Annotated in this window: 46 protein-coding genes, 1 pseudogene and 1 riboswitch (2 of these 48 cut by a window edge); of the genes and pseudogenes, 16 read left to right on the plus strand and 31 right to left on the minus strand. The window is 72.4% G+C overall.

Features of this window, described 5'->3' with window-relative positions:
* Positions 1-1837, plus strand: partial view of an AAA family ATPase gene (locus tag ACFYY6_RS23065; protein ID WP_389194873.1) — the 3' portion only. The gene continues 1340 nt to the left of window position 1, outside the view; the window shows 1837 of its 3177 coding nt (coding positions 1341-3177); its start codon lies off the left edge, out of view; its stop codon occupies positions 1835-1837.
* 322 nt (positions 1838-2159) lie between these two features.
* On the opposite strand, the gene ACFYY6_RS23070 is transcribed toward ACFYY6_RS23065, so the two are convergent.
* Together ACFYY6_RS23070 and ACFYY6_RS23075 are read right to left on the minus strand one after the other, a co-directional pair.
* A complete protein-coding gene (locus ACFYY6_RS23070; RefSeq protein WP_386608201.1) occupies positions 2160-3845 on the minus strand; it encodes a DUF885 domain-containing protein in 1686 nt (561 codons plus the stop codon).
* Between the two features lie 102 nt (positions 3846-3947).
* Positions 3948-4445 (minus strand): Lrp/AsnC family transcriptional regulator, encoded by a 498-nt coding sequence (locus tag ACFYY6_RS23075; protein ID WP_389194876.1) that lies wholly within the window; start codon positions 4443-4445, stop codon positions 3948-3950.
* A gap of 59 nt (positions 4446-4504) precedes the next feature.
* On the opposite strand from ACFYY6_RS23075, the gene ACFYY6_RS23080 reads away from it, so the two are divergent.
* Positions 4505-5809 (plus strand): trans-sulfuration enzyme family protein, encoded by a 1305-nt coding sequence (locus ACFYY6_RS23080; RefSeq protein ID WP_389194879.1) that lies wholly within the window; start codon positions 4505-4507, stop codon positions 5807-5809.
* A gap of 175 nt (positions 5810-5984) precedes the next feature.
* On the opposite strand, the gene ACFYY6_RS23085 is transcribed toward ACFYY6_RS23080, so the two are convergent.
* The 5 genes and pseudogenes from ACFYY6_RS23085 to ACFYY6_RS23105 all read right to left on the minus strand — a co-directional run bounded on the left by ACFYY6_RS23085 (position 5985) and on the right by ACFYY6_RS23105 (position 15248).
* Positions 5985-7481 (minus strand): GNAT family N-acetyltransferase, encoded by a 1497-nt coding sequence (locus ACFYY6_RS23085; RefSeq protein ID WP_389194882.1) that lies wholly within the window; start codon positions 7479-7481, stop codon positions 5985-5987.
* A gap of 210 nt (positions 7482-7691) precedes the next feature.
* Positions 7692-10391, minus strand: a complete 2700-nt coding sequence (locus tag ACFYY6_RS23090) for a DUF6493 family protein (protein WP_389194885.1) — start codon at positions 10389-10391, stop codon at positions 7692-7694.
* Positions 10388-11761 carry an SWIM zinc finger family protein gene (locus tag ACFYY6_RS23095; RefSeq protein WP_351516565.1) on the minus strand — a complete coding sequence of 458 codons (1374 nt, stop codon included), beginning with the start codon at positions 11759-11761 and terminating at the stop codon, positions 10388-10390. The genes ACFYY6_RS23090 and ACFYY6_RS23095 overlap by 4 nt, the downstream gene beginning before the upstream one ends.
* A 71-nt stretch (positions 11762-11832) precedes the next feature.
* The gene (locus ACFYY6_RS23100) at positions 11833-13413 is read right to left on the minus strand and encodes an alkaline phosphatase D family protein (protein WP_351625772.1); all 1581 of its coding nucleotides are present in this window, start codon (positions 13411-13413) and stop codon (positions 11833-11835) included.
* Positions 13414-13828: 415 nt separating this feature from the next.
* Positions 13829-15248: pseudogene (locus tag ACFYY6_RS23105) on the minus strand (PLP-dependent aminotransferase family protein).
* A gap of 47 nt (positions 15249-15295) precedes the next feature.
* Between ACFYY6_RS23105 and ACFYY6_RS23110 the strand changes: the two are divergent.
* From ACFYY6_RS23110 to ACFYY6_RS23120, 3 genes are all read left to right on the plus strand, one after another.
* Positions 15296-16387 (plus strand): DMT family transporter, encoded by a 1092-nt coding sequence (locus ACFYY6_RS23110; RefSeq protein ID WP_351516562.1) that lies wholly within the window; start codon positions 15296-15298, stop codon positions 16385-16387.
* A 238-nt stretch (positions 16388-16625) separates the two neighbouring features.
* Complete coding sequence (locus ACFYY6_RS23115; RefSeq protein ID WP_388651953.1) at positions 16626-17510, plus strand: RNA polymerase sigma-70 factor; 885 nt, start codon at positions 16626-16628, stop codon at positions 17508-17510.
* 321 nt (positions 17511-17831) lie between these two features.
* A complete protein-coding gene (locus tag ACFYY6_RS23120; protein ID WP_388651904.1) occupies positions 17832-18599 on the plus strand; it encodes a GntR family transcriptional regulator in 768 nt (255 codons plus the stop codon).
* Positions 18600-18755: 156 nt separating this feature from the next.
* Here the strand turns inward: ACFYY6_RS23120 and ACFYY6_RS23125 are convergent, their stop codons facing one another.
* The 3 genes from ACFYY6_RS23125 to ACFYY6_RS23135 form a co-directional block, all read right to left on the minus strand.
* The gene (locus ACFYY6_RS23125) at positions 18756-19913 is read right to left on the minus strand and encodes an ROK family protein (protein WP_351516560.1); all 1158 of its coding nucleotides are present in this window, start codon (positions 19911-19913) and stop codon (positions 18756-18758) included.
* Positions 19914-20012: 99 nt separating this feature from the next.
* Complete coding sequence (locus ACFYY6_RS23130; protein ID WP_351516558.1) at positions 20013-20663, minus strand: response regulator transcription factor; 651 nt, start codon at positions 20661-20663, stop codon at positions 20013-20015.
* Positions 20664-20667: 4 nt separating this feature from the next.
* Positions 20668-21840 (minus strand): histidine kinase, encoded by a 1173-nt coding sequence (locus ACFYY6_RS23135; RefSeq protein WP_351516557.1) that lies wholly within the window; start codon positions 21838-21840, stop codon positions 20668-20670.
* A 109-nt stretch (positions 21841-21949) separates the two neighbouring features.
* Here ACFYY6_RS23135 and ACFYY6_RS23140 point away from each other — a divergent pair, with 109 nt between their 5' ends.
* The 3 genes from ACFYY6_RS23140 (at position 21950) to ACFYY6_RS23150 (ending at position 24255) form a co-directional block, all read left to right on the plus strand.
* The gene (locus ACFYY6_RS23140; protein ID WP_386608207.1) at positions 21950-22888 is read left to right on the plus strand and encodes an ATP-binding cassette domain-containing protein; all 939 of its coding nucleotides are present in this window, start codon (positions 21950-21952) and stop codon (positions 22886-22888) included.
* Between the two features lie 2 nt (positions 22889-22890).
* Complete coding sequence (locus ACFYY6_RS23145; RefSeq protein WP_351516554.1) at positions 22891-23628, plus strand: ABC transporter permease; 738 nt, start codon at positions 22891-22893, stop codon at positions 23626-23628.
* 189 nt (positions 23629-23817) lie between these two features.
* Positions 23818-24255 carry a hypothetical protein gene (locus ACFYY6_RS23150; RefSeq protein WP_351516553.1) on the plus strand — a complete coding sequence of 146 codons (438 nt, stop codon included), beginning with the start codon at positions 23818-23820 and terminating at the stop codon, positions 24253-24255.
* Between the two features lie 216 nt (positions 24256-24471).
* On the opposite strand, the gene mug is transcribed toward ACFYY6_RS23150, so the two are convergent.
* From mug to ACFYY6_RS23180, 6 genes are all read right to left on the minus strand, one after another.
* A complete protein-coding gene (mug, locus tag ACFYY6_RS23155; protein WP_351516551.1) occupies positions 24472-25026 on the minus strand; it encodes a G/U mismatch-specific DNA glycosylase in 555 nt (184 codons plus the stop codon).
* A 19-nt stretch (positions 25027-25045) separates the two neighbouring features.
* Entirely contained in the window at positions 25046-26479 is a 1434-nt protein-coding gene (gene purB / locus ACFYY6_RS23160) for an adenylosuccinate lyase (RefSeq protein ID WP_351516612.1), read from the minus strand.
* 68 nt (positions 26480-26547) lie between these two features.
* Complete coding sequence (locus tag ACFYY6_RS23165) at positions 26548-27396, minus strand: SGNH/GDSL hydrolase family protein (RefSeq protein WP_351516550.1); 849 nt, start codon at positions 27394-27396, stop codon at positions 26548-26550.
* Positions 27397-27672: 276 nt separating this feature from the next.
* Complete coding sequence (locus ACFYY6_RS23170; protein WP_351516548.1) at positions 27673-28692, minus strand: hemolysin family protein; 1020 nt, start codon at positions 28690-28692, stop codon at positions 27673-27675.
* On the minus strand, positions 28689-30029 hold the full coding sequence (locus ACFYY6_RS23175; RefSeq protein ID WP_351516547.1) for a hemolysin family protein: 1341 nt from the start codon (positions 30027-30029) through the stop codon (positions 28689-28691). Before ACFYY6_RS23175 ends, ACFYY6_RS23170 begins: the two co-directional genes overlap by 4 nt.
* 245 nt (positions 30030-30274) lie before the next feature.
* A complete protein-coding gene (locus ACFYY6_RS23180; RefSeq protein ID WP_386608209.1) occupies positions 30275-30739 on the minus strand; it encodes a GNAT family N-acetyltransferase in 465 nt (154 codons plus the stop codon).
* A 148-nt stretch (positions 30740-30887) separates the two neighbouring features.
* Between ACFYY6_RS23180 and ACFYY6_RS23185 the strand changes: the two genes are divergently transcribed.
* Positions 30888-31115 carry an antitoxin gene (locus tag ACFYY6_RS23185; RefSeq protein WP_351516543.1) on the plus strand — a complete coding sequence of 76 codons (228 nt, stop codon included), beginning with the start codon at positions 30888-30890 and terminating at the stop codon, positions 31113-31115.
* Positions 31112-31483: a fic family toxin-antitoxin system, toxin component gene (locus ACFYY6_RS23190; RefSeq protein ID WP_351516541.1), complete on the plus strand. Its 372-nt coding sequence runs from the start codon at positions 31112-31114 to the stop codon at positions 31481-31483. Before ACFYY6_RS23185 ends, ACFYY6_RS23190 begins: the two co-directional genes overlap by 4 nt.
* A gap of 91 nt (positions 31484-31574) precedes the next feature.
* On the opposite strand, the gene bioD is transcribed toward ACFYY6_RS23190, so the two are convergent.
* Genes bioD through bioB form a run of 3 tightly spaced genes read right to left on the minus strand, consistent with a single transcriptional unit; the run spans position 31575 to position 34756 of the window.
* A complete protein-coding gene (bioD, locus tag ACFYY6_RS23195; RefSeq protein ID WP_351516539.1) occupies positions 31575-32264 on the minus strand; it encodes a dethiobiotin synthase in 690 nt (229 codons plus the stop codon).
* A gap of 1 nt (position 32265) precedes the next feature.
* Entirely contained in the window at positions 32266-33570 is a 1305-nt protein-coding gene (locus tag ACFYY6_RS23200) for an adenosylmethionine--8-amino-7-oxononanoate transaminase (RefSeq protein ID WP_351516538.1), read from the minus strand.
* Complete coding sequence (bioB, locus tag ACFYY6_RS23205) at positions 33563-34756, minus strand: biotin synthase BioB (RefSeq protein WP_389194888.1); 1194 nt, start codon at positions 34754-34756, stop codon at positions 33563-33565. Before bioB ends, ACFYY6_RS23200 begins: the two co-directional genes overlap by 8 nt.
* Positions 34757-34898: 142 nt before the next feature.
* Between bioB and ACFYY6_RS23210 the strand changes: the two genes are divergently transcribed.
* Entirely contained in the window at positions 34899-36041 is a 1143-nt protein-coding gene (locus ACFYY6_RS23210; RefSeq protein ID WP_351516535.1) for an 8-amino-7-oxononanoate synthase, read from the plus strand.
* A 295-nt stretch (positions 36042-36336) separates the two neighbouring features.
* Positions 36337-36768, plus strand: coding sequence for an ATP-binding protein (locus tag ACFYY6_RS23215; RefSeq protein ID WP_351516611.1), 432 nt, complete (start codon positions 36337-36339; stop codon positions 36766-36768).
* 121 nt (positions 36769-36889) lie between these two features.
* Here the strand turns inward: ACFYY6_RS23215 and ACFYY6_RS23220 are convergent, their stop codons facing one another.
* From ACFYY6_RS23220 to ACFYY6_RS23230, 3 genes are all read right to left on the minus strand, one after another.
* The gene (locus tag ACFYY6_RS23220) at positions 36890-37363 is read right to left on the minus strand and encodes a C40 family peptidase (RefSeq protein ID WP_351516533.1); all 474 of its coding nucleotides are present in this window, start codon (positions 37361-37363) and stop codon (positions 36890-36892) included.
* 3 nt (positions 37364-37366) lie between these two features.
* A riboswitch (cyclic di-AMP (ydaO/yuaA leader) is annotated at positions 37367-37553 on the minus strand.
* A 346-nt stretch (positions 37554-37899) separates the two neighbouring features.
* On the minus strand, positions 37900-38208 hold the full coding sequence (locus tag ACFYY6_RS23225) for a hypothetical protein (RefSeq protein WP_351516531.1): 309 nt from the start codon (positions 38206-38208) through the stop codon (positions 37900-37902).
* Positions 38209-38215: 7 nt separating this feature from the next.
* Positions 38216-38851, minus strand: a complete 636-nt coding sequence (locus tag ACFYY6_RS23230; RefSeq protein ID WP_351625953.1) for an ATP-dependent Clp protease proteolytic subunit — start codon at positions 38849-38851, stop codon at positions 38216-38218.
* Positions 38852-38954: 103 nt separating this feature from the next.
* Between ACFYY6_RS23230 and ACFYY6_RS23235 the strand changes: the two genes are divergently transcribed.
* On the plus strand, positions 38955-39272 hold the full coding sequence (locus ACFYY6_RS23235; RefSeq protein ID WP_351516529.1) for a type II toxin-antitoxin system Phd/YefM family antitoxin: 318 nt from the start codon (positions 38955-38957) through the stop codon (positions 39270-39272).
* Between the two features lie 483 nt (positions 39273-39755).
* Entirely contained in the window at positions 39756-41333 is a 1578-nt protein-coding gene (locus ACFYY6_RS23240) for an alpha/beta hydrolase (RefSeq protein ID WP_351516527.1), read from the plus strand.
* Between the two features lie 94 nt (positions 41334-41427).
* On the opposite strand, the gene ACFYY6_RS23245 is transcribed toward ACFYY6_RS23240, so the two are convergent.
* The 6 genes from ACFYY6_RS23245 to ACFYY6_RS23270 form a co-directional block, all read right to left on the minus strand.
* Positions 41428-42477, minus strand: a complete 1050-nt coding sequence (locus ACFYY6_RS23245; protein WP_389194891.1) for an NAD-dependent epimerase/dehydratase family protein — start codon at positions 42475-42477, stop codon at positions 41428-41430.
* 201 nt (positions 42478-42678) lie between these two features.
* On the minus strand, positions 42679-46758 hold the full coding sequence (locus ACFYY6_RS23250) for a hypothetical protein (protein ID WP_389194894.1): 4080 nt from the start codon (positions 46756-46758) through the stop codon (positions 42679-42681).
* A 9-nt stretch (positions 46759-46767) separates the two neighbouring features.
* Entirely contained in the window at positions 46768-47664 is an 897-nt protein-coding gene (locus ACFYY6_RS23255; RefSeq protein ID WP_389194897.1) for a carbohydrate ABC transporter permease, read from the minus strand.
* Positions 47661-48620, minus strand: a complete 960-nt coding sequence (locus ACFYY6_RS23260) for a sugar ABC transporter permease (RefSeq protein WP_351516522.1) — start codon at positions 48618-48620, stop codon at positions 47661-47663. The genes ACFYY6_RS23255 and ACFYY6_RS23260 overlap by 4 nt, the downstream gene beginning before the upstream one ends.
* The gene (locus ACFYY6_RS23265) at positions 48617-49924 is read right to left on the minus strand and encodes an ABC transporter substrate-binding protein (RefSeq protein ID WP_389194901.1); all 1308 of its coding nucleotides are present in this window, start codon (positions 49922-49924) and stop codon (positions 48617-48619) included. The genes ACFYY6_RS23260 and ACFYY6_RS23265 overlap by 4 nt, the downstream gene beginning before the upstream one ends.
* Complete coding sequence (locus ACFYY6_RS23270) at positions 49921-52803, minus strand: family 78 glycoside hydrolase catalytic domain (RefSeq protein ID WP_389194904.1); 2883 nt, start codon at positions 52801-52803, stop codon at positions 49921-49923. Before ACFYY6_RS23270 ends, ACFYY6_RS23265 begins: the two co-directional genes overlap by 4 nt.
* A gap of 308 nt (positions 52804-53111) precedes the next feature.
* Between ACFYY6_RS23270 and ACFYY6_RS23275 the strand changes: the two genes are divergently transcribed.
* Positions 53112-54716 (plus strand): alkaline phosphatase D family protein, encoded by a 1605-nt coding sequence (locus ACFYY6_RS23275; protein ID WP_389194907.1) that lies wholly within the window; start codon positions 53112-53114, stop codon positions 54714-54716.
* 246 nt (positions 54717-54962) lie between these two features.
* Complete coding sequence (locus tag ACFYY6_RS23280) at positions 54963-55358, plus strand: SSI family serine proteinase inhibitor (protein ID WP_351625819.1); 396 nt, start codon at positions 54963-54965, stop codon at positions 55356-55358.
* A 64-nt stretch (positions 55359-55422) separates the two neighbouring features.
* Here ACFYY6_RS23280 and ACFYY6_RS23285 read toward each other — a convergent pair whose 3' ends face one another.
* The 3 genes from ACFYY6_RS23285 to ACFYY6_RS23295 all read right to left on the minus strand — a co-directional run.
* Complete coding sequence (locus ACFYY6_RS23285; protein WP_351625821.1) at positions 55423-55581, minus strand: hypothetical protein; 159 nt, start codon at positions 55579-55581, stop codon at positions 55423-55425.
* Between the two features lie 66 nt (positions 55582-55647).
* Positions 55648-56598: a cytochrome c oxidase assembly protein gene (locus tag ACFYY6_RS23290; RefSeq protein WP_351516514.1), complete on the minus strand. Its 951-nt coding sequence runs from the start codon at positions 56596-56598 to the stop codon at positions 55648-55650.
* A gap of 114 nt (positions 56599-56712) precedes the next feature.
* Positions 56713-57451 carry the 3' portion of a 6-phosphofructokinase gene (locus ACFYY6_RS23295; RefSeq protein ID WP_351625825.1) on the minus strand. 287 nt of this gene lie beyond the right edge of the window, so only the last 739 of its 1026 coding nucleotides appear in the window; its start codon lies beyond the right edge, outside the window; it ends in the stop codon at positions 56713-56715.

Consider the following 57451-nt stretch of genomic DNA (forward strand, 5'->3'; position numbering starts at 1 on the left):
CGCGGGACGGCTGGAACCCGTGCGGGCCCGGTGGGAGGCGGCCCGGCGGCGCGACGCGCTCGCCCTGGAGGTGTCGGCCGCCGTCGAGCGGCTGGCCCTGGCCCGGGAGCGCGCCGTCGGTGCCCACGAGTCCTGGCTGGAACTGCGCGAACGGCGTCTGCGTGACATCGCCGCGGAACTGGCCGCGGAACTGGTGGACGGCGAGCACTGCACGGTGTGCGGATCGAGGGACCACCCCGCCCCCGCGCGCGCGAGCGACGGCCATGTCGACCGGGCCGCCGAGGAGCGGGCCCTGGACGCCTACCGGCGGGCCGAGGACGTGCGCACCCGGGCCGACCGGGAGCTGGGGATCCTGCGCGAGAAGCACCTGGCGGCCCGGGCCGCGGCGCGGTCGGCCGTGCCCCAGCCGAGGGACGGCGCGGAGGCCGTCGAACGGACCGGTGCCGGGCGTGTCGCCGGGGCCGCGGGTGCGGAGCCGGCCGTGCCGGGGGCCCCGGTGGGCGACGGGGCGGTGGCCCGGACGACGCCCCTCTCCGAGCCCGCCGCGGAGACTGCCGCCGATCCCTCCGTCGTCGAACTCGCCGCACTCGTCGAGGGGCTGACCCACCGGCACGCCGAAGCGCACCGGATCGCCGCCGGGACGCACGCGGCGCGCGAGGCCCTGGCGGCCGCCGAGCGGGAACACTCCGAGCGGCTGGAAGGGCTGCGGTCGGCCGAGCGCCGGGTCGCGGCCCGCACTTCCCTGCGGGAGGGGCTGGACCGGGAACAGGCTTCGCTGGAAGCCGAGTTGGTGGTAGCGCGGGGCGACCGCGCCAGCGTCGCCGAGCACGCGGAGCTGCTGGAGCGAAGGGCTGGGCTGCTCGCCGCGGCCGCCATGGCGGTACGCGAGGAGGAGGCGGCCGCACGGCGCCGCAAGGAGGCCGACGGCCGACTTGCCGACGCCGCGTTCCGGGCCGGGTTCGACACCCCGAAGGACGCCGCCGCGAGTCTGCTGACCGACGCCGAACAGCGTGAACTCCAGCGGCTGACCGATGCCTGGCAGTCGGAGTCCGCCGCCGTCGCCGACCGGCTCGCCGAGACCGCGGCCCGTACCGCCGCCGACGGGCCGCCCGCCGCGGTGGACGCCGCCCGGGCCGCGTACGACGCCGCCGAGCGGCTGCTGCGGGAGGCGTCGGCGGCGCTGTCCGCCGCGCGGGAGCGTTGTGCCGAACTGACCCGGCTGTCGCGCGGTGCCACGCACGGCGTGCGCGAGCTCGGCCCGCTGCGCGAGGAGTACGACCGGGTGGCACGGCTGGCCGCGCTCACCGCCGGTACCTCGGCGGACAATGAGCGCAAGATGCGGCTGGAGTCCTACGTACTGGCCGCACGGCTCGAACAGGTCGCCGCCGCGGCCACCGCGCGGCTGGAACGCATGTCGTCCGGCCGGTACACCCTGGTCCATTCCGATGCCCGGACCGGAAGCCGCAGGTCCGGTCTCGGTCTGCACGTGGTCGACGCCTGGACCGGCCGCGAACGCGACACGGCGACGCTCTCGGGAGGCGAGACGTTCTTCGCCTCGCTGGCTCTCGCGCTCGGGCTCGCCGATGTCGTCACCGACGAGGCGGGCGGCGTACGGCTGGACACGCTCTTCATCGACGAGGGCTTCGGCAGCCTGGACGACCAGACGCTCGACGAGGTGCTCGACGTCCTGGACTCGCTGCGCGAACGGGACCGCAGCGTCGGCATCGTCAGCCATGTGGCCGATCTGCGCCGCCGTATCCCCGCCCAGCTCGAAGTGGTGAAGGAGCGCGACGGGTCGGCGGTACGGCACCGCGCGTCGGGCACGGCTGACGGCTGACGGCTGACGGCTGACGGCGGGCGATCGGCGATTGGCGGCGGGCGGCTTTCGACCGCCCGTCTGCGTCACGCCGAAGCCCGCCGTGCGGCCGGTTGTGCCGGGGCCGGTCTCACGCCCACGCCGCCCGGCCCCGAGGGACCCGGGTGCCGGGCGACGCGAGCGGGACGTGTGCGATCGCCCTCTCCTCGCTCCGGCACCGCCGTCCGGCCGCCGAGGAGGAGAGGTCGACCGCACGCGTCCCGCCGGAGTCCGAACGTCCGGTCGGAGCCGGACAGTGACACGTCCGGTCGGAGCGACGTCCGGTCAGAGCTCGGACGTCCGCTCAGAGCTTGGAGAGCTCGTCCACCAGGTCGTCGAGTCCGAGCGGACCCTGCGAGAGCGCGGCCATGTGCCAGGCCTTCGCGTCGAACGCGTCGCCGTGCGCCGTGCGCGCGTTCTCCCGGCCGAGCAGCCACGCGCGCTCGCCCAGTTTGTACCCGATGGCCTGCCCCGGCATCGAGAGGTAGCGGGTGAGCTCGCTCTCCACGAAGTCGGCCGGACGACCGCTGTGGTTGCCGAAGAACTCCTGGGCCAGGTCGGGCGTCCACCGCTCGCCGGGGTGGAACGGGGAGTCCGCGGGGATCTCCATCTCCGCGTGCATGCCGATGTCCACGATCACCCGGCAGGCGCGCATCATCTGCGCGTCCAGGTAGCCGAGCCGGCGCTCGGGGTCGGGCAGGAAGCCCAGTTCGTCCATGAGCCGCTCCGCGTACAGCGCCCAGCCCTCGCAGTTGGCGCTGACCTGGCCGATCGACGCCTGGTAGCGGGAGAGGCTGTCGGCGACGTGCGTCCACTGCGCGATCTGCAGGTGGTGGCCGGGCACACCCTCGTGGTACCAGGTCGAGACCAGGTCGTAGACGGGGAAGCGGGTCTCGCCCATGGTGGGGAGCCAGGTGCGGCCGGGGCGGGAGAAGTCCTCGGACGGGCCCGTGTAGTACGGAGCCGCGGCACCGCCGGGCGGGGCGATGTGGGACTCCACCTTCCGCACCCGTTCGGCGAGTTCGAAATGCGTCCCGTCGAGCGCCTCGATGGCCTCGTCCATCAGGTTCTGGAGCCAGGTCCGGACCTCGTCCACGCCCTCGATGTGCTTGCCGTGGACGTCGAGGTGGGCCAGCGCCTCCCAGGGACCCGCGCCGGGCAGGATCTTTCCGGCCTCCGTCCTCATCTCGGCGAGCAGCCGGTGGTACTCGGACCAGCCGTACGCGTACGCCTCGTCGAGGTCCAGGTCCGTGCCGTTGAAGTAGCGCGACCAACGCGCGTACCGCTCGCGGCCCACGATGTCCGGCGCACCCTCGACCGCCGGGGCGTACACCTCGCGCATCCAGTCCCGCAGCTCCGCGACCGACTTCTTCGCCCGCCCGGCGGCCTCGTCCAGCTCGGCGCGCAGGGGCGCGGGACCCGCGGCGGCGAACTCCTCGAAGAAGCCCGTCCCGTCGTCACCGGCCCACTCGTCGAGCTGGCCGATGAACGTCACGGTGGCGCGCGGCCCCCCGTACAGCCCGCGCTCCAGGCCGAGCGCCAGTGATTCCCGGTACCCCTCCAGCGCGGCGGGAACCGCGCGCAGCCGGTCCACGACCGCCGCCCAGTCCTCGTCGGTCTCGGTCGGCGTCACCGTGAACACCTCGCGGATGCTGTGCGCCGGAGAGTGGATGTTGGAGACCGTGCGCAGCCCCTCGTCCGCCTCGTGGACGGCGAGCTCCGCCATGAGGCGCTCGCGGAGCAGACGGCCGCAGCGGCGTTCGGCGTCGGTGTCCGCGCCGGGCAGCCGCTCGGCGGCGTCGAGCCTCGCGAGCGTGGCGCGGGCGAGCTCCGCACGGGCCTCCTGCCCGGCGGGGGAGAAATCGGGGAGGTGCCGCGAACTCGCCGCGACACCCAGGTACGTGCCGGAGATCGGGTCGAGTTCGATGTATGCGTCGACGTAGGCGTCGGCGACCTGGCGGGGCAGCGCGCTGCCGGCAATTTCTGACATGCGGACATCCTCGTACGGCGAGGGCCTCCGCGTCATCAGCATTCGGACTCAAGGACCTGTTTCCTGCGCTCCGGCTCCGGGATGTGCGCTCCCTGCTCCGGCTCAGGGACCTGTCCCCTGTGCTCCCGCCGTCGGCGGCAGCAGCGGTCCGCACTCCCACTGCTGGAAGATCAGCCGCGTCTCGACCCGGGCCACCTCACGCCGTGACGTGAACTCGTCCAGCACCAGACGCTGAAGGTCCGCGGTGTCGGCGACCGCGACATGGACCAGGTAGTCGTCGGGCCCGGTCAGATGGAAGAGGGCGCGGGACTCCGGCAGCGCCCTGATCCGGTCGACGAACGGACCGATCAGCTCCCGGCGGTGCGGGCGCACATGTACGGAGAGCAGGGCCTCCAGCCCCCGGCCGATCCGCGCCGGGTCGAGGCGCAACCGGTGGCCGAGGATGACCCCGGAGCGACGCAGTCTGGCCACCCGGTCCAGACAGGTCGACGGGGCGACACCGACCTCGGCGGCCAGTTCGCGGTAGGTGGTCCGGGCATCGTTCTGCAGCAGCCGCAGAATGTGCAGGTCCACCGGGTCGAGAACGACGGATTCGGACATCTGCCGAACGTAGCACGGGACAGTCCCGGCAGGGCCCGGGTGATGTTCAGAGTGATGTCATGGACACCGACTCCTCCATGGCGCCCCCGGCGACCCCCCGGTCGCGGGCGCTCGCCACCGAAGCCGTGCACGCGGGCCGTGACGATCTCGCGGCCCTCGGCCTGCACACTCCGCCGATCGACCTGTCCACCACCTACCCCTCGTACGACTCCCGGGGCGAGGCCCGGAGGATCGACGCCTTCGCCACGAACGGCGCCAGGCCCGACGGCCCGCCCGTCTACGCGCGCCTGGACAATCCGACGACCGCCCGGTTCGAGGACGCGCTCGCCCGGCTCGAAGGGGCGGAGAGCGCCGTGTCGTTCGCCAGCGGAATGGCGGCGCTCACCGCCGTGCTGCTGGTCCGGGCGAGCATGGGACTGCGTCACGTGATCGCCGTCCGCCCGCTCTACGGCTGCAGCGACCATCTCCTCGGCACCGGTCTGCTGGGCACCGAGGTGACCTGGACCGATCCGGCAGGCATCGCCGAGGCGATCCGGCCGGACACGGGTCTGGTGATGGTGGAGACGCCCGCCAACCCCACGCTCGCCGAGGTCGACATCCGGGCGATCGCGCACTCCTGCGGTTCGGTGCCGCTGCTCGTCGACAACACCTTCGCCACGCCCGTGCTCCAGCGGCCGGTGGAGCACGGCGCCCGGATCGTGCTGCACAGCGCCACCAAGTACCTCGGAGGACACGGCGACGTGATGGGTGGCGTCGTCGCCTGCGACGAGGAGTTCGCGGCGCGTCTGCGGCAGGTGCGCTTCGCCACCGGCGGCGTGCTGCACCCGATGGCCGGGTACCTGCTTCTGCGCGGCCTCGCGACGCTCCCGGTGCGGGTGCGGGCGGCCTCCGCCACCGCCGCGGAACTGTCGCGCAGGCTGGCGGCCCACCCGCGCGTCGCCCGGGTCCACTACCCGGAACTGGGCGGGGCGATGGTCTCGTTCGAGGTGCACGGCGATCCCCACCGGGTGATCTCGGCCGTACGGCTCATCACCCCGGCGGTCAGCCTCGGCAGCGTCGACACCCTGATCCAGCACCCGGCGTCCATCAGCCACCGCATCGTGGAGGAGGGGGACCGGCAGGCTTCCGGCGTCGGGGACCGGCTCCTGCGCATGTCGGTCGGGCTGGAGGACGTCGAGGATCTGTGGGCCGATCTCTCCCGGGCGCTGGACTGCGACGAGCCGAGTCCCGGTGAAGAACGGGAACCGGCGTCACGGACGGTCCACGTGTCCGGGACGAACGGCGTGTCCGAGGCCGCTTCCGTGTCCGGAGCGGAGCGGGGCCCCGGAGCGGTCCGGGCCGTCGGGACAGGCCCGGCCTCGTAAAGGGGCGAGGTCCGGCCCGGTGAGGACGGCCGGGGGCGTGTGGGCGGGGGTCCGCGCGCCCCCGGCCGTCGGGCGTTTGGTCGGATTGGGCCACCGGGCCGCTGGCCCTTGCTCGTCGGTCGGTGCGGGGCTCGTTCCGCGGTGACCGGCCGGGTGGCCGTGACCGGCCTGCTGGTCAGTGACCGGCTTGCTCGTACGGCGGCAGCGAACGGACCGGTGTCGCGTCCAGCCGGGCGGTGATGACGAGCGTGCCTTCCTCGATCTGGTAGTCCAGCGGCAGGGCCAGCCCACGCATGGCCGCGACCATGCCGGTGTTGGAGGCCCCGGTGACCGCATAGACGTTCTCGCAGCCCGCCTCGACGGCGAGCGCCACCAGTCGGCGAAGCAGCTCGGAACCGATTCCGCGCCGCTGCCAGTCGTCCTCGACGAGCAGGGCGACCTCGGTCTCGTCGCCGTCCCACAGAAGGTGGCCCAGGGCGACCAGGCGTCCCGAGGCGGTCTGCGCGGCCACGGTGCGGCCGAATCGGGGGCTGAGGAGATGGTCCAGGTAGCGGCCGGCGTCGCGCACCGGACCGTGATAGCGCAGGGCGAGCGTCCGGTCGGAGCAGCGGTCGTGCATGGCCCGGGCCGCCTCCAGATCGTCCTGGTCGGCGCGGCGCACGGTGATCTCGTTGCCCTCGGGGAGCGTGAGCACGTGTTCGGTGCGCGGTACGCGGGGGCCCAGCCGGGCGTCCAGTTCCACCAGGGCCCCCGCCCGGGCGAACTCGGTCGGCGTGAACGGCAGATACGGTCGCTCGACGGTGATCGTGCCCCCGGACGGATCTCGCAGCCGCATCACCGTTTCCTCCAGCACTCCCTCCGCCGGGGGCGTTTCCCGGTCCGGCGCGTGACCGGTGACCGGGACCGGGGGCAGCGAGCGGATCGTGCAGCGGCCCAGCAACTGGCGCAGGGCGAGGGGTAGTTCTGCCGCGTCCAGTGCCGTGCGTGTGGCGAGGCCGAGTACCCGCGTCGGGGCGTCCACCAGGTCGTGGGCGTCGGCCCGCTCGATCCAGGTGGACCCGCCCCCGGCGGCGGAGACGGACCGGCTCAGTTGCCGGGCCCGGAGGGACGCGGGGGCGCGCAGCAGGAACTCGTCGACGGTTCCGCGCGCGAGCGGGTGCGTCTGCAACGTGAGGATGTCGACCCGGTGCCGGGCGAGCGCCAGGCACAGTGCGGCGAGACTCCCCGGTGCGTCCCGCACGGTGGTACGCATCCGCCACAACACCGTGCCCTCGCCAGCCGGGACCGCCCCGGGCCCCGCCGGCTCGGGCCCCGACGACTCGGGCACGATCACCGTCGCCGCGACCTTGTCGGCGGAGCCGGGTCCGTCCTCGGCATCGACGCGGTGGCCGGGTGGCCCGTCGGCATCGCGGACGTCGTCGGCGACGAGGCGGCTCCCGGTCGGCGGGGGAGCGTGACTGTGGCGCCGCGCCCACCAGGTATGGAACGCAGCGGTCATGGTCAGGGCCACGGCCGAGGCGATCAGGAGGTACGGTCCGTCGGGCTGGTGCCCGATCAGGTTGGCGATGGCGTCCGCCACGGCCATGGCGCTGAACAGCGCGGCCAGCTCGATCAGGTCCCGCCGCCAGTGGTGCGGGCTGCGGGAGGTCGTGGTGGATGTCCTGTCAGTCATGAGTTCACTGTGACCGAGCGGTGTTGCCCGGTCGCGAACAGTCTGTGACCGACGGGTTAAGTGAGCATCCGACCCCTAACATCCGTTTTGGCGAAATATCGCCTTGATCAATTGCGGCCCGTCCGGACCGGTGCTGGTCCGGACGGTGTCCGGCCACGCTCCGCGCGGTTCGCGCTGTTCGCGCGGGTCACGCCTCGACGGTCGAGGTGGTCATGCCGGTCCCGCCTTCTCCCAGGCGGCCTGCAGGCGTACCGCCTGCCGTACCAATTGCGAGGAGCCGCCGCGGGCCGCCGTCTCGGCGAGCCCGGATATCGGCTCGGCCCGCACCGCGCCGCAGTGTTCCGCGCATTCGGCGGCCACGGCGAGCAGATCATTCAGCCCACGTTGAGCCTTCTGTCGGGTGAGCAGTCCGGGCAGGAGCGCGGCGAGCACGGAGAGCGTCGTCCGGTACGCGCCGGTGGCGGCAGCGGTGCGGACCGACTCCGCGATCCGGTTCGGCTTCGCCAGCCCGTGTTCGAGAAGGGCCTTCAGTTGTTCGCCGAGCATTGAGGCGTCCAGCTGTTGGCGCGCGGCGAGTATCAGCAGGGCGTCCACCGCGGAGAGACGGTCCTCCTGGTGTCTGCACGCCAGACCGTACGCGACCGCCAGGTGGACCGCCTCGCCCGCGGGCGCGTCGAGCTCGGCGAGCGACGGCAGCGGACGCATGGTGTCCCGTATCTCCTCGACCGTGCCGATCGAGATGTTCGGCAGCATCCAGGCGGCCAGCGTCTCCGCGTCCTGGGGCAGGGACGAGATCCAGCCCTCCGGCCGTTCGCCCCAGTGGTAGCACACATGATGCGTGGGAGTGTGGGGCTTCCCCAGCCAGTGGAAGAGGTGGGGGAACTCCCGCCGGACGAAGGGGTTTTCCTCGCTGGCCATCAGCATGCGGTGCGTCCGGGTGCCCGGCGTCGACACCAGTCCGCCGGCCGTATGGGTCCGCCTCTCCAGGTCGAAGCGGTGTACGCGGGCGAGGGGTTCGTCGGCGCGCAGCCACGCCGCCAGGAGGTTGCCCTCCGGCGTGCCGAGGGCCGCGGCCGCCATCGCTGCCTCGTGCTGCGCCTCGCCGCGGGGTACGCGGAGCAGGGCCTGACCGAAGTCGACGTCACCGGGCCGGACGCCCAGCCGCTGGTACGCGCGCAGCCGGTCCACCAGCACGACCGGATCGAGGGAACCGGTGTGGGATGTGGGTATGGCCAGCAGGAACGGCACCCCGCCGTCGAGCACGGCGTCGGCCGCCTCCCACAGGCGGGCCTTGCGGATTCCGTCCAGTGCCGCGTGGGCGCACCTCCAATCGGGCTCCCGCGACGGACGGTCGGCTGCCACGGCCCGAGCCGACTCCCCGCCGAGGAGCGTGGCCACGACGATCTCGATGCCCGAGCGCGAGATGAGCCACCGTCTGAGATGGGGGCTGGGCTCGCTGTCGATCCGCCACTGACCGGTCAGCGCTTCACGCAGCGCGTCGCCCAGTGCCGTCCGGTCGGCATGGGCGTGCCGCACCAGCCCGTCCAGTGTCCGCTCGAACGCCGACACGTCGAAGGGGGCGCCGGAACCGCCGAATCCGGACCGCAGATCGCCCGTCAGGAGCGCGACCTCCTCGATGAGTTCGGGCAGCGTGGCCGGCGCGGGTGCGAGAGGCCGCGGCACAGGAGGGAGCGGAAGTACTTCCTCGTACGGTTCCGCAGTCGGTCGGTCGCCGGGCAGGACACCGAAGGTCGCGGCCGCGGCTTCCTGATGCACCGGGCTCAACTGTGCGGCCGAAAGGGCAAGTTCTTCCCGTGTCGTGTCACCGGCGGAGGAGAGGTACCGCGTCACGAGCTTCAGTGCCCGTTCCTGAAGGCCGATGTCCTCGTGCCCGAAGACCTCGGCGACGGCGGGCAGCAGTTCGTCGGCCGTCGACGGGTCGCGCCGCAAGGCCTTGCCGATCAGCACGAGCTGGGTCCGGACCAGCTTCTTCTCGGTGCGGAACAGCACGGCACCCGAGACCTCCGCCAGCGACCGCACCGGCAGTTCACCGCGCTCGTCCATCCGGCCGAGCACCTCCTGGGCGTGACCGGCCACGGTGGAGATCCCGTCCGCCGCCATGGCGGCCCAGTCGGCGAGATGCCCGGTCTCCTCCTGCTCGGTCAGCTCCAGCCGCCGCAACAACGCCAGGCAGAACCGCTGTTCCGCAGGCTTCCCGCCCCGGAGCAACCGGGTGAGGGACATCTCCACGAGCGGCGTCCGCTCGACGAGCCCCTCGTCGACGAGAGCGAGCAGCGCCACCGGCCACTGGCACGGATTCTGCGTGGTGTCCTCGAACCAGATCATCGACGACGGCAGCTCCGGCAACTCGAAGACGCGGGGGAGGAGAACCGGCAGGTACGGGTCGGCGCGGAGGATGTCGGTCAAGGGGCGCGTCTTGCGCGTCTGCCAGGGAAGGGTGGAGACGTGCTCCGCCCAGCCGCGCACGAAGGCGTCCGTGGTGGGGACCGGACACCCTGCGAGCTTCACCAGGCCGACGATGAGTTCGTACGCGGACTCCACCGCCGCGGGCCGCGCCGCGAGCCGATGGGCCACATCGGCGACCCAGGCGGGATCGCGGTCCCCCAGCACCTCGACGACCCGGAAGAAGGGAGTCCGTCGCCACCCCACCAGGTCCCGGCCGCCCAGCCAGGTGGCGCACGCCGCCGCCCCCGTGTGGCAACCCGCGCCGGCCACGAACAGGGCGTCGCGTGACCTCTCCCGCTCGTTCCAGTGCCAGCCCCGTGCCTCCTTGCGCAGGGCCTTCAACTCCACGAGCGCCGCCCGGCGTTCGGCCCGGCCCAGTCCGGCCAGCAGGCCCGGGACGTCCTTCACGTGCCCTTCCCGGACCGCGGTGAGCAGGTCCTTCATCGCACACCTCCGGTGACCGGCGCACCACGACGGACCATCCGCACGGCCAGGGCGTGCTTGCAGGGGCCCCGACGGCCGCGATAGTCGATCCACCACTGGCAGGTACAGCCGAGCATTCCGTCCTTCTCCCTCACTTGGTAACGACGCTCGCCCGAGGAGACGACCGCCACGTCCCCGTCGAGCGCGACCGCTCCGGAGCCGGCCAGATCCCGGGCCGCGACCAGACGCGGGTTGTGCCGCTCCACGCGGTGCGCGTCGTACGGCAGCTCGCGATGGAAATAGGCGGCGTCCGCGAGGTCGTAGCCGACCCGGCCCGCCGTCCCCAGCCGGGTGAGCGCGGCCCGTACCCGCTCCACTGTCAGACCCGACTGCTCCGCCAGGTCGGCGGGCTCGATACGCGGCTCCCAGGCCAGCAGCAGCGACACCAGCTCGGCGTCGGCCGCGGCATCCTCGGTGGCCAGTGCCTCCAGCACTCCGCCCTCGCCGGAGAAGCCGCGCGAGGCCTCGGGCGACAGCGTGAGCGTGAGCCGCATGCCGGGAAGCACCGCCTCCCAGGCGCTCGCGGTCGCCGCGCCGTCGGCCACCGGGCCGTACACCCGCAGGGACGTCGCATGACGCAGCACCCGCTGAAACGCCACCAGCCGCTCGGGGCCCGGCAGACACACCGCCCCCGCCACCGGCCGTGTCGTCGGCCGCAGTGTCTTCCCCGCCGGGATCACCCAGCGCGCTCCGCGCGAGGCGTTCCCCGACGTGCGCGGCAGTGACCTCAGGAACCGCACGGCCTCGGCGGCGGACAGCTCGGCCCGCAGATCGAAACCGGCCGACACCACCTGCGCCTCCGCGAAGCCGCGCAGCCACCGGTCGGGCAGTGGCACCTTCTTCTCCACGACCGGCCCGTCCAGCGTGGTGACGGCCAACTCCTCCGGACCCACCCGCATGTGCAGCGGATCGTCACCCGATATCCGGGAAAGGGCCTCCCGCAGCGGGTTGTTGACGTCCACGTTCGTCGTGCCGTGCCCCGTCTCCGCGCCGTCCAGCCCTTCTCGCAGCACGTCGAGCCGCGCGTACACGCCGCAGCAGCCGGAGAACGACTCGAAGCGCAATCGGTCGCCATTGCCCGTCACCACGGGATCGAGCGAGGCGGGCAGGGTCCGCTGGTAGTAGCGCGCGGACGCCACGTCCGCCACGGCGAGCAGGCCGCGGGCGGCGATGCTCGGCGAGGTGAGGAATCCGGAGAAGAACCGGGGATGGGGTTCGGCACCCCGGGGAGTGAGTCCACCGGACGTCTCCAGACCGAGCAGTCGCCCGGCCTGTGAGGACTCCACGGCGGACGGGCGTGCGTAGGCCAATGCCTGAACGGATCGGGTCATGGAAAAACCGTAGGACCCACCACTGACAATCGGTCCCCGACCGCCGTCCGGGGACAGCGGTCGGGGCCGCCTCACTGTCCTACGAGGCCCGGCCGCAGCACCTTGCTGAACAGCACGGAACCGCCCTGGGCGCGCAGTCGTACGGTCAACTCGCCGCTGTCGCCGTCGATGTCGACCTCGCCGAACAACTGCGGGGACTCCATCGGCGAGACGTTCGCCCGTTCGGGTGCCCGCACGAACACCCGGTCGGGACCGAACGTCGCGTCGAGCGCGTTCGCCGGGAACTGACCGGCCGCCAGCGGACCCGAAACGAACTCCCAGAACGGCGCGAAGTCCTTGAACGCCGCACGCTCGGGCACGTAGTGCTGTGCCGACGTGTAGTGCACGTCGGCCGTCAGCCAGACCGTGCCGGTGATCCGCCGGTGCTTGATGTACCGGAGCAGTTCCGCGATCTGGAGCTCCCGGCCCAGCGGCTGCCCGGGATCGCCCTGGGCGACCGCCTCGAAGTCGGTCGCTCCGTCGGTGACCACCAGCCCCAGCGGCATGTCGGCGGCGATCACCTTCCACACCGCGCGGGACCGTGACAGCTCCTGCTCGAGCCAGCGCAGCTGTTCGGCGCCGAGGATGCCGGTGGCGTCGTCCGGCTGCCGGCCTGGGGAGTTGGCGTTGCGGAAGGACCGCATGTCGAGGACGAACATGTCGAGCAGCGGACCGTGCCGCACGACGCGGTGCATCCGGCCCTCGCCGGACGCAGCACGCAGCGTGGACACGGGGAAGTACTCGCGGAACGCCCGTGTCGAACGGGCCGCCAGTACATCGATGTTCTTCTCGGTGTAGCGGGAGTCGTCGAGGATCTGTCCGGGATACCAGTTGTTGCGCACCTCGTGGTCGTCCCACTGGACGATCGAGGGCACCTGGGCATTGAACCGACGGAGGTTGGCGTCGAGAAGGTTGTAGCGGAAGTTCCCCCGGTACTCGGCCAGCGTCTCGGCGACCTTCGACTTCTCCTCGGTGGTGACGTTGCGCCAGACACGTCCGTCGGGCAGCGTCACGCTGGGCTCGATCACCCCGTCCGCGTAGATGTTGTCGCCACTGCACAGGAAGAAGTCGGGGTCGAGGCGGCGCATCTCCTCGTAGACGGTGTAGCCGCCGATGTCCGGATTGATGCCCCAGCCCTGGCCCGCGATGTCGCCGGACCACAGGAAGCGCACCCCGTCCCGGCGCCGGGCGGGCGCCGTCCGGAACGTCCCGTGCACCGGCTCTCCGGTGCGGCGCGGGTCCGCCGGATCGGCCAGCGTCACCCGGTAGTGCACCTGCTCGCCCGCCGGGAGCCCGTACAGCGGCGTGGTCCCGGTGAAGTCGGTTCCGGCGCCTAGCAGCGGACCGGGCCAGGTGCGTGACCGCCGGAAGGACTGCGTGGCCGACGTCTCCACGATCATCCTGGCGGGACGGTCCGAACGGACCCAGACCAGCGCCGACGAGGCGGTGACGTCGCCCACCTGCACACCCCATGCGGCGCGCGGCCTTCCGGACAGGGCGAACGCGGGGGCCGCGGCCCCCACCGCGGGCAGCGACAGCGCGGCCGACACGGCGAGGGAACCGCGCAGCACACCGCGACGGTCGAGGGGCGGAACAAGAGGACGGTTCGGCATCGGGGGCGCCTCCACGGGCGGGTGCTTCGGTGGACCAGGGGCCGGTCGGCCGACCCCACCCTCGTGCCCGTCGGCGGCGCGCACACCAATCCCAGGTGAACACCAGGCAGCGGCCGCCACTGTCGTCCCGGACGTCACGGCCGCAACGGTCGTCCCGTCGGTCTCGGCCCTCGTGCTCATCGCGGCCGTCCTGCCTGCCGCGGCCGTCGCTGCCGTCACCGTGGTTCCGCATGCCACGGTTGTTCCGTTGCTGTCGCGGCTGCGGTTGCCGCCGCGCCCGCGGCCGGAGCTCCCGCGGACGTCGTTGTCCCGGCCGCCGGTATCCCGTTCTCGCACGCCGGTACCCGGTGCCTCTCACCCGAACCGGTCGTCACCCGCCGTTCTCTTGGTGGACGGACGCCAGCAGCCATACCCCTCACGTGATCTCATGCGGCGTCAGGTGCGCATGGCCGAGCAGCAGATCCACCGTCCGGCTCCCGGAGGGCACCGTCTCGCAGTCGCTCAGAGGGCGCAGGGCCACCCCGGCCGCGTTCGCGCGCCTCATGAACGACGGCTCGGGCCCGTAGCGTTCGGGGAGCCGCGCGATGACGTGCAGCCCGGCGGCGATGCCGCTCACGGTCGTTCCGGGAAAGCGGTCCGTCAGCTCGGCGACCAGGGCGTCGCGGCGCTCGCGGTAGGCCCGCCAGCAGCGGCGCAACTGCCGGTCGTAGCCGCCCGTGCGATGAACTCGGTGAGGACGGCCTGATCGACGGCCGGATTGCCCAGATCCATCGTGCGCTTGCGGGCCACGATCTCGTCGGTCAGCGCCGCCGGTGCGAGCCGTCGGCCCAGCCGCAGCCCCGGGCGAGCGACGTGGTCACCGAACCGGCGTACGCGACATGCTCCGGGTCGAGGCCCTGCAAGGCCCCGGCGGGCGCGCGGTCGTAACGGAAGTCTCCGTCGTAGTCGTCCTCCACGATCAGCCCGTCCGTGGCACGGGCCCAGTCCAGGAGTCTGCCGCGACCGGCGGCGGAATACGCGATCCCGGTGGGGAACTGGTGCGCCGGAGTGGTGACCACGGCGCGGACATCCGAGCGTACGAGAGGCCCGGCAGCCAGCCCGTCGGCGTCGAGCGGCAGCGCGGTGGCCGTGATTCCGGCGGACGCGAACAGCGCCGCGTGCTCGGGACTGCCGGGATCCTCGACGCCGACCGCCCGCACACCTCGATCGCGCAGGACGAAACCGAGCAATGTCATTGCCTGCGCCACGCCGGAGCACACCACCACGCGCTCCGGTTCCACGACCACCCCACGACGCCTGGCGAGCAGGGCCGCAAGCGTCTCCCGGAGCTCTGGCAGCCCCCGTGGATCGGGATAGCCCAGCGCGCTGCGCGGCAGCCCGCCGAGCACCGAGCGACAGGCGGCGGCCCAGGTACTGCGGGGGAACAGCGCGAGATCAGGCGTACCCGGGCGGAAGTCCACATGAGCGCCCGGCGCACGCGGGGCCAGGTCACGCGCCCCCGGCGCGGCGGCCCGGACGGCCCCGCCCACCCAGGTGCCGGCACCGCGTTCGCTGCGCAGACAGCCCTCCGCCGTCAGTTGTTCGTACGCCTCGGTGACCAGCCCTCTCGAAACCCGCAGATCCGCGGCGAGCGCCCGGCCCGATGGCAGTCTCGTCCCTGGGACGAGGCGACCGGAACGCACGGCCTCGCGCAGAGCCGACTGGAGGGCGTGGCCCCGTCGACGTGCCAGCGCGGCGGCAGCGGGCACCAACAGCTCCCAGGCCGCGGAGCCGGACTCCGTGAACCTTCCGGGCTCCTCGTCCCGTGCCGGTGGATTGGTCCCCGATGACGTCATGAAAGCGGACCCTAAAACAGACCACACCGCAGCCCAGCGTCGGCTCCATGAACGCTGTATCCCCGCGCGGGGCGCTGCTCGCAGCCCTCGCCTGCGTCCTCGTGAGCGCCTCCTTCACCGCGAACAGCCTGCTCTGCGACTATCCGTACGCGGGCGGTCAGGCGCTGCGCCACGGTCTCGCGGCGCTCCTGCTCCTGCCCCTGGTGGCCGGCGATCGGCGGTCCGGGGGACCGATCGCCGTACTGCGTGGCCTTCACCACCGGCAGTGGGGGCGGCTCGCGCTTCTGGCGGCCGTCGGCATGGTCGGCTTCAACCTGCCGGTCCTCGGGGCGGAACGCTACGCCGAACCCGCCGTCCCCGGGGTCTTCGTCGGCTGCGCCCCGATCCTCGTCGTCGCGGTCGTGCCCCTGCTGGACGGACGCCGGCCGACGCGCGTCGTTCTGGGGGCCGCCGTGTTCGTCGCCGCCGGGGCCTTCACCGTCCAGGGGTGGGGCCGCACCGACACGGCGGGCATCCTCTGGTCGGCCGGTGCGCCGGCCGGTGAGACGGGTTTCGCCGTTCTCGCGGTGCCCGTACTGCGGCCGGTGGGACCGCTGGGGCCGAGGCTGCTGGCGGCCACGGTGTGCGGGATCGCCGCAGCGGAGTCCCTGCTGTTCGGCCTGGTGACGGACGGCATCGGGGTCGTCCGGGCACCCCCGACCGGCGAAGCCGTCGCCCTGCTCCGGCAGGCGGTGGTCGTCACGGTCGTCAGCTTCGTCTGCTGGTACATGGGCGTGCAGCGGATCGGCGCCGAGCGCGCCACGCTCTTCTCCGGGCTGATCCCGGTCTCCGCCGCCCTCACCGCGCCACTCGTGGGGACCGGCTCCTACGGGGTTCCGCAGGCTTTTGGGAGTGCGCTGGTCGGGCTGGGCGTGGCGCTCGGCTCCGGCGTGCTGCCCCGGCGCCGCACCGCACCGGGCACCGGCACGGCGCCCGGCGCCACGCGTGCTCCGCGCTACCCGCGGCGCCGGTCCGTCGTTCCGCAGGAGGTCCCCCTGCCCGGGCAGCCGCAACGCTCTGGCAACGGGGACCGCCCGGCCGGCCCCGGCCCCGGCTTCCCGGCGGCGGGGGAGCGTACGGCCGGTCCTCGCAGCGGATGACCGCATGGCCGGATGACCGTCGGGCACTGCGGGGCCTCGCGGCGGACGGGGCCGAACGGGATGGTGGGGCAGGGCTGCTGCGCCCGTTGCGATGCGACACATGTGCGTCGCGTGCGAACGGATGGGGAGCGGACCTGGCCTGCGGGAGGAGCGCAAGTGCCGTTGTGCGGACCGCAAGTTCGAGGGGATCCGGGCGGCCGTGCTGGACAGCGTTCCGCGCGTCCGCTGGGATGGACGGGTGACAGCCGACACCGCCACCGACGTCTTCGAGGCCCACCGTTCCGTGCTCATCGCAGTCGCCTACCGCATGCTGGGCCGGATCGCCGACGCCGAGGACGTGGTGCAGGAGGCATGGCTGCGGTGGTCGTCCGCCTCCCGCGAGGACGTACGGGAGCCGCGCGCCTATCTCGTCCGGATCACCACCCGTCTCGCCGTCGACCGGCTGCGGCAGGTGCGGTCGCAGCGCGAGGCGTACGTGGGGCCCTGGCTGCCGGAACCCCTCGTCACCGACTTCGGCCCCTCCGTACCCGACACGGCGGAACGGGCCGTTCTCGCGGATTCGGTGTCCCTCGCCGTTCTCGTCGTCCTCGAATCCCTGTCACCGCTGGAACGGGCCGTCTTCGTGCTGCGTGAGGCGTTCGGGTTCCCGTACGCCGAGATCGCCACGGCCCTGGAACGCTCCGAGGCCGCCGTGCGTCAGCTCGCGGGGCGCGCCCGGCGCCACGTCGACGAGCGAAAGCCGCGCTACGACGTGGACCCGGCCCGCCGTCGTGACCTCACGGAACGGTTCCTCGCCGCGGCGGCGGGCGGTGACATCGAGCGGCTGCTGGCGATGCTCGCCACCGATGTGCGGCTCGTCGGAGACAGCGGGGGAAAGGCCAAGGCACCGTTGCGCGTCATCGAGGGCGCCGACAAGGTGAGCCGCTTCCTCTGTGCTGTGGTCCACGACCGGACCCAGGAGTTCGACATACGGGCCGTGGAGCTCAATGGTCGTCCCGCGGTGATCGTGCTCTCGGGCGGAAAGCCGGACTCCGCCGTCCAGATCGAGCTCAGGAACGGGCTCATCCAGTGCGTGTACATCGTGCGCAACCCTGACAAACTTGTCGGTCTGGTCGACCAATGACCGGCCTTCTCGTGCCCCGGCACCCGTCCGCCGCGGGTGTGACGGCCGCCGGGGCGTGACGGCCACCGGTCGTCCCGATCCTCCCGGCACCCCTCCCAGGCTCCGCGCGCGCACCTCGCCGCGGAGCCTTTCCGCTGCGGGCGGCTCACGGCACCACGAACGTCCTGTGAACGCTCTGCGACAGGGGCTCATTCCGCTGCGTGACCGCAGGAGGATTGGTCTTGACCAAGGTGGTATCCCGTCCTATGGTCTCACCGTTAAGGCAGGAACCTTTAATAAATAACGTCGCGGAAAAGCCGCTGGGCGATTGCGGAGGACAGGGTGGGGACCACTCAGCTGGAATCGGTGCAGGAGCCGAAGTACTGGCACCTCAAGACCGTGCTCAGTGAGGCACTCGACTCGGACTTTGCGGTGGGAGAGATCCTGCCCAACGAGCGTGACCTCGCTGCTCGGTTCGGAGTCGCCCGTGCCACGCTCCGGCAGGCTCTGGAACAGCTCGAACTGGAGGGCAGGCTGCAGCGCCGCCGAGGCGTCGGCACCACCGTCGCGCCGCCGCGCGTCGGGGTCGCGGTCTCCACCGGGAAGCGCGACTGGTCGGGCGGCGGGGCAGGCGAGGCATGGCAGCCGGTGGGCTGCACGACCGCGGTCGCCCCGGCGTCGGTGGCGTCCGTGCTCGGTGTGGGCGGTGACGAACCGGTCCACGTCGTCCGCCGCATCCGCGTCGCCCAGGCGCAGACGATCGCCGCGGAGCTGCTCTACGTCCCGTCGTCGTCGGTGCCCGGACTGTCGGCGATCGATGCGTCGTCCGGCCCCGCCCGGGCCCGCGGCGTCCTGCGCGAACTGCACCGCCTCGGCCTCGACGGGCAGGACCGGTCGGTGGAGCTCGGTTCGGCGCGTGCGGACGACGCGAAGGAACTCGACCGGCTTCCCGGCGCCCCCGTCCTCGTCGTCACCACCCGTTACCTGGTGGCGGGTGGTACCGCGGCGCTCTCCGTCGCCACTTATCGCGCCGACACCTGCCGGCTCACCTTCGGCGACTCGGGCGACCTGGAGATCAGCCACCACGGCGAGGAGCGTCAGGCGTCCTGACCCCGGCCGCGAGCGGCGGGCGTCCCGGACGACACCACCCGGGACGGCTCGGACGGAATGTTCCCGAGCCCGCCCCACCCCTGCCCAGATGCACGTGAACGGGCCGTCGGGACGCCTGCGGGCGGGCCTGCGGTCTCCGTGAACGGCCCGTCGCGCTCAGCGGCGGGCCGTCACCGTTCCCTCCACAGCGAAGAGCTGCTCCTCGACGTGATCGAGAGCCAGTCGCAGGGCACCCGTGGCCACCGCGGCCTCGCCGAGCAACGACAGCGTCACACGCGGCGGCCGGAGGCAGTAGCGGGCCAGTTCGCAGCGGAGCGGCTCCAGCACACCGTCCAGCCCTGCGGCCCATCCACCGACCACCACCAGCTCCGGGTCCAGGGCCAGCACCAGCGCCGCGACATCGTGCACCAGACGCTGGATGTACCGCTCGACCGCTGCCTGAGCCTGTGCGTCCCCGCGCCGCGCCTGCGCGAACACGGCCGCGACGGCGGCCTCGTCCAACGGATCCAGGGGCCTGTCCGTCGTGGAGAGGAGCCTTTCCGGCGTTGCTTCGCGGCCCAGGAGGTGCAGGGCGCCGATCTCGCCCGCCGCGCCGCCGTAGCCGCGGTGCAGCCGTCCGCCGATCAGCGATCCGGCACCCGGGCTCAGGCCGGCCAGGACGAACACGACGTCGTCGGACTCGGTGGCAGCCCCCTTCCAGTGCTCCGCCACCGCCGCGGCGTTGGCGTCGTTCTCCACGATGACGGGACAGCGGAAGGAACGCCGAAGCCGCTCACCCAGCGCCAGCCCCGTCCAGTCCGGCAGCGCGGTGCCCAGCCGAACCGTTCCGTCGGCTTCCACGATGCCCGGGCTACCGACCCCGACGGCACGCAGACTGCTCCGGGCAACCCCCGTCCGCCGCAGGACGTCGGCCACCATCACGCGGACCTTTTCGAGCCGGTCGTCGGCGCACGCCGTCTCCGACACCTCACGTGAACCCGCCCCGATGATCCGGCCGTCCAGCTCGGAGAGCAGGGCGGAGACGCGGTGCGGACCGATTTCGATGCCGAGCAGATGACCGGCCTCGGCGCGGAACCTGAACCGTCGTGCCGGGCGCCCCTGCCGGCGGGCCTCGCCACCGTCGGGCATCGACTCGACGACCAGCCCGGCCTCCAAGAGCCCTTCCATCACGCCCTCGACCGTTGGCCTGGACAGACCCGTGATCAGGGTCAGGTCCGTGAGCGTGGGCGAGTCGGCGCCCCGGAGGGCGTGCAATACCACTGCGGAATTGATCCGTCGCAACAGCGATGGATCACCACCGGTCAGCCGCCCCACGGTCTGTCCTCCCAGCTCGTGCGCATGTCAGGCGGATGGTACTCGCTGCCCGGATGCCGGGCGACCGTGGGCCGCAACGGGCATCCGGAGCCGCGCGGTTCAGCTCGGGGCCACGAACCCGGACTCGTACGCCGCGATCACCGCCTGGGTGCGGTCCCTGGCGCCCAACTTGGCCAGCACGGCGCTGACATGGGTCTTCACCGTCTCCACGCCCACCACAAGCTTGGCGGCGATCTCCGCGTTCGACAGCCCCCTGGCCATCAGCCGCAGCACCGCCGCCTCCCGCTCGGTGAGCGACGCCCGCTCCATGGCCGCCCGCGCCTTGTTCGTGCCGTACTGCGCGGCGAGCTGCCGCACCGCCGCCGGGAACAGCAACGACTGGCCCTCCGCGACCAGACGTACCGCATGGACGATCTCGGTCGGCCGTGCCCGCTTGAGCAGGAAGCCGTCCGCCCCCGCACGCAACGCCTCGTACACGTACTCGTCGTTCTCGAACGTGGTGACCACCAGGATCTTCGGCGGGTCCGGCACGGTGCGCAGCACCAGTCGTGTCGCCTCTATGCCGTCCATCAGAGGCATTCTGACGTCCATGGCCACCACGTCGGGACGCAGCCGACGCAACAGGGGGATGACGGCCGCGCCGTCGTCCGCCTCGCCCACCACTTCGATGTCGGGCTGTGCATCGAGGACAGCGCGCAGCCCAGCACGGACGAGGGGTTCGTCGTCGACCAGAAGAACGGTAACCGCCATCCGATCAGCCTAGGCCGTGCGACGGAAGGCTCACGTACACCCTCCACTCGCCCCTGTGCGGACCCGTCCTGGCCTTTCCTCCCAGTAGCGCGGCCCTCTCGCGGATGCCCCGCAGCCCGCTCCCGCCACCTGTCGAACCCGTCGAATCACCCAGCGGGTTGGTCACGTTCAGCTCCAGCCGGCCGTTCGCGACGCTGATCCGCACACGGACGGGAACGGTCCCGGCGTGACGAAGCACGTTGGTGAGCGATTCCTGAAGGATGCGATAACCCTCACGGGACACCGCCGCGGGAACCTCCTCCAACGGACCGGACACGTCCGCGTCGACCTTCGCCCCCGACCGGCGCGCGGAGTCCAGAAGCCGGTCCGCCTCCACCAGCGTCGGTTGTCGTCCCCTCGGCGCCCCCGCTTCACGTAGCACCCGCAGGACCCGCTCCAGATCGTCGAGCGCGTCCCTGCCGGTCTCCTCGATCGCGGTCAGTGCCCGCGCCGTGAACTCCGGATCGTCGGCCGCCCGGGCCGCCCCCGCCTGCACGACGGCGACGGTCAACGCGTGCCCGATGGAGTCGTGCAGCTCCCGCGCGATGCGATTGCGCTCCAGCAGCTGTTCGGTGCGCTCCTCCAAGGCGGTGAGCCGCTGCACCGGCGAAGGGCCGAGGAGGCTGCGGGCGGCCAGGGTGATCAGCTCACCACTCGCCAGGACCACGGCCAGCAGAACCAGGAGGGGCAGGGGAGTGAGTAGGAGATGCCACCAATGCGGTTGCAGTACGGCTGTCAGCCAACTCTGTTCCAGGTTGCCGCCGGTACCGCTGATGACCAGGTCCACCGTGGTCATCGGCAGCCAGACAGTGGCAACACCCACCACGACGCCGAACACCAGTCGCAACTCCAGCCAGAGGACGGTGCGCCAGCGGTCCGCCCAGCCGACCGCGGCCGTGGCCGAGATCGCCGCGTGGGGGCTGCCGTGCTCCGCGGGCGTGAGCAGCAGCTGGGCCTGCACCCCTTCCGTCAGCCGCATGCCCGGCAGCAACCCCACCGGTATGGCCAGGACCATGAGCACCCACGGAGTGTCCATGGAGATGAACATCCACACACTGCAGACGGCCAGTGGGATGAGGAGGTGCAGCCACCGGGTGTAGGTGGCGGAGGTGGCCAGCGGTCGGATGTGGCGGAGCATGCGGCCATCGTGCCAGCCCGCCCGGGCCGGGCGACTCCCCCGAGCGAGGGAGAAGCTTCCCCTCCCACGGGGGAGGCCGGTACCCCTGCGGGACCGCCAAGCTGACGACATGACCAGCATCGACGTCCACGAACTCACGAAGGAATACGGCACGACCCGTGCCGTGGACCGGCTCACGTTCAGCGTGCGCCCGGGCCGGGTCACCGGCTTCCTCGGCCCCAACGGTGCCGGCAAGTCCACCACCATGCGACTCGTGCTCGGACTGGACCGGCCCACCGCGGGTACGGCGACGGTCGGCGGGCAGCCCTACACCGCGCTCGACAATCCGCTGCGGCGGATGGGGGCGCTGCTCGACGCCCAGGCCGCCCACGGCTCGCGCACCGCGCGGGATCATCTGCTCGCCCTCGCGGTGAGCAACGGCATAGGCGCCCGCAGAGTGGACGAGGTCCTGGACGAGGCGGGGCTCGGCGCGGTCGGCGGCGCGCGCATCAAGACGTTCTCACTGGGCATGCGCCAGCGGCTGGGCATAGCTGCCGCCCTGCTCGGCGACCCGGAGATCGTGATGCTCGACGAGCCGTCGAACGGGCTGGACCCGGAAGGCATCATCTGGATTCGCGAGCTGATGAGGCGTCTCGCCCGGGAAGGCCGCACGGTCCTGGTGTCCAGCCACCTGATGAACGAGACGTCCTCGTTCGCGGATCATCTCGTGGTGCTCGGCCGCGGCCGACTCCTCGCGGACCTGCCGATGCGGGACTTCCTGGAGTCCCGAAGCCGCCCCGTGGTGCGCGTGCGCACGACCGATCCCGCCCGGCTCCGGGAGGCACTGATCGGCAAGGGACACGAGCCCGTTCCTGGCGACGACGGGACTCTGAGCGTCGAAGGCGCACAGGCCGCCGAGATCGGTGCCGTGGCGGCCGAGCACGGCATCGCCATCCTCGAACTTGTCGACGAGCGCCCGACGCTGGAGCAGGCCTACCTCGACCTCACCTCCGACGCCATGGACTTCGCGTCCGCGTCGACCCCGTCCACAGACCTTCAGGAGGCCTGACCATGTCGACCGCGGCAGTGTTCCACTCCGAGTGGATCAAGATCAGATCGGTGCGGTCCGTGATCGGATCCCTGATAGCGGTGCTTCTCGTGACTCTCGTCGTCACCGTGCTCGTGTTTGCCACCGTCGGCCAGGCGGAGGCGGACAACGCGGGTGCCGATCCGGTCTTCGGCGCCTTCTACGCCCTGAACTTCGGGCAGGTGGCGGCCATCGGCTTCGGCGCGACCGCGATCTCGTCCGAGTACGTCAACGGGGCTCTGCGGATCTCCCTGACCGCCGTGCCGCACCGCACCCTTCTCTATGGGGTGAAGGCGGCACTCGTCGGTGCGCTCGCCCTGGTCGTCGGCCTGGCCACCAGCTTCAGCGCCTTCCTGGTGGGGCAGCTGTTCCTGGGGGAGTACGCGATCGATCTGGGTGAGCCCGGGGCGTTGCGGGCCACCTTCGGCGGCGGGATCTACCTGGCCCTGATGACGTTGTTCGCCGCCGGCTTGACGGTGCTGCTGCGCAGCGCCGTGGCCGTGCTCAGCCTGCTCATACCGTTCATCCTCATCGTCTCCTTCGTGGTCGGCGACATCGCGGGTGGCGCCGCGCAGTACCTGCCCGACCGGGCCGGGCAGTTGGTGCTCCAGCAGAACCCCGAGGGCAGCCTCGGACCGTGGGGCGGACTCGCCGTGACCGCGGCCTGGACGGCGGCCGCCTTGCTGGCGGGCTGGTGGGCGATCCGGCGCAGGGACGTGTAGTCCCGCCGCCGCATCGGTGGCCACGTGCTGTGTCACTTACACGCCCACGCCGTTGTCCACGTCCGTGCCGGACCCGAATCCCTGCTTCCGGGGCGCCGCGAGGACGGGGAGGGCACGGAAAAGGCTGAGGGGCCTTCAGGGCCCGGGGCCGCGGGGTCGAATGTCAGTGCTGGGCGGTTTACTGACGGCATGACCACCGCACATCACCTTCGCCTCATCGACGGGATGCGGACCCGCGTCTTTCCCGCGGAGCGCATCCGGTCGGGTTCGGGAGTCAGCGGGCCCGGCTATCACACGGCGTCCCTGCACGCGGACGTCGACCACTGGGACGACGACGAGGCGGCACGGCTGCAACACCGAGCGCAGTGCCTCGCGGAGCACGATGCGCTGCTGACCCTGCTCACGAGTCGTTGGGGCGAGCCGCAGGTGATCAGTCTGTGGAGTGCGCAGGAGCGGATGACGGCAGGGGAGGAGATCCCGGAGGCGTGGGCCGAGACGGTCGCGGGCTGCGAATACCTCCAGCTGTGGCGGATCGAGGACCGGTGGGTCGCGCTGGGCCTGTACCTGGAGGAGGACGGGCCGGGCTGCGAGCTGAACGTCGTGGTGACGGAGATCGATCCGCCGTGATGCGGGCGGGCCGACCCGTGCCGTGACCCGGGACATGACCACGGCCCACGGTCTCGGCCGGCCGGGGGCATGGGGAAGACAGGCCGCCTCGCGCGGCCACGGGGCTGCGGTGGTCGCCGGTGGCCCGTGGCGCCGGGTGTCGCGACCGGCGGGCCCTCATGCGGTGAGGGTCTCGTGGTGGGGTTCGCGCGGGGTGAGGTCCTTGCGCGGCGGGCTTCACGCGGTGGTGGGGTCGCCGTGCTCGACGGCGGCGCGCAGGCGCCCGTACTCCTCCGCCATCGTCGGAGTCGTCCAGTGGGCGTTGAGACCACTGGGGTTGGGAAGGGCCCAGACCCGGGCGCCGCCGACCGTGTGGTCCTGTGGACCGATCCGGGCCGTCCGCCTGCCGAACGCGGTGCGGTACGCGGTGACACCCACGACCGCCAGCCACTCCGGTCGCAACCGTTCGACCTTGGCCGCCAGGATCCGCCCGCCCTCGCGGAACTCCTCGGCGGAAAGTTCGTCGGCGCGTGCGGTGGCCCGGGCGACCACATTGGTGATGCCCAAGCCGTATCGCAACAGTTCGGTCTGTTCCGTCGGACTCAGCAGCCGAGGGGTGAACCCCGACCGGTGGAGTACGGGCCAGAAACGGTTACCGGGGTGGGCGAAGTGATGACCGGTCGCCCCGGTCGTCAGGCTCGGGTTGATTCCGCAGAACAGTACGCGCAGGCCGCCCGCGACCACATCGGGAACGGTGCGGTCGCGGGCGGCCCGGAGCTCCTCGGGTGTCATCGGCTCGGGTGGTCGGCCGTCAGAGGATGGAGCCCGGCGTGTATGCGGCGGCCTGGGGGTGCTGCTCGATGATTTCCTCGATGCGGGAGATCAGGGTGGTGACCTGGTCGCCCGCCGCGCCCGTGAAGGAGAGCTTGTCGGCCATGAGGGCGTCCAGCCGTGCGCGGTCGAGCGGGATGCGCTCGTCGGTGGCCAGCTTGTCGAGCAACTCGTTGCGCTCGGCCCCCTGTTCGCGCATGGCCAGGGCCGAGGCGACCGCGTGCTCCTTGATCGCCTCGTGGGCGACCTCACGGCCGACGCCGGCGCGGACCGCACCCATCAGGACCTTGGTGGTGGCGAGGAACGGCAGATAGCGGTCGAGCTCGCGGGCGACGACGGCCGGGAAGGCCCCGAACTCGTCCAGCACCGTCAGGAAGGTCTCCAGCAGCCCGTCGAACGCGAAGAACGCGTCGGGGAGGGCGACCCGGCGGACCACGGAGCACGACACGTCGCCCTCGTTCCACTGGTCGCCCGCCAGCTCGCCGGTCATCGACGCGTAGCCGCGCAGGATGACCATGAGGCCGTTGACGCGCTCGCAGGAGCGGGTGTTCATCTTGTGCGGCATCGCGGACGAGCCCACCTGACCGGGCTTGAAGCCCTCGGTCACCAGCTCGTGCCCGGCCATCAGGCGGATCGTCTTGGCGAGGGACGACGGTGCCGCGGCCAACTGCACCAGCGCGGTCACGACGTCGTAGTCGAGCGAGCGGGGGTAGACCTGTCCGACGGAGGTGAAGGCGTGGGCGAAGCCGAGGTGCTCGGCGATGCGCCGCTCCAGGTCGGCGAGCTTCGCGGAGTCGCCGCCCAGCAGGTCGAGCATGTCCTGGGCCGTGCCCACGGGGCCCTTGATGCCGCGCAGCGGGTAGCGGCCCAGCAGGTCCTCGAGCCGTCCGTACGCCACCAGGAGCTCGTCCGCAGCGGTCGCGAAACGCTTGCCGAGCGTGGTCGCCTGCGCGGCGACGTTGTGGGAGCGGCCGGCCATGACCAGCTCGCGGTACTCGGCCGCCAGCTTGCCCAGCCGGGCCAGCACCGCCACCGTGCGGTCGCGCATCAGTTCCAGGGAGAGCCGGATCTGGAGCTGCTCGACGTTCTCGGTGAGGTCCCGGGAGGTCATGCCCTTGTGGACCTGTTCGTGTCCGGCGAGGGCGTTGAACTCCTCGATCCGGGCCTTGACGTCGTGCCGGGTGACCTTCTCGCGCTCGGCGATCGAGGCCAGGTCGACCTCGTCGAGGACCCGCTCGTAATCGGCCAGGGCAGCGTCCGGCACCTCGATCCCGAGGTCCTTCTGCGCGCGCAGCACCGCCAGCCACAGCCGGCGCTCCAGCTTCACCTTCTGCTCGGGGGACCAGAGGACGGCCAGCTCCGTGGAGGCATAGCGGCCGGCCAGGACATTGGGGATGCGAGGCTTCGCAGACACAGCAGTCACATGACCGGATTCTACTGGCGGTTTGTGCAGGCCAGCGCCGTGGCCGGGTTTGTGGGTTGCTACGAGAGCGGGGTCACGTCCACCTTGCGCCACGTCGCCACCGGGCCGGGGGCGTCGTCACGCTCGGGGGTGACCCAGAACGCCCGTCCCAGTTCGGCGCTGTACTGGGCGCCCGTACGCCCGTCCCCGGAGGAGCGGCCGGTCAGCCGACGACCGATCCACGGCAGGAGGTGCCGACGGGCGAAGCGGACGTCCTCGACGCGCCGCACCACCCATTTCGCGGGAGCACTCCGCGGGAGCGGCGTCCGCCAGTCGCTCTCCGGCGGCAGCCCCAGCGTCTGCCAGACCGCCTCGGCCACCCTGCGGTGCCCGTCGGCCGTCAGATGCAGTCGGTCGACGTCCCAAAGCCGGGGGTCGCCCAGCGCCGGCGCCCCGTAGAGGTCGACGACGGCCGCGCCGTGGCGGGCGGCCAGCGCGTCGACCAGGGAGAACAGCTCCTCCATGCGCGGACGGAAACGTTCCATCACCGGACCGTTGCGGCCGGGGCTGCGCATCAGCACGAGCTTCCCGCACGAGGGCGCGAGGCGTTCGACCGCCTCTTCGAGCCGTCCACGGACCATGCCCATGTCGCACTTGGGCCGCAGCGCGTCGTTGAGCCCGCCGACGAGCGTCACGACGTCCGCGCGCAGATCGGCGGCGGCCCCGACCTGTTCGTCGACGATCTGGCCGATCAGCTTGCCCCGTACCGCCAGGTTGGCGTAGCGGAATCCCGGCGCTCGGACCGCGAGCCGGCCGGCGAGAACATCGGCCCAGCCCCGGTACGTGCCGTCGGGCAGCAGATCCGACATGCCCTCGGTGAACGAGTCGCCGACCGCGACCAGACTGGTGTATGAGGCATTCATCTCCATGGCGATGCGATCGTATCGTGGGGTGATCGGGCCCCTTCGGGACAGCCTCGACCCGTCTCGACCGCCGCGTTCCGCCCCGCGGCCCAGTCGGCCGCGGGGCGGGCCGGACCCGTCCCACGCACCCGACGCACCCTTCCCCCTTCCGTCGGCAGAAGGCCCGGCGGAGCCGGGGAAACGGGCCGCCGGGCAGACGCGCGTCGCACGCGGATCCGCCGCGCGGCGCCCCCGTTCCCCGTCCGCCGGGCCGCGGACGTCCGACCGCGGCCCGGCGCACGGTCAGTGTGCCTGCGGCCGTCCCACCAGCTCGCGCAGGACGTCCTCCATCGTGACCATGCCCGCCAGCCGACCGTGCTCGTCGAGCACCGCCGCCAGGTGCGTGCGGCTTCGGCGCAGCGCCGTCAGCACGTCGTCGAGCGGGGCTCCGGCGCGCACCCTGGCGATCGGCCGCATCGCCGTCACCGGGAACGGCAGGTCGCGCGGGGTGGCGTCCAGCGCGTCCTTCACATGGAGGTAGCCCAGGATGCGGCCGTCGCTGTCCATCACCGGGAAGCGGGAGAAGCCCGTCTCGTGCGACAGCCGCTCCAGCTGCTCCGGCGTCGTCCCGATCCTGGTGTAGGTCACCCGGTCCACCGGCAGCGCCACCTCCCGCACCGGCCGACGGCCCAGTTCGAGCGCGTGGTGCAGGCGCTCGGCCGAGCGGTCGTCGACGAGACCGGCGTCCCCGGCGTCCTTCACCAGCCGGGCCAGTTCGTCGTCCGAGAACGTGGCGGCGACCTCGTTCTTCGCCTCGACCCGCAGGAGCTTCAGCAGCCCGTTGGCGAAGGCGTTCACAGCGAAGATCACCGGGCGCAGCGCCCTGGCGAGGGCCACCAGCGGCGGCCCGAGCAGCAGGGCGGCCCGTACGGGCTCCGCCAGGGCGATGTTCTTCGGCACCATCTCGCCGAGCAGCATGTGCAGATACGTCGCGACGGACAGGGCGATCACGAACGAGATCGGGTGGATCAGCCCGCCGGGCACTCCCACCGCGTCGAAGACGGGCTCCAGCAGATGGGCGATGGCCGGTTCGGCGACGACACCGAGGACCAGCGTGCACAGCGTGATGCCCAGCTGTGCCGCGGCGAGCAGTGCCGACACGTGTTCCAGGCCCCATATGACACTTCGGGCCCGCCGGTTCCCTGCCTCGGCCTGCGGTTCGACCTGGCTGCGGCGCACGGAGATCAGGGCGAACTCCGCGCCGACGAAGAAGGCGTTGACGACCAGGGTCATCAGTCCGATGAAGAGCTGGACGGCGGTCATCGTGCGTCCTCCGTCCGTTCCTCGTCCTCGCCGGGCAGCGGCGCGTGCAGCAGGGCCCGCGCGGCCCGGCGGCCGGAGGCGTCCACGACGTCGATCCGCCAGCCGGCCAGTTCGACGGAGTCGCCCGCGGCCGGGATGCGCCCGACCTCGGTGGCGACGAGTCCGGCGAGTGTCTCGTACGGGCCGTCCGGCACCCGTAGCCCGATCCTCTGCAGCTGGTCGAGGCGCGCGGCGCCGTCGGCCGACCAGAGGGTCCGCCCGTCGGCGTCCTCACCGGCCGGTGCCAGGCCGGGCGTCTCGTGCGGGTCGTGCTCGTCACGCACCTCGCCGACGACCTCCTCGACGATGTCCTCCAGGGTCACGACGCCCGCCGTGCCCCCGTACTCGTCGATGACGACGGCCATCGCGACCTTGCCGGACAGCTGGTCGAGAAGCCGGTCCACGGTGAGGGTCTCCGGCACGAGCAGGGGCTCGCGCAGCATCTGCGAGACACGCGTGCGGGACCGCTGCTCGGCCGGGACGGCCAGCACGTCCTTGATGTGCGCCACGCCGACGACCGTGTCGAGGTTGCCGCGGTAGACGGGGAAACGGGACAGGCCGGTCGCGCGGGTGACGTTCGCGACGTCCTCGGCGGTCGCCCGCACGTCCAGGGCGGTGACCTGCACCCGAGGCGTCATGACGTTCTGCGCCGTGAGCGCCGCCAGGTTGAGGGTGCGGACGAACAGTTCGGCGGTGTCCGCCTCCAGGGCGCCCTCCTTCGCGGAGTGCCGGGCCAGTGCCACCAGCTCCTGCGGACCGCGGGCCGAGGCCAGTTCCTCGGCGGGTTCCAGACCGAAGCGGCGCACGATCCGGTTCGCCGTGTTGTTGAGATGGCTGATGAACGGCCGGAACACGGCCGTGAAGGCCCGCTGCGGGGTCGCCACGGCCTTGGCCATCGCGAGCGGCGAGGAGATCGCCCAGTTCTTCGGGACGAGTTCGCCGACGACCATCAGGAACACCGTGGACAGCGCGGTTCCCAGGACGAGGGCCACGGACGACGCCACGCTCGGGGACAGGCCCACGGCCTCCACCGGCCCGCGGATCAGCTTCGCGATGGACGGCTCGGAGAGCATGCCCACCACCAGGTTGGTGACGGTGATGCCGAGCTGCGCACCCGACAACTGGAAGGTGAGGCTGCGTACGGCCTTCATGGCGCTCGCCGCGCCCCGCTCGCCCCGTTCGACGGCATGTTCGAGCTGACCGCGCTCGACCGTCGTCAGCGAGAACTCGGCCGCGACGAAGGCACCGCACGCGAGGGAGAGCAGCACCGCGACGAGCAGCAGAAGCACTTCGGTCATCGGGTCACCTCCGTCCCATGGTCGGGCAGGGGCGGGCGGACCGCTCGATGTCGGCTGTGTCTGATTCGGCTGTGTCTACAACTGGGGGGCTCGCCCATGGGCGGACGTACACACCTTTCGAAAGGAATCGTTCAGGAACCATCTATGGTAAAGGATCGGCAAAAACGCTCGTCTTCCGTGGGAAGCTTCTCAACCCACCAGTGGTGTCGTGGGGCGCAACGCGGCTCCGGCCCGCTCGTCGGCGTTCACGGGTGGTGCTCCCGGGCTTCGCCGCCGGTGCCCGATCCTGGCCGGAGCGGCCTGACCCAGCGTCGCCAGTGGTCCTCGCGGTGGTATCCGGCCGCGGCCCATGTGCGGTGCGCCCGCTCGTTGGCCTCCAGGACCATGGCGTCGACCCGTCGGCCGCCCAGGTTGGCGAATCGTTCCTCCGCAGCCGCCAACAGGGCGGTGGCGATGCCTTGACGGCGGCGGTCGGGGTGTACGGCCAGCCGGTAGACCGAGCACCGCCAGCCGTCGAATCCGGCAATCACCGTTCCCACGAGAACGTCGGCGCGTTCCGCGAGGAGCAGCGCTTCGGGGTCCCGTGCGATGAGCCGGGCCACGCCGTCGTGGTCGTCGCTGATGCTCGTGCCCTTCGCGGCCGCTCGCCAGAACCGGAGCACGTCGTCGATGTCGGAGGGGGTGGCGCAACGGATGCGCGGAACGTCCATGGCCCGAGCCAAGCAGACCGTCTCCCCGCTTGACCAGCGGCATTTCGACGCCGGGGCGCCGTGGACCCGCGGCGCCGGGCGGGGCGTGCCTCCGGGCCCCGCGGGCTTCTCCTTGCCGGTGCCGACGCACCGGCGCTAGCGTGATTTCGTGTCCAGGACCCAGCTGAACGTGAGAGTGGACGAGGCCACCGCCGAGGCGGCGCGGCAGCGCGCGCTGCAGAGGGGGATGAGTGTGAACCGTTACATAGAGGAACTCGTGAAACAGGACGCCGGCACGGTGGGGCATGCGTTCGTCGAGGCCGCGGGCGACTTCATGGAGGAGTACCAGGCGGTCTTCGCGGAGGAGTTCGGTCCGGAGCGCGAAGGCGCGCGTTGAACCTCCGGATCGATCTTTCCTGGCTGCTGATGGTGGCCGAGCACAAGACCCCGGGTGATCCGCAGGTCGTCGACTGGGGCGCGCTCGTGGCCGCGGTGGCCCGGCACGAGGCGGAGATCTTCGGCAGCCCCGTCTACAGCGACCCGCACTCCAGGGCGGCGGCTCTCCTGCAGCTGCTGATCCACGTCCCCGCGCTGGAACACTCCAACGCCATGTTCTCCTCGGCCGTCGCGTACGGCTACCTCGTCGCGTCCGGGCAGCGGGTCGTCACCTCCCCGGAACGGGTGCGGGACCTGGCGCGACTGGTGAAGGAGGGAAAGGCGGACGTCCGGGCCATCGCCGACGAACTGAGGCAGTGGAGCCACTGACGACCGCTGCCGGGCCAGCCCCTCGTGGCGCGCCCCGGCGACGGCGGGCGCCGGACCGGGGCGGCAGTCGGCCGCACCACGGCCCGGTCGCTCATCCTGCGTTCCGGGTCCCGCCCAGTTCGGCGGCCAGCCAACTCCCGGCCGCCGCACGGAAGTCGGCGGGCGCCAGCGCCCCCGCCCCGGCGGGTACCGCCCCCAACAGCGGGGCGCCCGCCGCCACCGGGAGGTCCGCCACGTTGCAGCGGGCCGCGAGGTCCGGCTCGGCGGGCATGCTGCCCACCACCACACCGAGGCACTCCAGCTCCCGGGCCCGCAGGGCCTCCGAGGTCAGGGCGGTGGCGTTGAGCGTGCCCAGCCCGGCCCGCGCCACGACCAGCACGGGCGCGGACAGCAGCCGGGCCGCGTCGGCGAGGGTCGAGCCCGTGTCGTCGAAACGGACCAGCAGACCGCCCGCGCCCTCGATCAGCACCACGTCGTGCTCGGTCGCCAGCTTCCCGGCGGCCTCGGCGATCTCGTACGGGCGCACCGGCGGGAGGCCGGCCCTCCGGGCGGCCGTGGCGGGCGCCAACGGCTCCGGGAAGCGCGCGAGTTCGACCGCCGTCACATGGCCGCCCGCCAGCCGTGCCACCTCCGCGGCATCCCCCGGCTCACCGGGCGCCAGACCCGTCTGCGCGGGCTTGAGGACCGCGATGCGCCGGTCCCGCCACGCCGCCGCCACGGCGGCGGTCACGACGGTCTTGCCGATCTCGGTGTCGGTGCCCGTCACCACCAGAACGCTCATCTCAGCCCTCCCTCGCGGCCGCGCACACGGCACGGCAGATCCGCGCCACGTCGTCGTCGTCGGTCACATACGGCGGCATGGTGTAGACGAGATCGCGGAACGGCCGCAGCCACACCCCTTCCCTTACCGCAGCACGGGTCGCGGCGGCCATGTCCACCTCGTGGCCGAGCTGCACGACACCGATCGCCCCCAGCGTCCGCACCTCCCGCACACCGGGCAGCTCCGCCGCCGGGGCGAGACCGTCCCGCAGCCCCGCACCGATCCGCTCGACATCCCGCTGCCAGTCCCCGTCCAGCAGCAGATCCACGGACGCGCACGCCACGGCCGCGGCCAGCGGATTGCCCATGAACGTGGGACCGTGCGCCAGCACCGGCACCTCGCCCCGCGAGATGCCCTCGGCGACCCGTGAGGTGCACAGCGTCGCCGCCATCGTCAGATAGCCGCCGGTCAACGCCTTGCCCACGCACATGACATCCGGTGAGACCCCCGTGTGACCGGCCGCGAACAACGTCCCCGTACGGCCGAACCCCGTGGCGATCTCGTCGAACACCAGCAGGACGTCGTGCGCGTCGCACGCCTCGCGGAGCACCCTCAGGTAGGCGGGGGAGTGGAAGCGCATCCCGCCCGCGCCCTGCACCACCGGCTCCACGATCACCGCCGCCAGCCGGTCCGCGTGCTCCGCGATCAGTTCCCGCAGATGGCGTGCGTACTCCGGGTCCGGTTCCGAGTGGAAGCCGCCCGGCGGCGCGTCCGCGAAGACCTGCCGGGGCAGCACGCCCGACCACAGCTCGTGCATGCCGCCCTCGGGGTCGCACACCGACATCGGCTGCCAGGTGTCCCCGTGATACCCGCCGCGCCAGGTCAGCAGCCGCTGCTTGGCCGGCCGCCCCACCGAGCGCCAGTACTGCAGGCACATCTTCACCGCGACCTCGACCGACACCGAACCCGAGTCGGCGAGGAAGACGTGCCGCAGCGGCTCCGGGGTGATCTCGACCAGCCGGGCGGCCAGCCGGACCGCGGGTTCGTGGGTGAGCCCCCCGAACATCACATGGCTCATCCGGTCCAGCTGACCGCGTGCCGCCGCGTTGAGCACCGGGTGGTTGTAGCCGTGCACCGCCGACCACCACGACGACATGCCGTCGACCAACTCGCGGTGCCCGTGGGCCGGTTCCGCCAGCCGCAGCCGTACCCCGGACGCGGACTCCACGACGAGCGGATCCTGGCGTCCCGGCATCGGGCCGTACGGATGCCAGACGTGGGCGCGGTCCAGCGACCGCAGTTCGGCGGGGGAGAAGGACTCAGGCATTGGGGGCGAGATCCGTACCCGCGCCGCGCCGCCGCACCGCCACAAGATCCGGGCGTGCGGCCAGGGAGTCGGCACCACCGGTGACGGCCTCGGCGGGCACGTCACCACCACCGGCGGCTTGCGAGGGCGTGTCACCACACGGCGCGCACTCCCCGTCGTGCCCGCCGCAGCCGCCCGCCGCGGCGCGGTGCGCGGGAAGCGTCGACGTGTCCGCGCCCTCCACCTCGAAACCGGCATCCGCGATCATGTCCAGGTCCGCCGGCCCGGCCTGTCCCTCGCTGGTGAGGTAGTCGCCCAGGAAGATCGAGTTGACCAGGTGCAGGGCCAGCGGCTGCAACGAGCGCAGATGCACCTCGCGCCCGCCCGCGAGCCGCACCTCCACGTCCGGGCAGACGAACCGGACCATCGCCAGGATGCGCAGACACCGCTGCGGGGTGAGGTTCCACTCCTTCGCCAGCGGGGTTCCCTCGAACGGGATCAGGAAGTTCACCGGCACCGAGTCCGGGTCCAGTTCGCGCAGTGAGAAGACCACGTCGACCAGGTCGGCGTCGCTCTCGCCCATCCCCGCGATCAGCCCGGAGCACGCCGAGAGACCGGCGGCCTGCGCCTGCCGCACGGTCTCCACCCGGTCCGCGTAGGTGTGCGTGGTGGTGATGGTCCCGTACGTTTCCTCGGACGTGTTGAGGTTGTGGTTGTACGCGTCGGCGCCCGCCGAACGCAGCCGCTCGGCCTGCCCGTCGGTGAGCAGCCCGAGACAGGCGCACACCTCGACGCCCTCGTGCTGGTCCTTGATCGCCTCGATCGTCTCCGACACCCGGTCGACGTCACGGTCCGTCGGACCGCGGCCGCTCGCCACCAGGCACACCCGCTTGGCACCCCCCGCCACTCCGGCCGCGGCGGCCTTCGACGCCTCGTCCGGTTTCAGCCATGTGTACTTGAGGATCCCGGCCTTCGATCCGAGCCGCTGCGAGCAGTACGAGCAGTCCTCGGGGCAGAGCCCGGACTTGAGATTGACCAGATAGTTCAGTTTCACCCGCCGCCCGAACCACTGACGGCGCACCTTTCCGGCCGCGGCCACCACGTCGAGCAGCTCGTCGTCCGAGGTCGCCAGTACGGCGAGGGCTTCTTCGCGGGTCGGCAGCTCGCGCCGCAGCCCCTTGTCCACCAGCGTGTTCAGGAGGTCCATGGCGTTGATCCTGTCCCATGGCCCGCCCCGCCGCCAAGGAGGAACCGGACAACACACCCCGGGAAGGGTGTGTGTATTGCCACACCATGACCCGCTGCTCCCGCGGTTAGGGTCTGTGAACTGCCTACAAAAGGGACCGCTCATGTCCTACGCCCCGTTCGACTGGATCGACGACGCGGCACGCCGCCGCGCGGACGCCGGACTCGTCCGTACGCTCCGCCCGCGGCGCGCCGAGACGGCGTCCCTGGATCTCGCGAGCAACGACTATCTGGGCCTCACCCGGCACCCCGAGGTCACCGGGGCGGCGGCCGAGGCCGCGCGCCGCTGGGGCGGCGGGGCGACCGGTTCACGGCTTGTCACCGGCTCCACCGATCTGCATGCCGAACTCGAACACGAACTGGCCGAATTCTGCGGGTTCGAGGCGGCGCTGGTGCTTTCGTCGGGGTACGCGGCCAATCTGGCCGCCCTCACTGCCCTCACCGGCCGCGACGCGCTGATCGTCTCCGACGCGGGCAACCACGCCTCGATCGTCGACGGGTGCCGGTTGTCCCGGGCCGGAACCGTCGTCGTCCCGCACGCCGACCCCGGCGCCGTCCGCAGGGCCCTGCGGACGCACGAGGGGCGCGCGTTGGCGGTCACCGACTCGGTCTTCTCGGTCGACGGCGACGCCGCGCCGCTGCCGGCGCTCGCCGCGGCCTGCCGGGCGGAGAAAGCCGCGTTGCTCGTCGACGACGCGCACGGCCTGGGGGTGCTGGGGGAGGGCGGCCGGGGCGCGCTCGCCGCCGCTGGCCTCGCGGGCGACCAGGGCGTCGTCGCCACGCTCACCCTCTCCAAGTCCCTCGGCAGTCAGGGCGGAGCGGTCCTGGGTCCCGCCCGGGTGATCGAACACCTCGTCAATACGGCCCGGACGTTCATCTTCGACACGGGCCTCGCGCCGGCCGCCGCGGGCGCCGCGCTCGCCGGCCTGCGCCTGCTCGGCCGGGAACCGGAACGCGCCGGGCGGGTCCGCGAGGTCGCCGCGGGGCTGTACGGGCGGCTGACCGCGGCCGGTCTGGCAGCCGTGCGTCCGGACGCCGCCGTGGTCTCCGTACGGGCCCCGTCGGCGGACGCGGCGGTGCGCTGGGCGGCGGACTGCCGCGAGGAGGGGGTCGTGGTCGGGTGCTTCCGGCCGCCGTCGGTGCCGGACGGCGTCTCCCGGCTGCGGCTGACCGCGCGCGCCGACCTGACCGACGAGCAGATCGCGGCGGCGGTGGAGACCGTACGGCGCACCGCACCCGTCGGCTGACGGGCCCCGGAGCCGGCCGGGGATCACGGACGCTCCCGGCCCCCTCGCCCTCCGCCGTCCCTGTCATGCCGCCGCACACGCGGGCCTCGTCCCTCTCCTGCCGAGTGATTCGTACCGACCCGACGGCGTGGCGCACACGTACGGATTTCCGGGACGGATTTCACCGCATCGAGCGACAGATATCCGCACATCTTGGTGGATCGGCGTCACAGAGAGCGGGACGAGTGGCAATCTGGCGCGAAGCGCAACCAGGACCGCGCGCGTGTCGGTCCGGGTGGGAGAGGGGTGGCTCGCCATGGCGGACCAGCGGGAAGCAAGCATCACTCTGCCGAGCGAGCCGGTCTCGGTCCCGGCGGCCCGTGGACACGTGTCCCGGGTGCTCACCGAATGGGGCCTGGCCGCCGACACCGAGCTCGCCGACGCCCTGCGGCTCGTCGTCTCGGAACTCGCGACCAACGCCGTCCAGCACACCTTCGGGCAGTCGCCCGCCTTCACCGTCGATCTGAGACTGGAGCGGGAGGAACTGCTGCTCCTGGGAGTGACGGACAGTCATCCGCGCCGGCCCCGCCGTCTGCCCGCCGCCGTCCAGCAGGACAACGGGCGGGGCATGGTGATCATCCGGATGCTGGCCGAGGAGTGCGGTGGTCGGCTCTCCGTCACGCCCACCCCGGACGGGGGCAAGACGGTATGGATCGAGTTCCCCTGGGACGTCTCCGTGCCGGACTGACCGTCCTTCGGACTGACCGACCTTCTGCACCGACCATCCGGCCGACCGGTTTCCGTCGTGCCGCCCGTGCACGGCCTTGCGGACCGGAGCCGTTCAGTGGCTCCGGCCCCGAGACCGTGGGTCAGCGGACCCGTCCGTAGTAGACGCTCTTCGACCAGATCTTCTCCAACCGGACCACCGCGCCGGTCCTCGGCGAGTGCCAGATCTTGTTGTGCCCGGCGTAGATCCCGACGTGGTAGACGCTTCGGCCGTGATGGAAGAAGACCAGGTCTCCGCGCTTGCGGTGCGAGGCCGAGACGTGACGGGTCCTGTTGTACTGCTGCTGGGCGGTGCGGGGGAGCTTCTTGCCCGCCTTCTTGAACGAGTAGACCGTCAGCCCGGAGCAGTCGAAGCGGTGCGGGCCGGTGGCGCCCCACCTGTACGGCGAGCCCTTCTTCGATGCCGCGACGTTGAGCGCCTTGAGCGACGGAGTGGCCGCCTGGGCCTCCGTGACGGCGCCCGGGGCGAGCATCGTGCCGCCGACGGCGGCCAGAGTCAGAACCGAGGCCGTACCGGCCCGGGCGAGCAGAGACGGGACATGAACCTGCGCAGCCATGCGCAACCCTTCGTCAGCCGCCTATGAAGGATGACCTGTCGGGTTCGGGCTGGCGAAGTTGCCCGGCCGCGCTCGGCGGCTTCACCCCGAGGGACGACCGATGTTCCGGTCGAGCCGTTGTGCTCGGGTCCTCCACTCCTGCCGATCCACTTCTGTCGACCAGTCATCCGGGCGGCGGCAGGACTCGGCGTCCGCCCGGACCGCCCCGCCGCGGTGGCGGGGGCTTGTCGTCCCAGGGATCTTGACTCACCGACAGTCGGATTTCCGAGCCGAAACGGTGGTATGTGAGAGTCCTCACGACTGAACCGTTCGAGTGGAGCTGACGCATTTGGATGCCGCGCCGGGCGTGCGCGCCGGTCGTGTACCAGGAGCGGAAGGGCTGATTTCGCCCACCGCCCACCCGGAATCCGCAAATCGAGATTTCTCTGAAAACAGCGTTTCCTACTCTGAAAAGAGTAGGAAAATCAGATCGCGCATCGGGCGTGTCGCGCGTGGAGTTGACGGGGGATCGACCGGCGGAGCGCACAGGCGAGCGATCAGCCGGGTGGAACGGGGGGCAGGGTGACGCGACCGGACCGGCGTTCCCCGTCCAGGGCGCGCAGCGCCCGTGCCAGGGTCCCGGCGTGAATCCGCGCCTCGCCGCGTTCGTGCATCAGGGCCAGGGCGTCCCGCAGCGCCCCGGCGCGCGAGGCCAGCGCCTGCGCGGCGCGCAGCGCCCCGTAGGTGTCGCTGCCGCGGGCAGGGTTGATCCGGCCCAGCTGGTCGAGGACGTCGAGGTAGCAGTCGATGAACTCCCCCTCCGCACGGGTCAGCGCCGGCAGCGGAGGAGGATCGGACGGGCGCATCGGGTCCTCACCGCGAGCCGGGCGACGGGAACGACGTCTTCCGGCTCTCCACGACGTGGTCCACCAGGCCGTAGGCCCGGGCGCCCGCAGCATCGAGAACGAGGTCGCGCTCGATGTCCTCGGCGATCCGCCCGGCGTCGCGGCCCGTGTGACGGGCCAGCAGGGTGACGAGCGTCTCGCGGACCCGTTCCAGTTCCCGCGCCTCGATCTCCAGATCGGACGGCCGGCCGTGGATGGGCTCGGCGAGCGCGGGCTGGCGCATCACGACGCGCGCCCCCGGCAGTACGTGCCGCCGCCCCGGGGCGCCCGCGGCGAGCAGGACGGCGGCCCAGGCGTCGGCCGCGCCCAGGCAGTACGTCTCCACCTCGCAAGCGAGGTACTCCATCGTGTCGTGGACGGCGGTCATGGCCGCGAACGAGCCTCCCGGGGAGTTGATGTAGAGGGAGACGGGCCGGTCCGGGGCGGCGTGTTCCAGATACATGAACTGCGCGATCAGATCACTGGCCGCGGTGTCGTCGACCTCGGTGCCGAGCAGGACGATCCGCTCGGCGAGCAGCTTGGAGTACGGGTCGAGGGTGCGGGTCCCGTGGGGCGTGCGCTCGGTGAACTCGGGCAGCACGTGTCGGGCGGTGGGGCGGAACAGCATGGCGTTGCCTTTCCTCGTGGGGCGCGCGCGGCTCTGGAGCGGGCTCGCGTCCGCATCTGTAAAAAATGTACAGGATGTACAGAAGGTTATGATGGGGAGCATGGCCTACGAGATTCCGGTGACGCAAGCCCGAGCTGAGCTCGCCGAACTGATCAACCGCGTCGTCTACGGCGGCGAGCGCGTGGTCGTGACGCGGCACGGCAAACCGCTCGTCGCCCTCGTCTCGGCCGCTGACCTGGAGCGACTGGAAAGCGGAGCGGAGGCCGCCGAGGAGCGGGTGATCAGCTCGGTCTCCTCGATCGGCTCCTCGGTGTCCGCTCCCGGCGAACGCCGACGGTTCGGCATCGCGGCGGAGCACACGGGAACGGGGCACGCGGGACACGAGGAGCGCGCGGGGCGCGACGAGCCGGGGCGCTGAGCCGGGCGCACCGCCGATGACCCGCGCCGCGCGACCGCCGCGCGCGCCGAGGTGACGGGCGCTCGGGGCCGCCGTACGCGCTGAGCCGATGCGTGCTCCGCGCCGCCCCCCGGGGGCTTGTCGACCGAGCGGGTCGCGTCCGGCAGCCCGCCACCGGTCCGCGTGCGACCGTGATCCGATCGTCAGGACCCTTGCCGCAGTGTGGCCGGAAATCGCCGTGCCGACGCCGCGTGTCCGACGCTTACGGCACGGGGCCGCATACCCCGGGGCCTGCGAGGAAGCGGGGCGCAGGGGGGCGCGGAGCGCGAGAGGCCCGGTGCGCGCCGAACACCGCTCAGCGGGACACGGGCGTCCGGTTATCGATTCGGTAAAGAGTAGGTACGCGACCTGTTCTCAGGAACCTCCCAGCCGACAGGATCCGCGAAAGGTCCTGGATGAATCACGCCGCCACCGGCGGCACTTCAGGCCTGGGGGAGGTTCCACTTGAGACGCACAGCAGCTCTCGGCTCGGCCGGTGCCCTGGTGGCGGGCATGCTCATATCGGGCGCGGTGACCGCGCCGACGGCCACCGCCGAGGGGCGTCACCACCGCGTGTCCGAGGCGCGTGGCGTCGAACTGGCCGCGGCCCGGGCGGCCCGGACCGGCATCGACTGGAAGGACTGCCCGACCGACTGGGGCCTGGCCAAGAAGATCGAGTGCGGCTGGGTGACCGTGCCGCTCGACTACGCCAGGCCCGACGGCAAGCAGATCCGCATAGCCGTCGACCGGCACATCAGCACCGGCACGGAGGCCGAACGACAGGGCGCCCTGCTCTACAACCCGGGTGGCCCCGGCGGCTCCGGTCTGCGCTTCCCGACCCGGATCACCAGCCGGAATCCGCTCTGGGTGAACACGGCGAAGGCATACGACTTCGTGGGCTTCGACCCGCGGGGCGTCGGGCACTCCGCGCCGATCTCCTGCATCGACCCCCAGGAGTTCGTCAAGGCGCCCAAGGCCGACCCCGTACCCGACTCCGAGGCAGACAAGCTCGCCCAGCGCAAGCTCGCCGCCGAGTACGCGGACGGCTGCGCCGAACGCAGCGGCGACATGCTGCCGCACATGACCACGCCGAACACCGCACGCGACCTGGACGTCATCCGTGCCGCCCTCGGCGAGAAGAAGCTCAACTTCCTCGGCGTCTCCTACGGCACCTACCTGGGTGCCGTCTACGGCACCCTCTTCCCGGACCACGTCCGCCGCATGATCGTCGACAGTGTCGTCGACCCGGCGCGGGACAACATCTGGTACCAGGCCAACCTCAACCAGGACATCGCCTTCCAGAAGCGCTGGGACGACTGGAAGGCATGGGTCGCGAAGAACGACTCCGTCTTCCACATCGGCGACACCCCCGAGAAGGTCGAGCAGGCGTGGCTGACGCTGCGCGCCGCCGCCAAGAAGAACCCGATCGGCGGCGTGGTCGGCCCCGCCGAACTCATCGGCTTCTTCCAGAGCGCCCCCTACTACGACTCCTCCTGGGTGCCCGTCGCCCGGACCTGGAGCGAGTACCTGAAGGGTGACACCCAGGCACTCGTCGACGCCGCCGCACCGGACATGTCGGACATCAAGGGGAACATCGCGTCGGAGAACGGCAACGCCGTGTACACGGCCGTCGAGTGCACGGACGCCAAGTGGCCCACGAACTGGCGGAAGTGGGACCGCGACAACACCCGGCTGCACGAGCAGTACCCGTTCATGACCTGGGCCAACGCCTGGATGAACCTGCCGTGCGCGACCTGGTCGGCCAAGCAGCGGAGCCCGCTGAACATCAAGACGGGCAAGGGACTTCCGCCGGTGCTGATCGTGCAGTCGGAGCGCGACGCCGCCACCCCGTACGTGGGCGCCGTCGAACTGCACAAGCGCTTCAAGGGCTCGCGCCTCATCACCGAGCGGAACGCCGGTTCGCACGGTGTGACCGGTCTGGTCAACCCCTGCATCAACGAGCGGGTGGACGCCTACCTGCTCACGGGCAGGACCGACCGCGCCGACGTGACCTGCGACCCGCACGCCACGCCGAAGCCGTAGTGACGCGAGCACGACCGCGACGCGAGTGAGCGGTGGCCACGGGCGGCCGGTGGTTTCGACCACCGGCCGCCCGTGCCGTGCGCGGCACCGCGTCTCATGCCCCGCGGTCGTACGCCTCCAGCCAGGCGTCCTCCGCGTCGTAGTCGAACAGCTGCTTTCCGTACGACCGAAGCAGGACGGGGAACGCCTCCGTCCAGTCCCTGCCCTCCAGCCGGCTGGCAAGCCATTCGACGGTCTCCGGAAGGGACTCCACGTACCCGGTCACCGGCCGGTACCCGAGCTCGCGCTCCGCGGCCGCCATGTCGTACACGACCGGATGGGCGATGGTCCACGGGGTGGAGCCGACCCCGTCCTTCCCGGGCGCGCCCGCCATCAGCACGTCCTCGGTCCGCCGGCCGAGCACCGCGTCGACGGCCTCGCCGATCTCCGCGACCGTCGGCGCCTGCGGATCCCCGGCGTTGAGCACCCGCGAACCGGGCCGTCGCGCGGACAGCCGGATCAGCTCGGCCAGGTTGGAGACATGGACCGGGTGGAAGCGGGAGGCACCCCCGAAGGCGAGCACCCGCCGCGCCCGGCCGTCCAGGACCCGCTTCACGAAATACAGCTCGCGGGGCGAACGGCAGTACGGCCCGTGGATCGCGCCGGCCCGCAGCAACGTCACCGGCAGTGCCTCGCCCGCCGCCAGCAGATCCCGCTCCAGTCGCACCTTCCGCGTCGCGTACGTGGCGTCGCCCGGGGGCACGGTGCACTGCGTCTCGGGGATCGGCACGGGGTAGCGCGGGGCCCCGTCGGGTTCGTCCTGCGTGTCGAAGCCGCGCCCCTGTTCGTCCGCGTACACCGCGCCACTGGAGATGACCACCGCCGAACCGATCCGGTCCGCGAGGCCGGTCAGCTGCCGGGCGTGGTCCGCCCCGTACGCCACGGCGTCGACCAGCACGTCGCAGCCGTCGCCCAGCGCCGCCGCGAGCGCCCCGTCCTCGTTCCGGTCGAGGGCCACCGCGCGCACCGCGCCGTCCCACCGCTCGTCCCTGCCACCGCCGCGCGAAGCGGCCGTCACCTCCCAGCCGTCCTCGACGAGCGCCCGCACGGCAGCCCGCCCGATCTGCCCCGTCGCTCCCAGTACCCATGCGCTTCCCATGCTCATGGGGCGACGGTAGGCCGGAACCACCGCCCACGACAGCGGAGTTCACCGAGCGCGGATTCGCTGTCGGCGTGACGGTTCGGGGAACTCCCACGGTTCGCCGGACGGGCCTGCCGCGTGCGTGCACCGGGGGGCGCCGCCCGCCCGGAGCACACCGGGCCCACCGGGGACGCGGACGCGATGCACGTGGGCGGTGCGCCGCGCTCACACCGGAGCGGGACCACCGACCCGCAGCACCACCGGACCCAGCAGCCCGCTCACGCGCTGGCCCGGGAAGACGAAGTGGGTCGGGCTCGTCGCGTCCAGGCGCGGCGCCAGCGTGTTGAAGACGACGACGTCGAGGACGTTGTCCCCAGGGCCGGCGAGTCCGGTCAGATCGAACACGTACGGGGAACACACCCGCACCCCGGCGAGGACGCCGCCGACCCGCACCTCGGCCGTTCCGCGGACCCGTCCGAGATCCAGTGACACCCGGCCCCCGCCGGTCCCGCCGGGCACGGTCACCACACGGCGGTACCGCACCCCGCCGCTGTACTCGGCCAGTCCCCGCGTCTCCCAGTCGCCGACGCGCATCCGTCCGGGACCGACCTCGCAGCGCAGCGGACCGGCCAGGGCCGCGCCCCCCTCCCGGCCCGGGGCCGTCCGGATGCGCAGGGCGGCCGTGCGGGGTCCGCGAGGACCCGTGGCCGGCAGTTCCACCGAGACGGTTCGCACGCCCCGCGCGCCGACGGCCACGGACACGGCGCATTCGGAACCGTCCACGAACACCCGCGTCGCGCCGCGCACCCGCACCGACAGCCGCGCGGCCCCCGGAGGCAGCTCGCACCACAGCCACTCCACCGCCCCCCGGCGGCCGGGCACCGCGAACCGGACCGGCAGCACCGTCCCGTCGTCCGCGTCCGGATCCAGCCAGGCGGCCCCCGGCAGCGGATGCGGACGGCGGCGCAGATACAGGGCGGCCGGATCGCCCACCTGCTCACGACGGACCGCGACCGGCACCCGCCCCGCCGCCGTTCCCGCCCACCAGCCGGCATTGCTGTGCAGCGCCGTGACCGGGCCGCCGCTCCCGTCCTCGAAGACCGCGTCCACCAGGACCGCCGGGTCGGCCCCGGGCGACGGCTCGACGGTGATCTCGTTGTCGCCGACGCGCAGGGCCCCCGCCACCTCGTGCCGACGCACCCGCGGCACCGCGTGCGCGGCGTACGGGTCGAATCCGCCCTGCCGGCCCACGATCCGTCCGTTGACGCGCACGACGCAGGGCACGCGCGAGGCCACCTGGACGACGGCCCGGGCGGGGACCGACAGGAGCCGGACCGTCGTTCCCATCGGCCCCGAGGCGTGGATCCACTCCGGGCGCCGACAGCGCCCCGGATCGCGCACGAGCGCCACATGCGCACGGAGTTCAATGTCCTGATCCGGCGTCAGTTCCAGCTCCAGCAGCCGACGGCCCGCCGCCGCCCGCACCGGCCCCGTCGCGAGATGGCCCCCGTCGTCCAACGGCACGGGCACGCCGTCGAACCGCGCCCGCTTCGCTCCGGCGGCCCCGATCGCGAGATGGCCGTCGAAGGCGGCGTCGAGGAACAGCTCCGTGCGCAGCCGCACCACCTCTCCGGCGGCGGTGGGACCGAGGTGGACGAACTCCTCCGGGACATGCCCCTTGGGCCCCAGAACGGCGCGGTGGACCGGGTCCTTGTGGATGCCCAGGGAATCGGACCACACCAGGACCGACCGGGTGCCGTGACCCGGCCCATCCCGGTCCACGACGGCGTGCGGGCCGAACGTCGCGTGGACGGTGTCCGTGACCGGTCCGCGCCCGCGGTCCGGCCGGGCCCACCCGTCCCGCACCCCGTCCTCCCCGGCCGCCTCCACCCGGTGCCGGAAGGTCCGGCACTCGGTGACCGCCGGGCCGGTGGGCGGACCGGACGCGGGGCGGGCGAAGTCGCCCCAGGTGTTGTCGAGGGTCGGCACCAGCACGACGTCCCAGTCCGCGTCGGCAGGGATCTCGACGACGGCCGGTCCGGGGACGGGATGGGGCGGCCGGGGAGCGGCGGGCACCGCGGCCGGGGGCTGGTCGGGAAAGACCAGCACGGCGGCCGGGCCCGTGTCGAAGGGGATGTCGACCTCCACGGCCCGCGCGCCGCCGTTCGAGGGCGGGACGGCACGCACCGGCAGCGCCCGGGGCGCGGAGCCGAACGGGTCCACCAGGACGGCCGGTCCCGCCACGTCCCGCACCCGCACCCGTGCGCGGCGCGCGTAGCGGCCCGGATCGAAGTCGTACCGGGCGTCCAGCCATCCCAGCGCGGCCCCGCGCGCGTCCGGCGCCGCGACGGACGCCCGGGTCGCCCGAGGGGCCGCCGCCGTCAGGAACACCACCGTGGCGTCGTCCGTACGACGCGCGAGCGCCGGCACCGGGGCGCGGACGGCCGGATCCAGCCGTGCGAACGCCGCCGCGAGCGCGCCCTCGTCGTCGGTCCCGGGGACGAACACGGCACGGCCGTCCGCGAAGCACGCGCCCAGCTCCTCCCGCAGCCCGTCGCAGCCGGGGCCGACGACCCGTTCGGGGAGGGCGCCGACCGCGACCAACGTGCCGCCCGCGGAGGCGAACTCGACGATCCTGCGGGCCGTGCCGTGTTCGAGGACCGTGCACGCGGGCAGCACGAGGGCCGAATACGCCTCCTGCGCGACCGTCAGCCGCACCTCCCCGCCGGGTGGCGCAACCACCCGCGCACGCGTCAGCGAGGCGTCGTCGACGACGTCCGCGTCGAGACCGAGACGGTCCAGGATCCCCGGCCGGGCCGTGAACCAGGCCATGTCCCCGACGAGTTCCAGATAGGCCGACTGCGCCCGCGCCGCCGCCTCCGTGACACCGTTCCGGGCCGTGCCGGCCTGTGCCGTGGTGGTGGGCAGCAGGACCGCGACGTCGCACAGATGGCGGCCGAGGCTCAGCAGCGCGCAGAGCCGGGTCACCGCGTCGGCGAGGACACGATGGTGACACCAGTAGGGCTGCCGCCAGTCGGTCGCCGGAGGCGCCCACTCCCACCAGCCGCCCTTCGTCGTGCCGTACACGGCATGCGGGTTGTAGAGGGTCGCACCGGCGCGGAGCCACGGCAGCAGCCAGTCGAACGTCTCCTCCGGGGTGCCGCCCCAGCCGGTGGAGTGGAACGCCTCGATCCAGGTGCGCGGCCGGCCGTACAGATGGGCGAGCGAGGAGTGGATGTGTGCGTCCCCGTGGTGGTCGCTGCCGGGTGCCGGGAACCAGCGGTGGGTGCGGGCGTAGTCGGCGTACAGCTCCACACCCGCGACGGGGTGTCCGGCACGGGCAGGATCCTGCTGGTCGCAGCCCACGAGCAGGCCGTGCCGCGCGTGCCAGTCCGTCAGCGGCCGGAAGAACGCCTCCTCGGCCAGTTCGGCGCGGGTCGTCTGGTAGTCGCGCCGGACGAGCGCGGGGTCCGGATCCGCCCCGTCCTCGTACAGGGCGTCGAGCCGTTCGACGAGGTCGTAGCCGCGCCGCCGCAGGAAGGCGTCGGCGAAACCGGTGGACCAGGTGGGCAGCGCCGGCAGCTCGTCCTGGAACGAGCCGACGACCACCGTCCCCAGCCGGCCGCCGAGGCGGCGCTCGAATTCCCCGTGCATCCGGTCCAGCAGCGCCGCGCACGCCCGGACGCCGAGGTAGTCGAAACCGAGCGCCACGTGGTGATGGAGCGTCAGCCGCCAGCGGCCGGGGCCCGGCGCCCGTACGACGCCGTCGTCCACCACGACCCGGATCGCCGGTCCGACGACGCGTCCGGCGGAGTCGACCGGTTCGGCGCGCGCCGCCAGCGGCCGGGCGCCCGGTGGGCACCGCAGTTCGCCCGGCCGTGTCGCCGTGGACGTGACGACGGACCGCAGCCGGTCGAGGCCGCGCCCCGCGTGGGCGGGCTCCTCGTCGACGAGACGTGCCTGGAGGTCGGCGCCGGAGAAGCCGAGCTGGTCGTAGAACCACAGACGTGCGCCGAGCGCCCGCGCGTCCTCGCACACGCCGTCGACCAGCGCCCACCACGCCTCGGACATGAACGGCGGGTCGTCGGCGTCGGAGCCGAACAGCGGCCCCGACGGCGCCAGGCCGATCAGGACGACCTGGTGCACCCCACCCTGCGTGAGCCGTTCCAGCTGTGCCCGCAACCGGGAGCGTTCGAGCGCTTCCCCGCTCCACCACCACAGGGCGACGGGCGAGAAGGCGCGCGGGGGATCGGCGAGGACCTCGGCGACGCACGGGGGCAGCGACGGTCCGTCCCGATCTGTCATGAGTCCCCCTCAGCCCTTGAGGCCGCCCGCGAATCCCTTGATCACATAGCGCTGGAGGAGCGCGAACACCACCAGGACCGGCAGCGCGGCCAGCACGAGTCCGGCGAAGACGAGCCCGTAGTCGGAGACGTACTGGCCGACGAAGGCGAACACCCCCACGGGCACGGTCTCCTTGCCGGACCCGCCCAGATACAGCAGTGGGGTGAAGAAGTCGTTCCAGACGAACACGGCGTTCAGAATGATCACCGTGCCGGTCACGGGACGCAGCAGGGGGAAGACGACCCGGGTGAACGCCTGGCGGTGGTCGCAGCCGTCGATGAGCGCCGCCTGCGCGTAGTCCGACGGCAGGGCCCGGATGAATCCGGTGTACAGGAAGACGGTGAACGGCAGCTGGATGCCCGTGTAGAAGAGCACCATGCCCTGGTACGTGCCGAGCCAGCCCAGGCCGTCGACGAGCTCGTAGAGCGGGATCATGCCCAGTTGGAACGGCAGCACGATGCCGAGCAGGAAGAGGACGTACAGCCCGTGGCCGACGCCGCGGGCGCGGCGCGCGAGGAAGCAGGCCGCGGTGGAGCCCAGGACGACGAGGAGCAGCAGGCTCGTGGCGGTGATGACCGTGCTGTTGACCAGGGCAGGGCCGAGCGACGCGGAGGACCAGGCGTCGCCGAAGTTGGCGAGCGTGGGCGGCGAGGGCGGGGCGAGCGGCGAGTCCGCGATCTGTCGGGGGTCCTTCAGCGCCAGGGTGACCAGCGCGTACACCGGGAACAGGAACACGACGGCGACGGCCGCCATGACGAGTTCCAGGACGTAGGGCCCGTATCCGTGCCGGGAGGCGGCCCGGCTCCGGCTCCGGCTCCGGTGCCCGGGACGCGCCTTCACGGGCGGCGGGGTCGGCGTGGCGTTCACGCGGTGACCTCCCTCGCGCGCAGGGCCCGGAGCTGGACCAGCGAGACCGCGGCGACGAACAGGGCGAGGACCAGGGCCACGGCGGTGCTGTAGCCGAACTTCCCGTAGACGAACGCCTCCTTGTACAGCACGGTCGACAGGGTCTCGCTGGCCGTGCCGGGGCCGCCGTTGGTGGCGGCGTAGACCTGGTCGAAGAGTTTGAGCCCGCCGATGGTCGACAGCATCACGTTGATGGTCAGGGCCGGTGCCAGCAGCGGCCAGGTGACGTGGCGGAAGCGCTGCCAGGCACCGGCGCCGTCGATGCGCGCGGCCTCGTGGAGTTCGGCGGGCACGCCCTGGAGTCCGGCGAGGAAGACGACCATCGAGTACCCGGCGTACTGCCACACGACCATGGCCGCGACGGACCACAGGGCGAGGGAGGGATCGCCCAGCCAGTCCTGGCGCAGCCCGCCGAGCCCGACCGCCCCCAGGAGGCCGTTGAGACCGGCGCCGTTCTCCGGGTTGTAGACGTACTTCCACAGGATCGCGACCATGACGGGGCTGACGACTGCCGGTGCGAAGAAGACCAGCCGCAGCACGGCCCGGGACCTGAGGCGGGCGTGGACGCCCAGCGCGAGCAGCAGTCCGATGCCGTTCTGGACGACGACCACGGCGACGGTGAGCAGGAGGGTGTTGCCGACGGACCCCAGCGCGCGCTCGTCGTCGAGCAGGGTGCGGAAGTTGTCCAGGCCGGTGAACGAGAAGCCGCCGATGCCGGACCAGTCGGTGAAGGCGTACATCACCCCGGCCAGGCTCGGGTACAGCACGACGAGGCCGTACACGACGAGCGCCGGGACCACGAACCGCCAGGGCGGGGCGGTGTGGTCGCGGTGCCGGGCCGGGCGGGCACCGGGTCGCGGCCCGGCACCGGACCGGCCGGTGGCGGCGGGCACGGACCGCTCGAACGTGCCCGTCACGGCGTCTTCCCGTACGCCTCGTCCATCCGTCCCAGGGCGCCGTCGACGTCCGTCTTCCCCGCGAGGAGGTCCTGCACGGCGGCGAAGTGGGCGGGCTGCACCTCGGGGTTGGGCCAGTTCTGGTCCATGAACGGGACCGCCCGGCCGGCGTCGATGAGCGGCAGGAATTCCCCGAGCACGGGGTCGACGCGGGTGGAGGGGCCGCGTCGGAACGGGATCGCGGCCACGGAACGTGCCCAGCGCTCGACGTTCTCCTGCCGGCCCAGGAACTCGACGAACTCCTTCGCCGACGCCGTTCTCCGGGAGTGTGCGGAGACGCCGAGGCCGACGACGACCCCCGCCGGGATCCACTGGTCCGACGCGTCGTCGTTGCCGGGGAACGGGAACATGCCGAGGTCGTCCGGTGCCCTGGCGGCCTGACGGAAGCCGGCGAGCACGGCGGAGACCTGCACGGCCATCGCCGCCTTTCCGCCCGCGACCATCGCGGTCTGCTGCTCGTAGGTCGTGCCGTTGGGGTTCGCGTTGAAGAAGCCGCGGCGCTGCAGCTCCTGGTACCTGCCCAGCGCGTCGGCCCACCCGGAGCCGCGGAAGTGTGCCCGCCCCGCGGCCATGTCGGCGTCGAAGCGGGGGTTCTGCGCGTGGACGGCGTTGGGCACCAGGGCGTACGTGATCAGCTGGGTGACCCAGGGCGTCTGCGCGCCGAGTGCGATCGGCACCACGCCTCTTGCCTTCAGCCTGGCGCACACGTCGAGGAGTTCGCTCCAGGTCCGGGGCGGTTCGACGCCCGCCTCGGCGAAGACCCGCTTGTTGTGGATGGCGCCGATGACGCTGCTTCCCGCCGAGTACAGGTACGTCCTGCCCTCGCGCCGGTACGCGGAGCGGAAGTTCTCCGGGACCTCATCGGTCCACGGCTGGCCGCTGAGGTCGGCGAGCAGCCCGGCGCGGGCCAGTTCGGCCATCGACATGGCGCTGCCGCTGCCGGGGTAGAGCACGTGGACGTCGGGGGCGTTGCCGCCGGCGAGCCGGGTGCGCACCAGCGTCTGCACCTGGTCCGTGGGTGCGAAGGAGGTCGCGAACCGGGCGCCGGGGTGGGCGGCGCGGTACCGCCCGGCCATCTCCTCCAAGGGCTTCTGCTGGTCGGCGACGCCCACCACGCGCAGCTCTCCGGAGCCGTCGTCCGAGGAGGAACAGGCCGTCAGCACGGGCGGAAGCGCCGCGAGCGCCGCGAGCGAGCCACCGGCCCGGAGGAACCCCCGGCGGCCGAACGCGCCCCGGCCGGGCCGGTCCCGGGAACCCGTCGTCATGGTGTGTCCTCCTCGTGCGAACGGGCGGGCGGAGGTGCTGGTACGGGGCGGACCGGGGCGGAGCCGACGTGCGGGTCCGGCGGCGGAAGGGCGGCGGTGAAGCGGTAGAGGCCGGAGGACACCCGGTACAGGACGTGGTCCGCGGCCGACGCGAGCTCGGTGACGTGGGCGTCGTCGGCGCCCGGTACCGCTCCCGACTCCCGGACCGAGCGGGGGTCCGTGGTGGGCACGTACACGTCGGCGGTGGAGCCGGGCGGCACCAGGACGCACAGGGAGATCCGGCCGCCGTCGCACTCCCAGCCCACCTCGATCGTGCCGCGCACCGACTCGTGACGGGCCCGCGCCTGGCGCAGGGGGCCGGGCCGTGGCCTGATCCGGAGGTGCCGGTAACCGGTCGAGTCCGGTGCCTGGTCGAGCCCCGCGACACCGCGGTACAGCCACTCGCCGATCGAGCCGAGCGCGTAGTGGTTGAAGGAGTTCATCGACGGCGCCCGGAAGCCCGCGTCCGGGGTCCACCCGTCCCAGCGCTCCCAGACGGTGGTGGCGCCGTGCCGCAGCGGGAACCGCCACGACGGGACCTCGTCGCGCAGCAGGAGCGCGTGGGCGAGGTCGGCCCGTCCGTGCGCGTCGAGGACGGGCGCGGCGAGCGCGACCCCGAGGAACCCGGTCAGCAGGGCGGGCCCCGCGGCCTCCACGAGTTCGGCGAGCCGGTCCGCGACCCCGTCGACGAGGTCGGGGGGCACCAGGTCGAAGGCGAGCGCGAGGAGACAGCCGGTCTGGGTGTCCCCGGCGACGCGTACCGTCGGCCGGCCGCCGCCCGGGGAGTGCGCGACGGTGACGAAGCGCTCCATGAACGTGGCGCGGACGGCGTCGGCCAGCCGGTGGTGGCGGGCCGCGACCTCCTCGCGGCCCAGGACGCCCGCGGCCCGGGCGGTCAGCCGGGCACTGTGCGCGAAGTACGCCGTGGCGACGACGTCGCGGGGGGTGGGGGTGCCGGGGGCGAGCCAGTCGGAGAAGTGCGGGCCCACTCGTCGGCGCCAGACCAGATCCGGGTTGTGACGGCGGATCAGCTCCACCCAGGCGCACATGCCGTCCAGCGCGCGGGACAGGAACCGGTCGTCGTCGTAGACCCGGTGGAGGTGCCACGGAATGATCACTCCGGCGTCGCCCCAGCCGGGCGCCCCCTCGTCCGCGACCCCGGCCAGGCGCGGGGCCACGTTGCCGAACCCGCCGTCGGGGGTGCGGGCGTCGTCCACGTCGCGCAGCCACTTGGTGAAGAACGCGGCCACGTCCGCGTTGAGCGCGGCCGTCGGCAGGAACACCTGCGCGTCGGCCATCCAGCCGAGCCGCTCGTCGCGCTGCGGACAGTCCGTGGGGACGCTCACGAAGTTCGAGCGCTGCCCCCACACCACGCAGTCGTGGAGGCGCCGCAGCTCGGGGTCCGAGCAGTCGAACTCCCCGGCCCACGGCGTATCGCTGTGCAGGGCCACGGCGACGACGTCGTCGGCGGCGAGTTCCGGAAGCCCGCGGATCTCGGCGTATCGGAACCCGTGATACGTGAAACGCGGCTCGAACACGATGCCCCGGCGGCCGTCCCCGACGAGCACATCGGTCGCGGAGGCGGTGCGCAGATTCGCCGTGTAGAGCCCGCCCGACCCGTCCAGTGCCTCGGCATGGCGGATCACCACCCGCGCCCCGGCGGCCAGTTCACCGATCCGCAGCCGCACCCGGCCCGCGAGGTTCTGCCCGAAGTCGACCACGTGCGTGTCGGGGGAGAGGCGGGTGACCGCACGCGGGCCGAGCCGGGCCGTCGCCCGGACGGGCTCGTCGACGGACGCCACGAGCAGCCGGTGGTCGGTCTCGACGACCAGCGCCGGTGACCAGCCGGAGTCGTCGAAGCCGGGCAGCTCCCAGCCCTCGGCCGCGTACCGCAGGTCGTGGCACTCGCCCATCAGCAGGTCCGCGTGACGCACGGCTCCGGTCCCGGTGCGCCAGGTGCCGTCGGTGACGACGGCGTTGCTCCGGCCGTCCGCACCGGTGAGGTGGAGTTCGGCCAGGAACTGGGGGGACGAGCCGTAGTGGGCCCCGGCCCTGCGCGGCTCGAAGCCGACGAACCCGCTCCACCAGCCGTCGGCGAGGGTCGCGGAAAGCACGTTCTCGCCGTCCCGCAGCAGGGCGGTGACGTCGTAGGTCTGGTACTGGATGCGGCGGTTGTAGTCGGTCCAGCCGGGCGCGAGTTCGGCGTCCCCGACCCGCGCCCCGTTGAGCCGGACCTCGTACAGGCCGCGGGCAGTGACATGGAGCCGGGCGCGTGCGACGGCCGGGGCGGTGAAGGCGCGCCGCAACAGGGGGCACGGCGCGAGCCCGTGACCGTCGAGCGCGAGGGAGCCCTCGGTGGGGGCGTCCATCACGGCGACCGGACGCGGGTCGTGGGCGATCCAGGAGGCACGCCAGGGCGCGCCGCAGACAAAGGCGGTCTCGAACCAGGACGTGGCGTCGACGGGCCGTGCCGCGCGGGCGGTCCAGACGGACACCCGCCAGTGGTAGCGGGTGTGTTCCCGCAGGGCGGGCCCCGCGTACACGACGGCGACGGCGCCGGCGTCCGTCACCCGGCCGGTGTCCCACCGCAGATGCTCGTCCCGGTCCAGGTCCGCGAGGCGCTCGGCGACCCGGACCCGGTGGGCCACGGGGTCGTCGCCGCGCAGCCCGGACGCCGACCGCCAGGACAGCCGCGGTGACGGTTCGTCGATTCCCAGAGGCGTGGTGCGGTGCTCGCACCGCAGACCGGACAGTCCGAGGGGCCGTGGCCCGGGGTGCTCCTCGGGGCCGCCTCCGGCGGAGCGGGTAACGGGCGCGTCCACTGCCGAGGAACCGGACACGAGCACGTCCTTCCGTCGCCCCGAGTTTCCCGATGTGAAATCTAACGGCCATTCTGTGGCGTGGAGACTAGGAGCACCTCAAAGGGGTGTCAAGGGTATGCTCCGGCCCTGCCCCGGACGCCCCATCACCTGGTCGAACTCCACCCAACTTCCCTTTGTGGAAGGGCATTGCGCCCCCAGCATGCGGTCTTGTGGCGGTTGATCCCGTGTGATATTCAGCGTGTGATTACCACATGGGTGGACGTGAAATCACGCGCCGATCCCACCTCGTACCGGACGGGATCCCGCCCGACGAAGGGACGAGTTTCATGCGTATGAACAATGGGACGGGCGGCACCAGGGGGCTCGGGAGACGGGCGATGATCGGCGGAGCGGCCGGCATGGCCCTCGCCGCGGCCGGGCTGACCGCGTCCGACGCGTGGGGCGACACGCCCTTCCGGGACGACCCGTTCGCCCTCGGCGTGGCCTCCGGCGATCCCTGGCCGGACGGGGTGGTGCTGTGGACGCGTCTGGCGCCCCGGCCCCTGACCCCCGACGGGACCGGTGGCATGCCCCCGAAATCCGTCGACGTCCAATGGGAGGTCGCCCAGGACGAACGCTTCCGGACCGTCGTGCGCCGGGGGAGCACGCGGGCGGTGCCCGAACTCGCCCACTCCGTCCATGTCGAGGTCTCCGGACTGCGACCGGGGCGGCACTACTACTACCGCTTCCGCGCCGGAGGCGTGCTGAGCCCCGTCGGCCGCACCCGCACCGCGCCCGCGCCGGACGGCCGCCCCAAGGAACTCGGCTTCGCCTTCGTCTCCTGCCAGGCGTGGTTCGAGGGCTTCTACACCGCCTACCGGCACCTCGCCGCGGAGGACGTCGACCTGGTCCTGCACCTCGGCGACTACATCTACGAGAACCCCATCGACGCCATGGGCGGCGTGCGCGGCATCCCCGTCGCCGCCGAACTGCGCCCCGAGCCGACGACCCTCGTGGAGTACCGCAACCGCCACGCCCTGCACCGCTTCGACCCCGACCTCATGGCCGCCCACCGGGCCCATCCGTTCGCCCTCGTCTGGGACGACCACGAGGTGGAGGACAACTGGGCGCGGGACCGGTCCAAGACCGACGACGAACCCGACCAGGACCCGGCGGTCTTCCGGCGGCGTGCGGCGGCGGCCTTCCAGGCGTACTACGAACATCTGCCGCTGAGGCTGGGGAACAGACCGAACGGCTTCGAGGCCCGGATGTACCGCCGCCTGCGCTACGGCCGGATGGCCACCTTCCACATCCTCGACACCAGGCTCTTCCGCGACGACCAGCCCTGCGGCGACGGCACCAGGAGCGGCTGCGCGGAGCGGCTGGCACCCGGCCGGACCGTCCTCGGCCCGGAGCAGGAACAGTGGCTGTACCGGGGCCTCGGCCGCTCCGACACCACCTGGAACATGATCTCCCAGCAGATCCCGGTGTCCCAGGTCGACACCGACCCCGGCCCCGGCCAGTCGTTCGTGATGGACTTCTGGGACGGCTACGTCGACGCGCGCAGGCGGCTGTTCAAGGAGATCACCGACCGCTCGGTGAACAACCCCGTCGTGCTCACCGGCGACATGCACCGTCACCTCGCCGCCGATCTCAAGCGCGACTTCGACGACCCGGAATCACCCACGCTCGGTGTCGAGTTCGTCGGCTCGTCCATCTCCACCTCGAAGGACGGCATGGACCTCGACCCGTCCGGCGCCCGGCTCCTCGCCGCGAACGAGCACATCAGGTTCACCAACTTCCAGCGCGGCTACGTGCGCTGCTCGCTCACCCGGGAGCGGTGCCGGGCCGACTTCCGGGTGCTCCCGTACGTCACCACGCCCGGTGCCCCCGTCTCGACCCGGCTCTCGCTCGTGACCGAGGCGGGCCGCCCCGGGGTCCGGCCCGCCTGACGGGGGTACCGGAGTCTCCTGCCGGGGGAGCCTGCGCGGGCGCGGGCACCGCACGGTGACGCGGACCGCCCGGTACTCCGTCCGGGCGCACGGCCCGCGTCCGGACGGGGCACCGGTGGCGCGGCGCCTTGTCCGGGCGAACCCCCACGAGCACCATGCGGGGTTCCCCGAAGGCCGCGTTCCCGGTCCGTCCGGGACACGCCCGGCCCGTCCGGGGGCGCCCGTCCCTCGTCACAGGAGAACCCGATGCGTCTGCGCACCGTACTCGCCACCGCCGTACTGCTCACCCTCACCGCCGCCGCCCCCGCGGTGGCCGCCCCGCCCGGGAAGCCGGTGCAGAAGGGGAACCTCCTCCTCACCGTCTCGGGCGGCGGGAACACCTGGATCAGGGGCGTCCGGCTGCTCTGCCCGCCGGTGCCCGGCACCCACCACCCCCACGCGGTCGCCGCCTGCGCGGACCTCGCGGCGGCGGACGGCGATCTCGACGCCCTGCCCGGCGACCCGCACCTGTGCACCAAGGAGTCCGACCCGGTGACGGCCGAGGCCACCGGCATCTGGGACGGGCGCCGCGTCTCCTGGCGCCGGACCTTCCCCAACCCCTGCGAGATGGACGTCGCCACCGGGCCCGTCTTCCGCTTCTGAACCGGACCGCCGGGGCCGCGTCGCCCGGGCCGTCCCTGGGCGGACCGGGCGGGAGGGCGGCGGCTCAGGACCGGCGCGTCGCGGCCATCCCCAGGGTGATCAGCCCGAGCACCACCCAGCCGAACCAGAGCCAGCCGCTGTTCCCCAGCGCCACCGTGTACGCGGTGACCACCACCAGGGCGACCATGGTGATCACGCCCATGGACTTCGTGGACCGGGCCATGTCCGCACCCTCCTCACCGGCCACGCGGCCGTGGGTGCCATCGTCACCCCGGAGGCGGGCCCGCCGCTACCGGCCGCGCGTCTGCAAGGAGGCGAGATAGGCGTTGTACGCCTGAAGCTCCCGGTCGCCGTTCCGCTCCTCCGAGCGGTCGGAACGCTTCGCCGCCCGCTGCTCGGAGCGGTACCACTGGAAGACCAGCGCGATCAGCACCAGCACCGAGGGAATCTCGCTGAACGCCCAGGCGATGCCTCCCGCCGCGCTCTGGTCGCTCAGCGCGTCGATGCCGAGCGAGGCCGGCGGGTGCTCGTAGGTGTCGACCATCGGCGTCGTGGCCATCATCAGCGCGATGCCGAAGAACGCGTGGAACGGCATTCCCGCGAACAGCTCCAGCATCCGCATCACGTACCCCGGCCGGTGCGGACCCGGGTCCACGCCCATGATCGGCCAGAAGAACACCAGGCCGACCGCGAGGAAGTGCACCATCATCGCGATGTGCCCGGTCTTCGACTCCATCAGGAAGTCGAACAGCGGAGTGAAGTACAGCGCGTACAGGCTGGCGATGAACATCGGGATCGTGAAGACCGGATGCGTGATGACCCTCATGTACCGGCTGTGCAGCAGCTTGAGCAGCAGCTCGCGCGGGCCGGTACGACCGCGGCCCGCGACCGGCAGCGCGCGCAGTGCCAGGGTCACCGGGGCTCCCAGCAGCACCAGGATCGGCGACAGCATGCTGATCACCATGTGCTGCACCATGTGCACGCTGAACATGACCATGCCGTAGTCGTTCAGCTTGGTGCACATCACCAGGGCGATGCTCAGCACGCCCACGAAGAAGAAGACCGTCCGCCCCACCGGCCAGGCGTCCCCGCGCCCGCGCAGCCGCAGCACGCCGTACCCGTACAGGCCGAGTGCGAGAAGGCAGCCGATGAGGAAGAACGCGTCGGGGGAGAACTGGAGCCCCCGTTCCAGCGTGAACGGCGGCAGATCCATGTTCATGCCGTGCCCGCTGTGATCCATCTGTTCACTCCCGCTGTGGACGTCCCCGATACGCGCCGGTTGTCCCGACCAGAGTAGAACCGCCCCCGGTCACGGCTGCGACCGGGGGCGGTTGTGCGGGGCGAGGGCAGGAGGTCAGAGCACGCACTCGGCCTCGGCGTACCGCTCGGCCGGGACCGTCTTCAGCGTCTCGACGGCCCGCGCCAGCGGCACCAGCGTGATGTCCGTGCCCCGCAGCGCCGTCATCATCCCGAACTCGCCGCGATGCGCCGCCTCCACCGCGTGCCAGCCGAATCGGGTGGCGAGCACACGGTCGTACGCCGTCGGGGTGCCGCCGCGCTGCACATGACCGAGGATCACCGGGCGGGCCTCCTTGCCCAGACGCTGCTCCAGCTCCGTGGAGAGCTGCGTGGCGATGCCGGTGAACCGCTCGTGCCCGTAGATGTCCTTGGCGCCCTGCTCGAACTGCATGGAGCCCTCGCGCGGCTTGGCGCCCTCCGCGACGACGACGATCGCGAACTTCTTGCCGGCCGAGAAGCGCTTGCCGACCACCTGGGTCAGCTCGTCGATGTCGAAGGGCCGCTCCGGCACGACGATGGCGTGCGCCCCGGCCGCCATGCCCGAGTGCAGGGCGATCCAGCCGGTGTGGCGGCCCATGACCTCGACGATCAGCACCCGCTGGTGCGATTCGGCGGTGGTCTTGAGCCGGTCGAGTGCCTCGGTGGCCACACCGACGGCGGTGTCGAAGCCGAAGGTCACGTCGGTGGCGGCGATGTCGTTGTCGATGGTCTTGGGGACGCCGACGATCGGCAGGCCCGCCTCGGAGAGCAGATGGGCCGCCTTCAGCGTGCCCTCGCCGCCGATCGGGATGATC

Origin of the sequence: Streptomyces sp. NPDC001750 (assembly GCF_042892615.1) — a bacterium.
GTDB lineage: Bacteria > Actinomycetota > Actinomycetes > Streptomycetales > Streptomycetaceae > Streptomyces.

Coding starts and splice junctions, on each gene's coding strand:
- ACFYY6_RS23070 (WP_386608201.1), bottom strand. CDS start 3,845: ATGTCAGAAATTGCCGGCAGCGCGCTGCCCCGCCAGGTCGCCGACGCC.
- ACFYY6_RS23165 (WP_351516550.1), bottom strand. CDS start 27,396: ATGGAGATGAATGCCTCATACACCAGTCTGGTCGCGGTCGGCGACTCG.
- bioD (WP_351516539.1), bottom strand. CDS start 32,264: ATGAGCGTTCTGGTGGTGACGGGCACCGACACCGAGATCGGCAAGACC.
- ACFYY6_RS23140 (WP_386608207.1), top strand. CDS start 21,950: ATGACCAGCATCGACGTCCACGAACTCACGAAGGAATACGGCACGACC.
- ACFYY6_RS23200 (WP_351516538.1), bottom strand. CDS start 33,570: ATGCCTGAGTCCTTCTCCCCCGCCGAACTGCGGTCGCTGGACCGCGCC.
- bioB (WP_389194888.1), bottom strand. CDS start 34,756: ATGGACCTCCTGAACACGCTGGTGGACAAGGGGCTGCGGCGCGAGCTG.
- ACFYY6_RS23145 (WP_351516554.1), top strand. CDS start 22,891: ATGTCGACCGCGGCAGTGTTCCACTCCGAGTGGATCAAGATCAGATCG.
- ACFYY6_RS23275 (WP_389194907.1), top strand. CDS start 53,112: ATGCGTATGAACAATGGGACGGGCGGCACCAGGGGGCTCGGGAGACGG.
- ACFYY6_RS23075 (WP_389194876.1), bottom strand. CDS start 4,445: ATGTCCGAATCCGTCGTTCTCGACCCGGTGGACCTGCACATTCTGCGG.
- ACFYY6_RS23265 (WP_389194901.1), bottom strand. CDS start 49,924: ATGACGACGGGTTCCCGGGACCGGCCCGGCCGGGGCGCGTTCGGCCGC.
- ACFYY6_RS23215 (WP_351516611.1), top strand. CDS start 36,337: ATGGCGGACCAGCGGGAAGCAAGCATCACTCTGCCGAGCGAGCCGGTC.
- ACFYY6_RS23080 (WP_389194879.1), top strand. CDS start 4,505: ATGGACACCGACTCCTCCATGGCGCCCCCGGCGACCCCCCGGTCGCGG.
- ACFYY6_RS23150 (WP_351516553.1), top strand. CDS start 23,818: ATGACCACCGCACATCACCTTCGCCTCATCGACGGGATGCGGACCCGC.
- ACFYY6_RS23085 (WP_389194882.1), bottom strand. CDS start 7,481: ATGACTGACAGGACATCCACCACGACCTCCCGCAGCCCGCACCACTGG.
- ACFYY6_RS23130 (WP_351516558.1), bottom strand. CDS start 20,663: ATGGCGGTTACCGTTCTTCTGGTCGACGACGAACCCCTCGTCCGTGCT.
- ACFYY6_RS23135 (WP_351516557.1), bottom strand. CDS start 21,840: ATGCTCCGCCACATCCGACCGCTGGCCACCTCCGCCACCTACACCCGG.
- ACFYY6_RS23180 (WP_386608209.1), bottom strand. CDS start 30,739: ATGGACGTTCCGCGCATCCGTTGCGCCACCCCCTCCGACATCGACGAC.
- ACFYY6_RS23100 (WP_351625772.1), bottom strand. CDS start 13,413: ATGCCGAACCGTCCTCTTGTTCCGCCCCTCGACCGTCGCGGTGTGCTG.
- ACFYY6_RS23235 (WP_351516529.1), top strand. CDS start 38,955: ATGGCCTACGAGATTCCGGTGACGCAAGCCCGAGCTGAGCTCGCCGAA.
- ACFYY6_RS23225 (WP_351516531.1), bottom strand. CDS start 38,208: ATGCGCCCGTCCGATCCTCCTCCGCTGCCGGCGCTGACCCGTGCGGAG.
- ACFYY6_RS23210 (WP_351516535.1), top strand. CDS start 34,899: ATGTCCTACGCCCCGTTCGACTGGATCGACGACGCGGCACGCCGCCGC.
- ACFYY6_RS23175 (WP_351516547.1), bottom strand. CDS start 30,029: ATGACCGAAGTGCTTCTGCTGCTCGTCGCGGTGCTGCTCTCCCTCGCG.
- mug (WP_351516551.1), bottom strand. CDS start 25,026: ATGACACCCGAGGAGCTCCGGGCCGCCCGCGACCGCACCGTTCCCGAT.
- ACFYY6_RS23110 (WP_351516562.1), top strand. CDS start 15,296: ATGAACGCTGTATCCCCGCGCGGGGCGCTGCTCGCAGCCCTCGCCTGC.
- ACFYY6_RS23280 (WP_351625819.1), top strand. CDS start 54,963: ATGCGTCTGCGCACCGTACTCGCCACCGCCGTACTGCTCACCCTCACC.
- ACFYY6_RS23290 (WP_351516514.1), bottom strand. CDS start 56,598: ATGGATCACAGCGGGCACGGCATGAACATGGATCTGCCGCCGTTCACG.
- ACFYY6_RS23095 (WP_351516565.1), bottom strand. CDS start 11,761: ATGACCCGATCCGTTCAGGCATTGGCCTACGCACGCCCGTCCGCCGTG.
- ACFYY6_RS23245 (WP_389194891.1), bottom strand. CDS start 42,477: ATGAGCATGGGAAGCGCATGGGTACTGGGAGCGACGGGGCAGATCGGG.
- ACFYY6_RS23250 (WP_389194894.1), bottom strand. CDS start 46,758: ATGACAGATCGGGACGGACCGTCGCTGCCCCCGTGCGTCGCCGAGGTC.
- ACFYY6_RS23285 (WP_351625821.1), bottom strand. CDS start 55,581: ATGGCCCGGTCCACGAAGTCCATGGGCGTGATCACCATGGTCGCCCTG.
- ACFYY6_RS23090 (WP_389194885.1), bottom strand. CDS start 10,391: ATGAAGGACCTGCTCACCGCGGTCCGGGAAGGGCACGTGAAGGACGTC.
- ACFYY6_RS23220 (WP_351516533.1), bottom strand. CDS start 37,363: ATGGCTGCGCAGGTTCATGTCCCGTCTCTGCTCGCCCGGGCCGGTACG.
- ACFYY6_RS23170 (WP_351516548.1), bottom strand. CDS start 28,692: ATGACCGCCGTCCAGCTCTTCATCGGACTGATGACCCTGGTCGTCAAC.